The organism is Arboricoccus pini (assembly GCF_900187945.1).
GTDB classification, from domain to species: domain Bacteria; phylum Pseudomonadota; class Alphaproteobacteria; order Geminicoccales; family Geminicoccaceae; genus Arboricoccus; species Arboricoccus pini.
Genome location: NZ_FYEH01000007.1, coordinates 172,418 through 229,155, shown reverse-complemented (window position 1 = coordinate 229,155; position 56,738 = coordinate 172,418). Strand labels below are relative to the sequence as shown.

Genomic DNA, 56,738 nt, shown 5'->3' with positions numbered 1-56,738 from the left:
CCAGGGCCGCTGCCACCAGAAGGAGGGCGAAGCTGCCGGCCAGCGACAGCATCAAGAGCCCGAGCAGGGTCAGGCCCATGCCGAAGGCCAGCGAGAAGGGCATGGCGCGCTTGTCGGTGACGATGCCGACGAAGGGCTGGAGGAGCGAGGCCGTGATCTGGAAGACCATGGTGATCAAGCCGACCTGGCCGAAATCCAGGGCGTAGGTCGCAGCCAGCATCGGGTAGATTGCCGGCAGGAGCGACTGCATCAGGTCGTTCAAGAGATGACAAAAGCTGATCGAAAGGAGGATGCCCATCGCAGCCCCCTCCGGTCGGCTCGAGGCTGGTGCGGCGTGGACGCTGCCGGCCTCGCCCGTCGCGGCATATCGCGCCGTGATCTCGCTCATTTGCGTTTTTTCCTTGCCCGAGAATGCAGCGAAGAATACGCCTCCAAGCAATGGCCCGCTGCCGACATTGGGCCTCCCATCATCGAGAGTGGGCCAAGATGCGCGATGTCAGCTGGCAGGATATCGACGCGGCCACCGTGCCTGTGGTGTCGCGGGCCAACGACTATCCGGAGGAGACAGTCGGCCCCCCGCACAATCACAGCCGCGCCCAGCTCCTCCATGGCGCCACCGGCGTCATGATCGTCAGCACGGTGCACGGCACCTGGGTGGTGCCCCCGGCCCAAGGAGTCTGGATACCGCCCCGGGTTGTCCATCAGGTCAGCATGCTGGGCAAGGTCAGCACGCGTAACATCTATATCGACCGCGACCATCTCCTGGGCCTGCCGGAGGAATGCCGGGTGGTCGCGATCACACCTTTGATGCGCAGCCTCCTTTTCGAGACAGCCGACCTGCCGTTCGACTATCCACCCGACAGCCGTGCCGCCGCCATCATGACGCTCCTCCTGCATGAATTGCGCGCCATGGAGACCCTGCCCCTGGGCCTGCCCTTTCCCGAGCATGCCCGGCTGGCCGCCCGTTGCCGCGCTTTTCTTGAGCAGCCCTCCGTCCATGCCGCGATAGATGCCTGGGCAGCCTCGCTGTCCATGAGCCGGCGCGCCTTCACCCGCCTCTTTCGCCACGAGACCGGCCTCAGCTTTCGCGCCTGGTGCCAACAGGCCTGCCTGTTCACGGCACTGCCTCGCCTCAATGCCGGCGAGAGCGTCACCGCGATCGCCCTCGACCTCGGCTATGAGACGCCTGCAGCCTTCACCTCGATGTTCAAGCGCGCGCTCGGCGTGCCGCCCTCGCGCTACATGAAGGCCTGAACCTTTCGCCTAGAGCGGCTTTAACCCCTTCTCGATCTCCGCACGCTGCGCCTCCAGGAAAGGCGGCAGCGCCAAGCGCGCGCCCATCGTGGCCTCTGGCTCGTCCGTGGCAAAGCCCGGCTCGTCGGTGGCGATCTCGCAGAGAATGCCGCCCGGCTCACGGGCATAAAGGCTCCGGAAATAGAAGCGATCGACCGGACCGCTCGAGGGCACGCCCAGTTCCCGGTAGCGCTCGACCCAGTAGCGATATTCCTCCTGGCCCCGGCAGCGGAATGCCACATGGTGCACGGCACCGGCGCCTTGGCGCGCGCGGGGCAGCTCGGGCTCGACGCGGATATGCAACTCGGCCGCCGGCCCGCCCTCGCCCATGGCGAAGACATGCACGCGCCCTGTCCCCTCTGTCTCGAAGTCACGCTCGTGGCGCATGTTCAAGACCTGGATCAGGAATTGCGCGGTGGGATCCAAAGTCGGCACGCTCAACGTGATCGGTCCAAGGCCACGGATCTGATAGGAGGCCGGCACCGGGCTGCGCTCCCAGGGATAAGACGGTTCGCCGCCCTCGTCGTTAAGGAGCGCCAGCCGCTGGCCCTCGCGATCCTCGAACGGCAAGGTCAGCCGCCCATCAACGTAGTCGGCCTGCGGCACCGCGAAGCCCAGGGCCTCCAGCCGCTCGCGCCAATAGAGGATCGCTTCCTCGCTGCCGACCCGAAGCCCCGTTCGCACAATCGCGTTCGTGCCGCGCCGCTCGGGCTGGACGGGCCACTCGAAGAAGGTGATATCGCTGCCCGGGCTCCCTCGCCCATCGGCATAGAACAGGTGATAGGCGCTGACATCGTCCTGGTTCACCGTCTTCTTGACGAGGCGCAACCCGAGGTCGTCCGTGTAGAACGCGTGGTTGCCGCGTGCATCGGCCGAGATCGCCGTCAAATGGTGGATGCCGTGCAGCTGCATGGACCCGCTCCCCCTTGCACCGGCGGCGCGATGCCGCCGGTATCGCCCGAGATAGGTCAGGCCGCCCGACCGCGCAGGATGGTGGCGGTGACCGTTGCCACATGCTGGCCCTGGAAGCGCGCGATCGCCAGCTCGTTCTCGCTCGGCTGGCGCGAGCCGTCGCCGTTGGTGATCGTGGTGGCGCCATAGGGCGTGCCACCGCTGACCTGGCTGTTATCGACCAGACGCGGCTCGCTATAGGGCACGCCGACGATGATCATGCCATGGTGCATGAGATTGACGATCGTCGAGACGATGGTCGTCTCCTGGCCGCCATGCTGGCTGGCCGTCGCGGAGAAGACCGAGCCCACCTTGCCGATCAACTTGCCGCCGGCCCAAAGACCGCCCGTCTGATCCCAGAACTGCGCCATCTGCGAGGCCATGCGCCCGAAGCGGGTGGGCGTGCCCAGGATGATGGCATCGTACTCGGCCAATTCGTTGACGGTGGCGATAGGGGCTGCCTGATCGAGCTTGAAATGCGCGGCGCGCGCGGCATCCTCGGGCACGAGCTCGGGCACGCGCTTGATGACGACCTCGGTGCCACTCACGGACCGGGCCCCTTCGGCAACGGCCCCTGCCAAAGTCTCGATATGGCCGTAGGTGGAATAATAAAGGACGAGGATCTTCGACATCGGACGGGCTCCTGGCGCCATCTAGGCCCTAAAGGCCGATGCGGCGCCGCCGGTTGCGGATAGAGACGTTAACTCGGTCGACCAGCCCGCTTTGCATACCCACGGGGCAGCAAACAAATTGGCGCCAATCCGGCACGAATGGCATCGCGCCCACCAGGGCCCGTCACGCCGACCGACGCCCGCGACAGCCTTCGGGCATCGACGGGAGCGATCGCCCATCGGGGCCGCGTCCAGGGCCTTTGCGGATCATTGCCTGCAAGCTCGACCGAGGGAAACTATATCAGACTCTCGGGTCGGTTCCAAAGACGCACCCGATCGCGCCCGCCAAAGGTGCCCGGCTCTGGCCGGAAAGGCCGGGACAAAGACACGGATTTTCGGAGCTCGACCATGACGACGACGCAGGCGGATTGCATCAAAGCCATCAAGCTCGGCCTCGCCGGCGAATGGGACGGCGCCCACGCGATCGTTCAAGACGCCCCTTCGGCGGAAGCGGCCTGGGTGCATGCATGGCTGCACCGCGTGGAAGGCGATCTCGCCAACGCCGGCTATTGGTATCGCCGGGCAGGCCAGCCCATGCCGGCGGGCGACGTTGCGAGCGAGGGTCGGGCGATTGCCGCCAGCCTCGGCGCGATACTGGACGATGACACGTGAGATGGCAGGACGAAGAAAGGCCGAAGGTTGAGTGTCCCTGCATGCTGCGCCATGCTTGCGGCAGTGCGAGCAATAGAAGGTGACGGATAAGATGGCAGCGACGATCGCTTTGCCCGAGACCGAACTGCGGGCGGCCATCAAGGAGGCCGTCGCCGCCGGCTTCGAACGGCAACTGGCGCTAACCCAGGAATTGACGCGGCAAGCCTCTATCCGTGGCCATGAGAAATCGGCGCAAGACGTGATGGAGGGCGCCTTACGCGAGCGCGGCTATGCGGTCGATCGTTGGCAACTTGATCCCGCTTCTATCCTCTCTCATCCAGGCGCCTCGCCGATCGACGTCTCCTATGCAGAGGCCAGCAACGTCGTCGGCACGCTCGAGCCCAAAGGTGGAGCGATCGGCCGTTCGCTCCTGATCAACGGCCATGTCGACGTCGTGCCAACGGGACCTCTTGACATGTGGGCGGCCCCGCCCTTCGAGCCAACGATCAAGGATGGCTGGCTGGAGGGCCGCGGGGCCGGCGACATGAAGGCCGGCCTGGTGGCCGCCCTTGCCGCCATCGATGCCCTTGGCCATGCGGGCTACCGGCCGGCGTCGCGGCTGCATTTCGCCTCGGTCGTCGAAGAAGAAAGCACCGGCAATGGCGCCCTTGCCTGCCATCAGCGCGGCTATCAGGGCGAGGCAGCGCTCATTCCCGAACCCACCGGCGAGGCCCTGGTTCGCGCCAATCTGGGCGTCGTATGGTTCACGGTCGACGTCAAAGGCGTTCCCGCGCACGTGCATGAGAGCCGCTCGGGCGTGAACGCCATCAAGGCCATGCGTCGGGTCTTCAGGGCGCTCGACGATATCGAGGTGCTCTGGAACGCCAGCAAGCGACTGGACCCCTGGTTTCGCGACCATCCCCACCCGATCAGCATCAATGTCGGCAAGATCGAGGGCGGCGACTGGGCATCGTCAGTGCCGTCCTGGTGCCGGCTGCACGTTCGCGCCGGCTTTTATCCCTCGGTTGCCCCTGAGGACGCGCTAACTGAGATCGGCCGCGCCATCGAGGAAGCCTTCCGCCGCGATCCGGCTCTGGCCAAGAACCCGCCCACAATCAGCTGCAACGGCTTTCACACGCGCGGCTACATACTTCAGCCGGGCAGCGAGGCCGAGACCATGCTGCGCGAGGTGCACGAGACCTTGAATGGCGAGAAGCTGTCGGCCATCACCTTTCCAGCCTATCTCGATGCTAGAGTCATGGCGCTCTACGATAAGGTGCCGACCTTGGTCTACGGTCCGAAGGCACGCGCGATCCATGGCTTCGACGAGGCCGTCGACCTCGCTTCGCTCGAACGGGTCACGGAGGCCATGGCGCTCTTCATCGCCGGCTGGTGCGGCCTGGAGCCCAAGGGCTAGATGTCGCCGGCACGTTGGCATGACAGCGGGCAGCGTCTAAATAGGGTGTCATGATCATTGCCAATACCCTCCTGGCCATCCTGATGGCGGCGACGCTGGCCGTGCTGGTCACGGGCGTGCTGGGCTTTCTCAAGGGTGGCCCCTTCAACCAGCGCTATGGCAACCGCCTGATGCAGGCCAGGGTCGGGCTGCAATTCGCCTGCCTGGTGCTGGTGGCCATCATTCTCTTTGCCCACCTCACATGATCGCGCTCACGCGCATCTATACCAAAGGCGGCGATGGCGGGCAGACGTCGCTCGGCGATGGCAGCCGCGTCAGCAAGGATGACCTGCGCATCGAGGCGATCGGCAGCGTCGACGAGGTCAATGCCGTGATCGGCGTGGCGCGCGCCGACTTGCCGGCAGGCGATCCGGCCGATCTTATGCTGGCGCGCATCCAAAACGACCTGTTCGACCTGGGCGCCGATCTCTGCCGCCCCTTGCCGGACCCGGAGGGGCGAAGTGTGCTGCGCCTCCTGCCAGGCCAGGTCCAGCGGCTCGAGGCCGAGATCGATGCCATGAACGCCGAGCTCGAGCCCCTCACCTCCTTCGTGCTGCCGGGCGGCCGGCGGTCGGCAGCCCATCTCCACCACGCCCGCACCGTGACACGTCGGGCGGAGCGGCTGGCCGTGGCGCTGGGCCGGCAAGCTTCCCTCAACCCCGTCCTTCTCCATTACCTGAACCGGCTCTCGGACCATCTCTTCGTCCTGGCCCGAACCCTCAATGAGGGCGGCCGCGCGGATGTGCTCTGGGTTCCGGGCGCGCACAGGGGCTGAGGCATGCGGAGCTCCCCGCCGCCGATTGACAAGGCGTGATCGCAGCCCGTATCCGGTTCGCTGCTGCATTGCAAAGCGTCCAGCACGAGCGCTAGCCACATTAAAGTCGAGGCACGGCAACCGCAGGATGAAGATGACGATCGATCGTCCAAGCGTCGCGTCCAGGCTTCGATCCGCATCCAGGGATTGCGCATGAAGATCCTCGTACCCGTGAAACGGGTGGTCGATTACAACGTCAAGGTCAGGGTCAGGACCGACGGCAGTGGCGTCGATGTCGCCAACGTCAAGATGTCGATGAACCCCTTCGACGAAATCGCCGTCGAGGAGGCATTGCGCCTCAAGGAGAAGGGTGCCGCCAACGAGGTCGTGGCCGTCAGCATCGGCGATGCCAAGTGCCAGGAAACCCTGCGCTCCGCCCTGGCGATGGGTGCTGATCGCGCCATCCTGGTCGATCCGGGCAGTGTCTTTGGCCTGGACCTGCAGCCGCTGGCCGTGGCCAAGCTGTTGCGGGCCGTGGCGCTTCGCGAGGAGCCGGGCCTGATTCTTCTGGGCAAGCAGGCGATCGACGATGACAGCAACCAGACCGGGCAGATGCTGGCGGCCCTGCTCGACTGGCCGCAGGCGACCTTCGCCAGCGTCGTCAAGATCGAGGGCGAGGAAGCGCTCGTGACCCGTGAGGTCGACGAGGGTGCCGAGACCCTGGCCCTGCGCCTGCCGGCCGTGATCACGGCCGATCTGCGCCTGAACGAGCCGCGCTATGCGAGTCTGCCCAACATCATGAAGGCCAAGAAGAAGCCGATCGAAACGCTAAGTGCCGCCGATCTGGGCGTCGATCCGGCCCCGCGCCTGGCCTATACTAGTTTCGAGGAGCCCCCCCGCCGCCAGGCCGGCCAGAAGGTCGCCTCGGTGGCCGAGCTGGTCGAGAAGCTGAAGAGCGCTGGAGCGATCCGATGAGCAGCCTTGTTCTGGCACAGCACGACAATGCGACCCTCGACAAGGCAACGCTGCATGCGGTGACAGCAGCCTTGGCGCTGGGCGGCGACGTGCATGTCCTGGTGGCCGGGGCCGGGGCCGGCGAGGTTGCCGCCGCCACCGCCAAGGTGGCTGGCGTCGCCAAGGTTCTCCATGTCGACGACGAAAGCCTGCGGGCGCCTTTGGCCGAGACGCTGGGCGACCTGCTCCTCGGCCTTGCCAAGGACTATGACGCGCTGCTTTCGCCCTCCACGTCGCAGGGCAAGAACGTCCTGCCGCGCGTGGCGGCCCTTCTCGACGTCGCTCAGGTGAGCGACATCGTCGAGGTTGTCGATGCCAGAACCTTCAAGCGCTATATCTATGCGGGCAACGCCTTGGCGACAGTGAAGAGCCAGGATGGCAAGCAGGTCCTCACGGTTCGCACCACCGCCTTCGAGGCGGCGGCGGAGGAGGGCGGCAGTGCCGTGATCGAGCCGCTGGCGGCACCGACGGCGACGAGCCGGGTGCGCTTTGTCGGCCGTGAGGTGCACAAGAGCGAGCGGCCCGAGCTTACCAGTGCCCGCGTCGTCGTCTCTGGCGGACGGGGCGTGGCAAGTGCCGATAATTTCCGCCTCATCGAGGAACTGGCCGACGCCTTGGGCGCAGCCGTGGGCGCCAGCCGGGCGGCGGTCGACGCGGGCTATCGCCCGAACGACTATCAGGTGGGCCAGACTGGCAAGATCGTGGCGCCGGAACTCTATATCGCCGTCGGCATCTCCGGTGCCATCCAGCATCTGGCTGGCATGAAGGATTCCAAGATCATCGTCGCGATCAACAAGGACGAGGAAGCGCCGATCTTCCAGGTCGCCGATTTCGGCCTCGTGGCCGATCTATTCCAGGCGGTCCCCGCCATGACAGCGGCCCTCAAGGCCTAGACGAGCCCGATTTCGCTCCCCCGGCCGCCGGGCGGCCGGTTTTTCCCAAGACAGGCGGAACATCATTCCATGGCCGTAGCCTATGAGCGTAAAGCCTTCCCCCCCGTTCCCGAGATAAAGCGCATCGGCATCATCGGTGCCGGCCAGATGGGCGGTGGCATCGCGCAGGTGGCCGCGACCTCGGGCATCCTCGTCGATCTCGTCGACCTGTCGGCCGAGCGCATCGAGGCAACGCTGCAACGCATTGACGGCCTGCTCGACCGTCAGATCGCCAAGGGCAATCTTACCGCCGAGGAGAAGGAGGCGGCACTGTCCCGCATCCATACGGGCGAGAGCTTCGACAAATTGAGCGAGGCCGACCTCGTCGTCGAGGCGGCGACCGAGAATGAGGAGATCAAGAAGAAGATCTTCCGGGAGCTGGTGCCGCATCTCAAGGCCGACGCGCTGGTGGCCTCCAACACCTCGTCGATCTCGATCACCCGGCTGGCGGCGCAGACGGACCGGCCCGAGCGCTTCATCGGCATGCATTTCATGAACCCCGTGCCGGCCATGAAGCTGGTCGAGGTCATTCGCGGGATCGCCACCGAGGAGGAGACCTATCAGGCGATCCGCCGGCTGGCCGAGAAGATGGGCAAGCAGGCCGTCACGGCCGAGGACTTCCCGGCCTTCATCGTCAACCGCGTGCTGTTGCCGATGATCAACGAGGCGGTCTACACGCTCTACGAGGGCGTCGGCACGGTCGAGAGCATCGACACGGCCATGAAGCTTGGCGCCAACCATCCGATGGGGCCGCTCGAGCTTGCCGACTTCATCGGCCTCGATACCGCGCTCTCCATCATGCAAGTGCTCTATGAGGGTCTGGCGGACAGCAAATACCGCCCCTGCCCGCTCCTGGTGAAATATGTCGAGGCCGGCTGGCTCGGCCGCAAGGTCAAGCGCGGCTTCTACGACTATCGTGGCGCCACGCCCGTCCCGACGCGCTAGCGCCCGCGTCACATCCGATTTTGCGATGACCTTAAAGGCGCCCTCTTGACCGCACCTTGCAAAGCGAATCGAGTATCATGCCTACGGCCTTGCCGATCAGGCGGCGTTTTCGACAATGACCCGTTCCTCGTCCTCGGCCAGCGGCTCGAAATTGGCGCGCAGAGTTTCGAACGTCGAACGGGTCACGAGAAGCTCGCCCGGCCCGTGCGCGTTGCGCCGGTCCAGCCGCGCCCAGGCCTCGTCATCCGGACATCGCACGTCGTAGAGGCGAATTTCAGCGCCAAGCTCGGCCGCCTGGGCGCGGATCTCGTCGCGCTCGGCCCTCGACCAATAACCGCTGTCCAGGACCACGTCCTGCCCGAGCTCGATGCACCGATGCCACTGGTCGGTAATCAGGCTGAGCACGCGCGGGTACATCTGCTTGAACTGGCTCTCCGGCGGGTCGTCGCCGCAAAGACGGATCATCCATTCGTCATGCGTAAAGCGCATGGCCGGACAATCACGCTCCAGGCGGCGCGCCAGCGTCGTCTTGCCGACGCCCAAATAGCCGTGAATCAGATGGATAACGGGCATCGCAAACCTCGTGCCTGACCACTCGGATTAACATTGTGAAGGAATGATCTCACCATTGCTTTGACCCATTCCAGCCCCTGGAGTCGATGCACGCTTTCGCCGCCTCGCTCTTCGCTTGCTGCATAGCTATGCCCATGGCGCCATCAGACTGCCGATGGGAGCGGCACGGTTTGTGCAACCAAGACGCGAAAGCGATTGGTCCACTTCGACGATGCGAAGGGTGACCAGAACGGATAGGGATTGAGAAGACGATGGAGATCGGTACGACGAAGGGGGCCAGCCTTGTGCAGCTCTATCAGGTCAAGGCAAGCAGCCTCAGTGATCTGGATACGAACGGCGACAATGCGCTCGACTTGAACGAGGTCGCGAAGGCGCTGACCGGCAAGAATTACGCGGCAAAATCTGCCGACAAGGCAAATTCTGCCACTAAGAACACCTTCGACGCGCAGGATACCAACCGGGACGGGAAGCTCAGCAGCGACGAACTCGGCCGCGACAAAGGCGACACCGCCCAGGCCATGCAACTGACAATGGCCCAGTTGGCGGGCAATCTCCTCAAGAACTGGTGGTCGAAATCATCGACCAGCGATTCGGGGGACCAGGCATTCGGCCAGTTGACCGGCGATGGCGACAAGGGTGCGACCGCCGTGGCCTCCAGCGCGTTGTCGTCGACCAGCCGCGTCAACAGCGTGGTCGAGAGCGTGCTCGGCCGCTACCGGCAATGGCAGTCGGCCCGTGCGCAGCCGGCTTCCAACGGCGCCGGCACCGACCTTGCCGCCTGAGCCCCAAGGCAGCGCGAAAGGCGCAGGCCGGGTCCGACATCGGGGCGGCCGCGAGGTGGGCGGATCGATGAGGGTGACTCAGGCGGCTGACTGGCGCAGTTCGACCGCTTCGTCCAGGGCAACGGAGACCAGCCGCGAAACACCGCGCTCCACCATCGTCACGCCATAGAGGCGATGCATGCGGGCCATCGTCAAAGGGTGATGCGTGACGCAAAGGAAACGGGTGCCGGTCTCCTTGGCGATGGCCTCGGTCAACAGGACGAAGCGATCGACATTGGCATCGTCCAGCGGTGCATCCACCTCGTCCAGCACGCATAAGGGAGAAGGTGTGGCCAGGAAGAAGGCAAAGACCAGGGCCAGGCCGGTCATGCTCTTCTCACCACCCGAGAGCAGCGAGACATGGGTCAAACGCTTGCCGGGCGGCATGGCGTCGAGTTCCAGGCCGGCATTCAGCGGATCGTCGAGATTGGTGAGGCGCAAGCTTGCCTTGCCGCCTCCAAAAAGCTGATGGAAGAGTCGCTGGAAATGCCCTTCGACCGTGCCGAATGCCTTGAGTAGCCGCGCCCTTGCCTCGCCGTTCAAGGTGGTGATCGCACGCCGCAGCCGGTCGACGGCGCCCTCTACCTCGGCGACCTCGCGCTCGCTGCCCTCCAGCGCCGCCTGCATTTCCTCAAGTTCGACGGCCGCACGCAGATTGACGGCGCCCAGGCGGTCGCGAGAGGTGCGCAGCCGATCGAGCCGCCTTGCCAGTTCCGCCTCGCCTTGTTCGGCGTCATCGCCCTCCAGTTGGTCCTCGTCGCTCGGCTGCGCAGCGGCCAGCGCCTCTGCCCGCTGGGATTCGGCGGCTTCCCGCCTGCCACTCTCGCGCGCCAGCTCCGCCTCGAGAATGGCCAGCCTCTCGCGCCGTTCGGCAATCAGGGTTTCGCTCGCACGCTGCTGCCGCTCCGCCTCGGCAAGGTCTCGTTCGATCGCCGCCACCTCGGCGCCGACGGCGGTGACCTCCGCCTCCGCCGCCCGATGCTCGGCCTGGATCGGCGGCTCGCCCATGGCTTCCGGTCCCAGGGCGACCAATCGCAGGCTCAATCCCTCGACCCGCGCCGCCGCGGCCTGCGCGCGACGCCTGGCCGCCTCGATATCCTGGCAGAGGCGCGCTTCCTCCTGCTCCAGGGCACGTGCCCGTTCCTCGTCGCGGGCGAGGCCGCGCAGCACGACCTCCAGCCTCGTCCGGCACGCAGCATGCGCTTCCGATGCCGCTAAAGCAGCCGCTCCCAGCGCCTCCACCTCCGCCAGCGCCGCGGCACGCGCGGCGCCGGCCGACTCCAGTAGCCGTGCGGCCGACCGGCCGGCCTCGTCCGCGGCCGCTAATTCGGCCTCCAGTCGCTGCCTCTCTGCCCGCAGCGCAGCCGAGTTAGCCGCCAGCTCGGCCGCCTGGCCGGCTTCCTTGAGTGCCGCCGCCTCCAACCCTGATCGATCCATGGCCAGGAGTCGATCCTGGTCCTCGAGTTCCCTTTGCAGGCGCCGCCAGACAGCCTCCTGCTCGACCACCGCTTGGTGCGCCGTCGCCGCCGCCTCGCGCAACGCCGTGGCCCGGCCCTCCAGCACCTCGCCTTCCTCGGCAAGACGACGAGTCTCGTCCTCGCCGAGGCCGGCGGCCTGCAGCGCCGCCAGATCGCGTGCCGGCTCCTGGCTCTCCTCCAGAAGGGTCGCCAGATCGCGCCTCAGCCGCTGTTGCTCGGCCATGGCCGCCGCTGCCGCTGCCCGACACTTCTCCTCTTCATGTCCTGCTTGCGTCTCAACCCGTTCGGCCTCGCGAGCTTCCTTGTCAGCGGCATCCGCCGCCTCCCGCAGCTGACCAAGCGTTACCGCCATCGACTGGACGTCCGCCGCCGTCGCCGCCCGCGCCGCCGCCTTGGGCTCGATCTCCCGCCGCACCGCCGCCAGGCGACGACGCTGCGTTAGCCGCGCCGCCGCCTCGCCCGAGCTCGCGAGCCGGACGAAACCATCCCAACGCCAAAGATCGCCCTCGCGGCTGACCAACCGCTGTCCCTGCCGGAGCCGTTCCTGCAACGCCGGGCCCCGCGATCGCTCGATCAGCCCCACCTGGCAAAGCCGTGCCTGCAGGGCCGCCCCGCCACTCACCAGCCCGTCCATCGCCACGGCCTCAGTTGGCAGACTTGGTCCCATCTCCATAGAGGCCGGCAGCGAGCGCCAATGCGTAGGCGCCTGTCCATCCGCATCGGCCAGCAGATCGTCACCCAATGCAGCCGCCAGGGCGGCGCCCAAGCCTTCATCCAGCACCAGTCGGTCGATCATGGGCTGCCCCGGCATCTCGGGCACCAGCGCTTCCAGGCTGGCCCGTTCGGCCTCCAACCGGGCCAGCTGTGCCGCAGCATCCGACGCAGCCCTCTGGCGAACCTCCATGTCGCGCTCGGCCTCCTCGCGCTCCCGGGCCAAACGCGCGCGCTCGGCCTCGGCCGTCGCGCGCCGGGCTCGCGCCAGGGCGAACACCTCCGCCGCCGCTGGAAGGTCGAAGCCTGCGAGCTGACGATCGACGGCCTCCAGACGCTGCTCCAGGGCGACGCGCCGCTGCTCCAGGCGCGCAAGATCGCGCTCCAAGCCCTGCCGGCGGGCCACGGTGGCCTCATGCCGGGCAACGGCCTCGCCACGTTTGGCCTCGTGGCGGAGCGCCGCCTCGCGCGCCTCGCCGGCCGCCAGCGCCGCCTCGGCCTGGGCCTGTCGTAGGCCGGGCAAGCTTGCCTCGGCCGCCGCGACAGCCGCCGCCAAGCTTTGCCGTCGCGCGCCGCCGGATTCGAGAGCCTGGCGAAACGCGGCGATTTCGTCGCGCAGGCGATCGAGCGGAGTTGCATCCAGCTCGGCCGGCAGCGCCTCCAACGCGGCCTTGAGACCGGCTGTCGCGTCGTGCAGGCGCTGGCAGTCGAGACCTGCCGTCTTGAAGGCCGCCTCGGCCCCAGCAAGCCGCTGACGCGCCTCCGCCAAGGCTGCCTCCGCCTCGTCGCGGCGGGTTGCCAGGCGCGGGAGTTCGTCCTCGTCCGCAGCACGGGCCAGGCTTACCTGTTTCAGCGCACGACGAAGGTCCAAAAGCAGCTCGACTGCAGCATTTCGGCGGGCGTCGATCTCCGGAACGCTTTGCCCCTCCGCTCGGGCCTCGGCCTCGGCCGCCGCCAGTTCCTGGCGGAGAGCCTCGCGATCCGCCGCCGCCGCCGCCAGGGCCGCCATTTGCGCCGCCGCCCGTTCGCCCAACTGGGCCGCAAGCGCGGTGGCGGCGGTCAGCCGGTCGCGCGCAAGAGCCTGGCGGCGCTGGGCCTGGTCGCGCGCGCTTCGGGCTTCTGTTGCCGCGCGAGTGGCCTCCGCCAGCTCGACGCGCAGACCGTAGGCCTGGCCCTGCAGACGCTGGATCGTGGCGACCAGATCGGTCAGTCGAACTTCGGCCAGACGCCGCTCCAACGCGCGCAGTCGCGCCGAGAGGCGGCGATAACGGAGCGCCTGGGAGGCCTGCCGCTCGAGCTCGCCCAGGCGCTGGCGCCTGGTCGTCAAGAGATCGGCCAAGCGGCCGAGATTGGCCTCCGTCGTGGCGAGGCGCAATTCCGCTTCACGCCGCCGTGCATGCAGGCCGCCTATGCCGGCTGCGTCTTCGAGCAGACGCCGCCGCTCGTCCGGCCTGGCCTCGACGATAAGGCCGATCTGCCCCTGGCCGACAATGGCGGCACTGCGCGCACCGGCCGAGGCGTCGGCGAAGAGCATCTGCACGTCGCGCGCCCTAATCTCGCGCCCGTTAAGCCGATAGCTGGAACCGACACCCCGGCCAATGCGGCGAACGATCTCGATATCCTCGATCTGCTCGAAGCCCGTCAGAGACGCGATCGGCCCCTGGAGCTTGAGCGCGACCTCGGCGAAGTCGAAGGCGGGGCGAAAGGCGGAGCCGTTGAAGATGACATCGTCCATGCCGGAACCGCGCAAGCCCCTGGCCGAACTCTCCCCCATGACCCAACGGAGCGCGTCAACGACATTCGACTTGCCGCAGCCATTGGGCCCGACGATTCCCGTCAGGCCGGGCTCGATCGCCAGGTCAACGGGATCGGAGAAGGACTTGAAACCGCTGATGCGAAGATGCCTGACGTCCAATGCTTCCAGCCGCGACTACCTTTGGGCGACTGGATCGTTACCATCACGCTCGCGCGAGGTATAGGGCGCGCGCCTCAACCCAAAAGTGGGTCGATGATCTTGGCGAACTCGTCGATGCTGCGGGCACCCGGATAGCCCTTGCCATTGATGATGAAGGTCGGCGTGGAATCGACCTTGAACTCCGATTGCGCCTTCAGCCGCGACTGCAAGACGGCATCGGTCAGGGCCTGGTCGGCGAGGCAGGCGTCGATCCGGGTCGCGTCCAGGCCACCGGCCATGGCCAGCTGCTTCAAGGCGGCCTGCGGATCCTCGGCCAGCACCCAGCGGCGCTGGTTCTTGAACATCACGTCGACAAAGAGCGGATAGCGATCGCCGGCGCAGTGAGCGATGACGGAGGCCGAGAGCGCTAGCCGGTCAAGTGGAAAATCGCGCTGGATGAACTTGACCTTGCCCGTGTCGATGTAGCGGGCCTTGAACGCATCGAACGTCGTGTCCTGGAACTCGGCGCAATGCGGGCAGGTCAACGAGGAATACTCGATCACCGTGACCGGCGCGTCGTCGCGCCCGAGCGGATGATCCTCGACCTTGGCGGCGGGCGGAGTGGCAGCGGCGGGCGGGGTAGTGGTGGCCGGCGGATTGGCAGCGGGCGGGGTCTGCGCCGTTGCCGCGTGGCCGCCGAGCGAGAAGAGGCCGACGCCTCCGAGCAGACCGGCGGTGGTCAAAGAAAGTCGACGGCGGTTGACGAGCATCAATCCTCGCATGCGGCAGAGCGGCGAATGAGGGGGAGGTAGAGGCATGAGCCTCTGAGGGCAAGCAACAAAACCTTTAAGAATCGGCAACCCGTTCAAGATCGCCGTAGGGCCACCTTCCGACCGAGCGACAACAAGGCAGCCTGCAATTCGGCATTGCCGATGACGCCGACGGCTTCGCTGAGCCGGCTCTCCTCGGCGGCATCCAGCCGGCGCGGCGGCCGGCGCAGCACGATCGGTTTCGGGGGCACCGCCATCGCCACGAAGCGCAGGCCGCGGATGGCCGGAAAGCCGAAGAAGCGATTGACCCGTTCGACGATCTGCGAGGCCGCGTGCTGCAGCTCCAGGGCGGCCGCCCCGCTAGCCTGCAGGACGAGAATGCCGCCGCCGGCCTCGCGAGCGGTACGCTGGCGTCCCCTCTCGAAGCGTACGGCCACTGGCTGGCAGCGCGCGGCCAGCGTGGGACCGACGATCGTCCCCCATTCGGAGAGGATACTGCTCTCGGCAAAGCCATGCGCGCGAGCGGCCGGCGCGAGCAACCCGCCCAGCAACGAGCCCACGCGCGCCGTCGCGTAGCGCCGCCTTGCCGGCGCTTCTTCCTTGCCTCCCGCCTCGCTCCCCTTCTCTCGCGCCACGATCCCTCTATGGTCAGCCGCCATGTCCGTCCATTCTGCCACAATCGGCCGTTCCGGCCCAGGACCCGGCCTGCCGGCGCCGCCGGACGTGCTGCGCGCAACGCTGCTCGACTGGTATGATCGCCACAAGCGGGATCTTCCCTGGCGCGCCAAGGCCGGACTGACGGCCGATCCCTACGCCGTCCTGGTCAGCGAGATCATGCTGCAACAGACGACCGTTGCGACCGTGAGGCCGCGTTTTTTGCGCTTCATGCAGCGTTTCCCCACCCTGGCCCGGCTGGCCGAGGCCCCCCTGGAGGCCGTTCTGCATGAATGGGCGGGCCTCGGCTATTACCGACGCGCCCGGGGCCTCCATGCCTGCGCCCGACAGGTCGCCGCCGGCCATGCAGGAACGCTGCCAGCCGATCTGCAGGCCCTGCAGGCCCTGCCCGGACTCGGCCCCTATACCGCGGCCGCCATCGGTGCCATCGCCTTCGGGCTCGCCGCAGTGCCGGTCGACGGCAATGTCGAGCGGGTTCTGGCACGTCTGGTGGCTCTGGCCTCGCCGCTGCCGCCTGCAAGGCGGATGATCGTCGAGCTGGCGGCTGCCCTGGCCCGCCAGGAGCGAGCCGGCGATTTCGCCCAGGCGCTCATGGAACTGGGCGCGCTGATCTGCACGCCGCGCACGCCCTCCTGCCTCACTTGCCCCTGGCAGGTGCCATGCCGAGGCCGGGCCTCCGGGCGTCCTGTGGATTTTCCACAGCGATCCGCCCGTGGCATCCGCCCGGAGCGCCACGCGATCGCCTTTCTCTCGCGTCGGCCCGACGGCGCCGTCCTCCTTCGCCAGCGAGCACCCGAGGGCCTGCTGGGCGGCATGGTCGAGCTACCGGCCAGCAACTGGGACCAGGCGCAGGCGCACGAGCCGACGATTGACGCCATGCTGGCCGCCGCCCCCCTTGCCGCCAGCTACCGGCTGTTGCCCGAATCCGTCCGTCATGTCTTCACCCATTTCTCGCTGCATCTCCGGGTGGCCGTCGCCCTTCTCGCTCCCGATACGGCCGCACCGGTTGGCTGCTTCTGGGCGCCACCGTCAACGATGGCAGACCTTGCCTTGCCTACCCTCACCCGCAAGCTGCTGAAGCTGGGCCGGTCGGCTGACGATCGCGAGCCGCAGAGCAAAGAGCCGAAGAACACGAGGCGAGGCCGATCCCCGGCGGGTCGATCCACCCTTCCCCCATGAGGCCGGCACGCCAGCTTAGTCGCGCCAGATGTCTTGAACGTGACGCGGCAGCCGCCAGGGCGTCACGATGACGAGGTCGAAACGGCAGTCGAGATCAGCCAGCTCCGGCCGGTGACCTAGGTACCAACTGGCGGCATTGCGAATGCGGCGCTGCTGCCGGGGCTGCAGCGCCATGAGCCCGTCGATGCCGGCAGAGCGCAGTTTCACCTCGACGAAGACGAGGACCCGCCCCCGCCTGGCGATCAGATCGATCTCCCCCGCGGGCGTGCGCAGGCGACGGGCGATGACGCTGTAAGCCTTGAGGCGGAGCGACCAGGCGGCCAGCGCCTCGGCAAGGCGACCGGCCCGCTCGGCTGCCCGCCGCCTGCCGCTCATCCGCCCTCGTCCAGTCGCCGGAGCTCGAGAATGCGCTCATAGAGGCGATTGACGGGCAGGCCGGTCGCCGAGGCGACGGCCGCCGCCGCCTGGCGCGGCCGCATCTCCAAAAGAGCGTCGCGCAAGCGCTGGTCGAGGTCGGCCGGCGTCGCCACGTCGCCCGAAGGCGGCCCAATGACGACCGTGATCTCGCCCTTGGGCTGACCCTCGTGGGCATAATGGGCAGCCAGTTCCTCAAGGGGGCCACGCCGGACCTCCTCGAAGAGCTTCGTCAGTTCGCGTGCCACCGCCGCCTGTCGCTGGCCGAGCGTTGCCGCGGCATCGGCCAGCATGTCGGCCAACCGGCCAGGAGATTCGAGAAAGACCAACGTCGCGTCCAGTGCGGCCAGCCCGGTAAGGGTCGAGCGACGCGCCGCCTGCCGGGGCGGCAGGAAGCCCGCGAAGAGGAAGCGGTCGGTCGGCAGGCCGGCGATCGACAGCGCCGCCAAAACGGCCGAGGCGCCGGGCACGGCGCGCACGGCGATGCCAGCATCGGCGGCCTCGCGCACGAGCTTGAAACCCGGATCCGAGATGCAGGGCGTACCGGCGTCGCTCACCAGGGCCACGCATTCGCTCGCGCGCAGTTTTTCCATGACAATCGGGCGTACCATAGGGGCATTATGGTCATTATATGCCATGAGGCGGCGGCGTATCCCGAGATGCTGCATGAGCCGCATGGTGACGCGGGTATCCTCGCAGAGTACGAGATCCGCCTTACGCAGGAGTTCGCCGGCACGCGGGCTGAGGTCGCCCAGATTGCCGATCGGCGTGGCTACGACGTAGAGCCCCGGCGCCATCGGTCCACGTTTACTTGGCAAAGGGGCTTCGCTAGGGTCCGCGCCACTGGCGACATCATCATCGTTCGCCTCCGCATTCATGATCGGCAATGTCTTTCGGGAGTATCCAATTGGCCTCGTCTGCAGTCGCGACCCGAGAACGCCGACCGTCCCGTGTGACGATGTGCCTCTTGGGCGTGACCCTGCTGGCGCTTGGCGCCTGCACGCGCGCCGACGAAACCACGCCGCTTGCCGCGCCGCAACCGCAGGCTGCTCGGACGGCACAGGCGGACGTCCCCACTGCACAATCCCACGCCAAGGTGGGCCTGCTGCTGCCGCTTACCGGCCGTGCCGCCGCCGTCGGCCAGGACATGCAAGACGCGGCGCAGATGGCGCTCTTCGACGCCCAGTCCGACCTTCAACTGCTGACGGAGGACACCGGCGATTCGCCGGAGCAGGCGTTGCGCGCCACCCAGACAGCCCTGGACCAGGGCGCCAGTCTCATTCTCGGCCCGCTCTTTGGCAATTCCGCACGCAACATCGCCCCGGCCGCGGCCGGGCGTGGCATAAACGTCATCACCTTCTCCAACGACGCTACCGTCGCCCGGCCCGGGCTCTTCGTCCTGGGCTTCCGCCCGGAAGAGCAGGTCGAGCGCATCGTCCGCTTCGCGCACGATAATGGCGCCAAGCGCGTGGCGCTCCTCGCTCCCGACGACGCCTATGGCAATCTTGCGACCGCCGCCTTCAGGCGTACCATGGCGACCCTGGATCCCTCCGGCACATCCAGCCAGACCATCCTCTATCCTGCCGATGGCGATGCCAGCGCGGCACTGCAAACGGCCGCCACCAGCGGCGTTCCGTTCGACGCGATTCTCATCGCCGACGGCGGTCAGCGGCTGGTCCAGGTCGCCGCGCAGATCAAGAGCGGACCGAACGCCGCCACTCGATTGCTTGGTACGCGCCGCGTCGAGGAGGATAGCAGCATCTTGTCGGCAGCGCCGCTGCAGGGTGCCTGGATCGCCGGCATGGCGCCCGACGCCGTCCAGAGCTTCATGAACCGGTTCGCCACCGTCTATGGCCACCAGCCGAACGAGTTGGCGGTGCTCAGCTACGATGCCGTGGGCCTGGCCGCTCTTTTGGCCCGCTCCAACACCGGCTTTGCCGCCAGTGCCATCACCGATCCCCAGGGCTTCTACGGCGTGCTCAGCCCGTTCCGGCTGAAGCCGGATGGCACCTCGGAGCATAATCTGGCCATTCTCCAGGTAGACCAGGGCAAGCTGTCCGTCCTGGCTCCCGCGGCGCAAAGCTTTCAGAGCGACGTGCCCACGAATTGAGCCTCGCGCCTGATACCGGTCCCTTAAACCTAATCATTGCAAAAAGTTCGCATACGTCTATCTAGGGTTGATATCTGATGACTCGGTATCAATTCGCTATGACGTTGGAAAACCTTGGATTTTGTGGCCCCAAGGCCGTTCTTGGCGAGCGTGAGCAGCGCCAGTGGCCTCTCAATGGCGCACGCTTCATCGAGGTTTTGCGCCAGGAAGCTACAGCGCGCCTCGCCGCGCAGCGGGGGCATCGGGTTCTACTCCTGCAAGCCGAGCATGAGATCGGCCTACGGACGAGGCGCGGCCTGCAGGAGCCCAACATGCGCGCGCCGCTCGAGGTCGACATCGTCACGACCACGGAAGGGGCTATCCGCGCACTCGGTCAGGACCAATACGACGTCTGCATCCTAGACTGGCCGGCCGAATCCCCCGAGCAGCCGCCCGCTATCCTGGCCGCCATCGAGCGCATGGGGATCATTCTGCCGGTCATCGGGCTCAGCCGCCGAGGCGCCAGCGCCGCTGAGGCGGAGGCGCTCCAGTTGGGCATCGCTGATGTCATCGATCTCGAGGATCTGGATGCGCGGCGCTTAGAGCGGGCGATCCGGATGTCGGCGCACCGCCAGCGCACCACGCTCCATCTCGACCGGATGGCGCATCTCGATCCCCTGACCGGGCTTGGCAATCGCACCTTCCTGCACGACCGGCTGGCGCATGCCATTGGCCAGGCCAAGCTGCATCGGGGCGAGATCGCCGTCATGATGCTGGACCTGAACGGCTTCAAGGCGATCAATGACGAGATGGGTCATGCCGCCGGTGACGAGCTATTGCGCGCCATCGGCGAGCGCTTCAAGGCCCGGCTGCGTGTCGGCGACACGATCGCCCGCCCGGGCGATGACGAGTTCGCCTTCGTCATCGAGGGGCTGGGAAGCGCAAGCGACGCCAGAGCCGCGGCAAGGAAACTGCTCGCGGCAGTGGAGGCACCCTTCGTTATCGATGGGCAGGAGGTGCGGGTCGGCGCCAGCCTGGGCGCTGCCCGGTTTCCGGTCGTTTCCGACGATGCGGCCACCCTTCTGCGGCTTGCCGACGGCGCTATGTACACCGCCAAGATGGAGCGTACCCGCGAGCCACGTTTCCATGCGAGCATCGAGAAGGCCTTCGGCGTGCCGCGCGGGTCGTCGAACAGCCCGCTCGCGACCATGCTGCGCGAGGATCTGATAGCCCTGCGCTTCGAGCCCCAGACCCCCTTGGCCTCCGACCGGGTCGGTATCAGCGTCGTGCTGCAGACGCCGGAATCGGTCCCCGATTTCGGTACGGGCAGCTTGAATGCCCTGACCGAGCAGGCCGGCATGGGCGAACTCCTGACCAACTGGCTGCTGGAGCGCATCTGCCTTCAGGCGCGCGCCTGGCAAAAGATCTATCCAACGCCCTTTCATATGAGCCTGCCGATCCTCTCGCGACGCCAGCTCCTCTGGCCCGATCTGGCACCGACCATCCAGGATCAACTGCAACGGCATGGCCTGCCGCGCGCCATGCTCGAAATCGAGATCGACGAACGATTGCTGCAGAAACAGCTGACGGCCGGCGGCGTCCTGCATGAACTCCGACGCGCCGGCATGCGCCTTGCCGTCACCGATTTCGGTCGCACGCTCGGAGCGCTGCGCCTGCTCCAGGAAGCCCCTGTCCAGACACTGAAGCTCTCAGCTGTCCTCACCAATCCCATGACCAGGGAGGAACGCGCCACGAGGTTGACCCGCGGCCTCTTGCATCTGGCGCATGACATGCGCCTGCGTGTCGTCGCCGACGGTGCCACCACGCGCGAACAACTGACGTTTTTGCACGGCATCGGCTGCGATGCCGTGCAACGCACGCCACTTACCCGCCAGCTCACCGTCCAGGAGTGCACCGCTTGGCTGGATGAGAATTTGAGGCCCCCATTGAGGGCAACCTTCCGCTAGAACGCTGACGCGCACCCTTTCATGCTCGCGCACGCATGGCAGCCATGCTTGCCTTCCGGCCGTAGGATGCTCAAGTCTTGCATAACCGATACTGTGACGGAACGTACGATGCGACTGGTGGTCAAGGGCGCTGTCGCCTATGGCGCCGTCCTGGCGGGCTTGTACTGGCTCCAGGATTCGATGCTTTTTCCCAAGGCCGAGGCGGCGATCGCCGCCTATCCGTTGCCGAAGGAGGCGCGACCCTTGGCGCTGCGCACGGCCGACGGCTACACGATCCACGGCCACCATCTACCCGCCCGCGAACCGTCGCGCGGCTTGATGATCGCTTTTCCCGGCAATGGCTGGAATGCCGAGGATTTCCTCTTCTTTCTTGGTCACAAGCTGGCCGATTTCGACCTTGTGGCTTTCCATTACCGGGGCTACGGCCCCAATGCGGGCCGCCCGGGCGAGCGGGCTTTCTTCGCCGACGCGCTCTCGATCCACGAAGCGCTCACGGCAGAGTTGCGTCCCAAGGCCGTCTATACCGCGGGCTTTAGCATCGGTACGGGCGTTGCCGGCTATCTGGCCTCGATGCGTCCCGTCGCGGGAACTCTCCTGGTGACGCCGTTCGATTCGATGGAAGCCATCGCGAGGCAGCGCTTTCCCTGGGCGCCGACCGGCTTGCTTCTGCGGCACCGCTTCCGCACGGCGACGCATCTGGCTGGCTCCGATGTGCCGGTCGCCATGATCATGGCAGGTGACGACAAGATTGTACCGCCGGCCCGCAGTCTAGCTCTGCGGCAGGCCCTGCGGCGCGTCGTCTTTGCCTCGACCATCCCGAAGGTCGGCCACAGCGCCATCTACGAGGACGAGCGTTTCGATGAAGCCTTGAACCAGGCCATGCTCCACCTCGAGGGTGCGGCTGAGGACCCGGCCCGGGTCGACGACGATCGCCGTCACTTCGTGCCGCACAGCCTGCCGCTCCTTGTCCCCAGCACCTGAACCCGTCGGCATGACACCCCTGTGCGCATACACTGCCGCCATCGATGGTCGATGATGCGCTACGAACTCGCCACCCTATCCGCTTCGTTCCGGTGATCAACGATACCACCGAGGCAACCCGATCCTTGATCGCCGATCGCGAGGTCAAAGGTAGGCTGTTCGGCTAGCTGGCGCATGGAGCTAGACCCGTTGGGCCGCGTTCGCCGTCTAGCAACGCTTCGAGATACCCGAGGACATGACAGCTGCGCGGCGACGGGCCCGTGCTGCCGGCCAGTCCCTTCACTGCCGGTAACGTCGGAACGTTGTTGGAGATGAAGGCCCACGTACAGACCCTGCCCTTTCGTGCCGCCGACCAGGATCGGCGCAAGTGGCGGCATCTACGAGTTCGGGACATACCGGTTGAAACCAGGCGGGCCGCAGCGCCCGCACTTGCAAGCTGGGAAGCCGCAACCCTGCCGGCACAGACGTATACCAGCATCTCGCAAGCCTCGTTTATGCGCTGATGGCGCGCCACGATTCACGCGCATCTGGATGCTTTATCAGTTCAGAGGAACGGCGTGATCTGTGGGCCAAGCACTACGCGGAGGGGCTCTGGCCGCCCAAAGGCGGCCTTGAGCAAATCGTCGAGGCTACGGGGGCGTACCGTCGCCTTGCCACTGGCTGATTCGCCGCCGAACCAAGGAACCCTGCATGGCAGCAAAAGAAAAAGCCCGCCATTGCTGGCGGGCTCTCTTTTGACCGCTCCCCTGGGATCGCCGATGGCGACCCGCCAAAGGGTCAGCGCGAATAATACTCGATGACCAGATTGGGCTCCATCTGGACCGGGTAGGGCACGTCCGCCATCTTCGGCACGCGCACAAACTGACCCTTGAAGACGCTGGTATCGACAGTCATGTACTCTGGCACGTCACGCTCGGGATGCGCCGTCGTCTCGAGCAGGCCCTGATGGTTGCGCGACCGCTCACGCACCTCGATCTCGTCGCCCTCACGAACGCGATAGCTCGAAATGTTGACCCGTCGGCCATTGACGCTGACATGACCATGATTGACGAACTGGCGTGCGGCGAAGATCGTCGGCGCGAAATTCATCCGATAGATGACCATGTCGAGGCGGCGCTCGAGCAGGCCGATCAGGTTCTCGCCAGTGTCACCCTTGAGGCGGACAGCCTCCTCGTAGGTGCGACGGAACTGACGCTCGGTCATGTTGGCGTAGTAGCTCTTCAGCTTCTGCTTGGCGATCAGCTGCAGAGCGTAGCCAGAGAGCTTCTTGCGCTTCTGGCCATGCATGCCAGGGGCATAGTTCTTGCGCGCTAGAGGGTCCTTGGCGCGACCCCAAAGGTTCACGCCCAGACGGCGGCTGATCTTGCCCTTGGCTTCAATACGCTTGGTCATCGGCTATGGAGGCTCTTGGTCCAACGGAAACAACGAAGACACACGCACCAATCGCATCGTCGGCTCAGACGATGAGATCGATCCGCGACAGGCGAATGCGCAGTCTGCTGAATTGCAGGCCGCGAAGTCGGCGGGTTATAGCCGATCCGAAGCGCTTGTCAAACCTCGGATGCATGTTTCCGCCTGCTTCCAGGCGGTCGGGCGATCCTGGCTGAGCCGATCATCCTATCCCCAGAGCTCACGGGCGGCCGGGTAGAGGGTGCTATGCTCAAAGCGCAGGGGAACGCTGCGATCTTGCGCCAATTGCCGGAGGCCGTCGAGATCGACGAACCTGGCGCGCTGCGCCACGAGCATGGCCGGCGCTGCCCCGAGCGAGGAGCCGCAGCCCCCGGCCACGGCAAGGCCCAGCCCGACGTCGCGTGCCTTCATGGCAAAGCGCAGTGCCTCGGTCAGGCCACCTACCTTGTCGAGCGTCACGGTCGCGACGTCGTAACGGCGCGTCAGCCCTTCCAGATCCTCGCTTGTCTGCACACTCTCGTCGGCGGCGATCGGCACGGGATGGAGAATGTCTGCCAGCACCGCGTCCTGGCCCACCGGCAATGGCTGCTCGACCAACTCCACATTGGCGGCGGCCATGGCCGCCAGATAGGGCTCGAGCCGACCTTGCGTCCAGGATTCCTCGGCGTCGACGACGAGGCGGCAGCGCGGGGCGGCCTCGCGTACTGCCGCCAGTCGCTCCAGGTCGCCATCGCCACAAAGACGGAGCCGGAGGATGGCACGATCCGCAGCGGCGGCGGCCGCGGCCGCCATGATAGCCGGCGGCCCCGGCGCTATCGTGTGGCTCGTGACCACTGGCCCCGGTCGGTTCAGGCCGGCCAGTTCCCAGACCGGCAGGCCGGCGAGCTTGGCTTCAAGGTCCCAGAGTGCGCAGTCCAGCGCATTGCGCGCCGCGCCGAACGGCAGGGCGACGTCGAGTTCGAGGCGGGACGCGCCATCCTCGATCGTCCCTTTCTGGCCACGAATGAGCGCCATCACGGATTCGATGGTCTCGCCGCGGCGGCGGCACGGCACGCTTTCGCCGCGTCCGACCTGTCCATCCGCCTCGATGACAACTGTCACGGTCTCCGCATGCGTGCGTGCCGAGCGCGCGAACGGGGCTGGCTCCTTGAGCGGAAATCGCTCATGGCGCACGGTCAGGCGGCGTCCGGCCATGATTGTCCTCCGATAAAAGGGATCTGATGGAAGGTAAGATGTGAGTTGATTACGCTGACCCGGCAGGCAGAGCGGCGTGCGGGCCAGTCAGAGGGGAATCAACCGCGTCTAGCGGGATCGGCACTGATGCTGCATTGCAAGCTATGGCCGTCTAGCAAAGTGCCCCTCGGCTTGGCAAGTAGATCCATCCGATTTGCCTAAAATGCCGCAAGCGTGCGCTCGACGGACGCTCGCTCAAGACTGCCAGCGATCGCGAGCCATCTTGTCGCTGGCCCTGGCCTCGACCCAGTGACCGCCTTCGCCGGTCTCTTCGTATTTCCAGAACGGGGCGTCGGTCTTGAGCCAGTCGATGAGAAAGGCACAAGCATCGAGGGCGGCTTGTCGATGGGTGGACGCGGTGGCGACGAAGACGATTGGCTCGCCAGGCAGCATGCGGCCGACGCGGTGGACGATCAGGCTGTCCAGCAACGGCCAGCGCCGATGCGCCTCCGCCTCGATCGCGTGGAGTTGCTTCTCCGTCATGCCCGGATAATGCTCGAGGGTAAGGGCCTGGACCGTCCGGCCGCCATGCGCGTCGCGCACGAGCCCAAGAAAGCTGGCGATACCGCCGGTGGACTGTCGCGCCTTGGTGAAGTCCGCGAGGAGCCGGCCGGGATCGAATATCGCTTCCTGGACCCGGACCGCCATCAGCCCCCCGTTACGGGCGGAAAGAACGCCACCTCGTCGCCGGGCAGCAAGGTACGGTCGTCCTCGACATAGTCGTGATTGACCGCACAGCGAACGATGCCGCCGGCAGCGCAAGCCTCGGCGAAGCGCGGATGGCGCCGGCCCAGCCATGCTTTGAGGGCGGCCACATCCTTGATCTCGGCCGGCAGGTCGATCTCCTCGGCGGCCACGCCGGTCCGTTGCTTGAGCCAGGCGAAATAGCGGATCTGCAAAGGCATCGGCCTCCTTGCTTCAGGAACCGTGCGTCGCGGCGACACGCTCGGCGGTGCGCTGCTGTCCAGGTGGATCCTTGTCCTTGCCGTCCAGCTTGTCCGCCAGCATGTGGCGAAGGCCAGCTTGCAGGTAATCCCAGCCGGTCACGAGGGTCAAAAGCGCGGCCCCCCAAAGGCCCCACCAGCCGATCTCGGCCGCGTAGAGCCAATGCGGCGCCGCGTTGCCAGCGATCAGGCAGCAGATCGCCGCCATCTGCACGCCGGTCTTCCATTTGGCGAGCCGGCTCACCGGCAGGCCCACGCTCACCTCGGCCATGTATTCGCGCAGCCCCGAGATCATGATCTCCCGCGCGATGATCACGAGTGCAGGCAAAAGGGGCGCCTCGCCGAATCCGACCAGCATGATAACGGCTGCGGCCACCAGGATCTTGTCTGCCACCGGGTCGAGCCAGCGGCCAAAAGCCGATTGCTGCTTCCAGTAGCGAGCCAGATAGCCATCCAGATAATCGGTGATCGCCGCCGCGACGAAAATACCGCAACCGATGAGCCGTGCCTCTGGGCCGGGAAAGTAGAAGCAGGCGACCATCAAGGGCACCAGTCCCACGCGCACGATCGTCAGGATGTTCGGCCAACTCCAGAGCATGCGCTCGTCCAACATAATCAGCGGCTGTCGTGAAAATGATCGTAGACCTGGCGGGCGACAGCCTTGTCGATGCCCGGTACCTGTTCGAGGTCGCGCAAGCCGGCTTGGCTGACCCCCCGTGCCGAGCCGAAATGCTGCAGCAGCGCCTTCTTGCGCTTGGCGCCGATGCCAGGCACGGCATCGAGCTCGGACCGCCCGATGGCCTTGGCGCGTCGGCCCCGATGGGTCGTTATAGCAAACCGATGCGCCTCGTCGCGCAGGCGTTGGAGAAAGTAGAGAACCGGATCGCGCGGGTCCAGCGAGAACGCCTCGCGGCCGCGCATGAAGAAGCGCTCGCGGCCGGCATTGCGGTCCGGCCCCTTGGCGACGCCAAGGATCGCGACGTCGCGCACGCCCAATTCATCGAGCGCTTCGTGCGCGGCACCCAGTTGGCCCGCGCCGCCATCGATGATCACGAGATCGGGCCAGCCCGCCCGCTCGCGATCCGGATCTTCCTTGATAAGCCGGCCAAAACGCCGCCGCAGCACCTCGCGCATCATGGCGAAGTCGTCGCCCGCCCGGAAGGTCGGCAGGCTTGCGGGAAGCGGTTCGGAGGCCTCGGCCAGCGCCTCGCTCGACAAGCCGCCTTTGATGTTGAAGGTTCGGTAACTCTTGCGATCGAAACCCTCGGGCCCGGCGACGATGAAGGCGCCGATAGCGTTGGTGCCCTGGATGTGGCTATTGTCGTAAACCTCGACCCGCTGTGGCGCCGCTTCCAGGCCGATGCGCTCGGCCAAGGCCTCGAGCAGGCCCTCCTGCGCGCTGGTATCCGCCATGCGCCGGGCCAACGCCTCACGCGCGTTCTTGAGTGCGTCCTCGACGAGTTGGCGCTTGTCGCCGCGCCGAGGCTGGGCGATCTCGACCTTGCGTCCGGCGCGAATGGCCAACGCTTCGGCCAGGAGCTCCTGCTCGGCCACATCGTGGCTGACGAGGACGAGCCTGGCTGGCTGCCGATCGCTGTAGAACTGTGCCATGAAGGCTGCCAACACCTCGGCATCCGTCGAATCCCGCGTATGGCCCGGATAATAGGCGCGATTGCCGTAATTCCGGCCGCCACGATAAAAGAAGACCTGAACGCAGGCTTGGCCGTGCTCGGCGTGCATGGCCACGATGTCGGCATCGTCGACCGCGTCGGTGTTGATCCCCTGCCTGGAGCTCACATGCGCGATCGCCTTCAGCCGGTCGCGGTAGACAGCGGCCGCCTCGTAATCCATGCGCTCCGCCGCGGCCGTCATCCCTTCCTGCAGGCGCGCCTGGATGTCCTTGGTGTGGCCATTCAAAAACTCCTTCACCTCGACGACGAGGCCCGCATAGCTCTCCTTGTCGATCCGGCCGACGCAAGGCGCCGAGCAGCGCTTGATCTGATATTGCAGGCAGGGCCTGGAACGCACATTGAAGATGCTGTCGGGGCAGCTGCGCAACGGGAAGGCGCGCAGGAGCGCGTTCAGCGTCTCGTTGACCGCGCCGCTCGAGGCGAAGGGCCCAAAATAATCGCGGCCCGCGCGCTTGGCGCCACGCTGGCGGCCGATCATCGGCCATTCGTGATCGTAGCGCAGATAGATGTAAGGAAAGCTCTTATCGTCGCGCAGAACGATGTTGAAGGTCGGTCGGTAGCGCTTGATGAGGTTGGCCTCAAGGAGGAGGGCCTCCACCTCCGAGGCGGTGGTAACGAACTCCATGGACCTCGTCAGGGCCACCATGCGCTGCAGCCGCGCGCTGAGGACGCCGATCTTGGTATAGGCAGGAACGCGCCGCTTCAGCGACTTCGCCTTGCCCACGTAGAGGACCTCACCCCGCTCGTCCTGCATTCGGTAGACGCCGGGCGCATTCGGAAGCCGCGGCACCAGGCTCCGGATGAGCTCGGCACCCTTGAGCGGCGCAATGCCGGACGGGGCTGCGAGCGGTGCGGCGGTCTCCTCCGCCGCGCCCGCGCCGGCGGGAGAGGCTGTCGGGGTATCCATCACCCGGTTATTGGCAAGCCGGAGGCGCCCATTCAAGGGCGGCCCGCACGATTTCACCCCTGGTTCCTGAGAAGCGGGCTCAGCTGCGGATCAGGCGCAGGAAGCTCGACAGCTCGATCGTCGAGCCGCAGACGAGGACTCCGACCCTGGCGCCCTGCAGCCGGTCGCGCAGCGGACCCAGCGTGGCTGCCAGGGTTGCGGCACCTGCAGGCTCACACATCAGCTTGAAGCCATCGAGGTAGAGACGCATGCCCTCGATCATGGCCGCGTCGGGAACGAGCACGACGTCGTCGACATAACGGGCGCAAAGGCCGAAGCTGTAGGGCAGCGTGTAGGGCGCACCCAGGCTGTCCGCGATCGTCTCGACATGGTCCAGCCGAACAGGCGCGCCCGCGGCGAGGCTGCGGGCCATCGAATCTGCTCCCTCGGGCTCGACACCAAAGACGAGGCAGCTGGGCTTGATCTGTTTGATGGCAGCAGCCACGCCGCCGATGAGGCCCCCGCCGCCGATGGAGATCACCACGGCATCAAGATCCTTGACGTCCTCCAGCCACTCGGTCGCCACCGTGGCTGCTCCGAGTGACGTGAAGCGGCCCGCAAAAGGGTGGATGAGATAGCGCCCTTCCTCGGCCTGAAGGCGCGCTGCCTCGTCGAACGCCGCCGCGACGTCCTCGGCGATCACCACCTCGCCACCAAGACTGCGTACCAGCGCGATCCTCGCAGGATCGGCCGTCTTGAACATCACGAGTCTCGCATTCACCCCAAGGCTGCGCGCGGCCCACGCAGTGGCGATCGCATGATTGCCGGCGCTGACGGCAGCAACCCCCCTGGCGCGGCGTTCGGGCGTCAGGCTCAGAATGACGGCCAGCACGCTGCGTGCCTTGAACGAGCCCGAATGCTGGAAAAGTTCGAGCTTCATGTTCAAGCGCGTACCGGAGGCTAGGCGCCGCGTGATGGCGGGCGCCAGGCAATCGACGCTGGGCGTGCGCACGATTCGCGAAGCGAGCGCTCCGGCGGTTTCACGAATGGCCGACAGCGGCAGCGTGACCAATTCGTCGAGTGAGCCTTCCGTCAACCGCAGAGCCTCCAGCTATCCACGAAATGGTAGATTTACGTGAAACGACCGTTAACTAAGCGCCCGGCGGCGCCTGTGACCAGGGGCCTTCCGCGCTCGCCAATATCCAGGTGCTGCCTTTTCCCGTAAGCATTAAGACGCTAGGCAGTTTCCCAGCGTCACGCATGTGCCAAGGATTTGAGATGTCCAAGCCCGATGTACTGGTTCTGAAGGCCAACCGTCCAAAACAGATGGCGATGCTGGCAGAGGCCTATCGCTTGCATCGCTACGACGAGGCGGCGGATCCGGCGGCCTTACTGGCCGAGGTCGGGCCTTCGATCCGTGCCGCCATCGGCCTGGGCGAATCCAAGGTCGACCAGGCACTCCTGGAGAAGCTGCCCAAGCTCGAGATCGTCTCGCTGGCCAGCGTCGGTTACGATAGCGTGGACATCGAGGCCTGCAGGGCGCGCGGCATTAAGCTGACCAATACGCCCGACGTTTTGACCAACGACGTCGCCGATCTGGCGCTCGTCCTCCTGCTCTCCATCCTGCGCCGCGTGCCGCAGGGCGATCGCTATATCCGCGAAGGGCGATGGGCCAAGGAAGGCTCGATGCCGCTTGCAAAGAGCGCCACCGGCCTGACGGTCGGTATTTTGGGCCTTGGCCGGATCGGCAAGGCCATCGCCAAGCGGCTGGAAGCGGTCGGCATGAAGATTGGCTATCATGGCCGGCATCAACAAAAGGACGTCACCTATGGCTATTATAAGAACCTGAAGGACATGGCGGCCGACCGCGACGTGCTGATCATCGCGAGCCCGGGTGGGCCCGCGACGCGGGGCATCGTCAGCGCCGAGGTCATCGAGGCCCTGGGCCCGGAGGGCTATATCGTCAATATCGGTCGTGGCAGTGTCATCGACGAGGCGGCGCTGCTGGCGGCCCTGAAGGAAGGCAAGATCGCCGGCGCCGCACTCGACGTCTTTCTCAACGAACCCGAAATCGACGAGGGCTTCTTCGCCCTCGATAATGTCGTCCTGCAGCCGCACGTGGGCAGCGCGACGAGCGAGACCCGCGACGCCATGGCCCAACTCGTGGTCGACAATCTGGCGGCCCACTTCGCCGGCAAGCCGCTCCTCACGCCGGTGGAGTGAGCCGGCTAGGGCCGAGAGCGGAACCTGGGTCGGCGTGGCAAGCCAGCGCTGTCGGAAAGTCAGGACCATCGGCTTCGGCTTCTCTGTCCGCCGGGCGATATCGCGAGTTCGTACTCGACCTCGGCCTTGAGTGCCGTCAGGAGGCTGCCATCCATGCAGGCCTCCAGAACATGCGGATGGGCATGGCTCTCGCAGCGGACCGCTGGCGGCGCTCGGCCACGACCTCGATGGCGGCGACTGGGAAAAACCCTTGGCTGCCCCTCTATCCTTCGCCAGCAGGAATGGCAGCGGTAATGCTTGCGTCCTTTGACGCCACGGCCGGCCGCCCGGATGTGGCTGTCCTGGTTGACCGGCGATATATAAACGTCCTGCGGACTGGGGCACCGCCTTGCTCCAGGTTCGGCTGATGAGCGACTTGTCCTTGATCAGCGATCCTCGGGCGCGTAGAAGGCGAAGCCCTTGCCGACAGGCTGCCCGCGTGATGCCGGGCGCGGCATCGCTCACATAGTCCAGACCGGCGGCCACGTTTCGCTCTTCGCCACCGCGGTCTCGACCAGGTGGGGAGGGGAACAGGATGTGGCAAAGCGCGGTCCCGCCAGGTCTTCAAACGTCCGAGCGAGCTTGAGAGCGATGCTTCCATGAGCGGTTCCGCCGTCAGCCTGCGCACTCGGATCGAAGAGAGGAAAGCTATCGTCGCTGTGATCGGCCTTGGCTATGTCGGTCTGCCGCTCCTGCGGGCCGTCCTGTCGGCAGGCTATTCGGCGATCGGCTTCGACATCGACCGCGCCAAGCTCGCCGCCATCGAGGCCGGACGCACCTATATCGCCCATCTGGATGCATCCCCGGTTCACGCTGCGGTCACCAATGGCTCTGCCCGCGTCACGGATGACTACGCGCTCCTGGCCGAGGCGGACATCATCGTCATCTGCGTGCCCACCCCTCTGGGACCGCACCAGGAACCCGATCTCTCCTATGTCGAGGCGACGGGGAGCGGCCTGGCCCGGGTGCTGCGGCCAGGGCAACTCGTCGTACTGGAATCGACCACTTATCCAGGCACGACCACAGATCTGCTCAAGCCCATCCTCCAGAGCGGCGGCCTCGTCGCGGGGCGGGATTTTCACCTGGCCTTCTCGCCCGAGCGCGAGGATCCGGGCAATCCGCTCCAGGCAGCCGAGATCCCCCGAGTGGTGGGCGGCGACGGCCCCGTGGCCCAGGAATTGGCGCTGGCCTTCTATGATAGCGTGGTCGTCAGCACGGTCGGCGTATCCAGCCCCGCCACCGCCGAGGCGGTCAAGCTCACCGAGAATATCTTCCGCGCCGTCAACATCGCACTGGTCAATGAGTTGAAGACCGTTTTCGCCGCCATGGACATCGACATCTGGGAGGTGATCGAGGCGGCCAAGACAAAGCCTTTCGGCTTCATGCCTTTCTATCCGGGCCCCGGCCTAGGCGGCCACTGCATCCCGATCGATCCCTTCTACCTCACCTGGAAGGCACGCGAGGTCGAGGTGCAGACCCGCTTCATCGAGCTGGCGGGCGAGGTCAATACGAGCATGCCGCGCTATGTGGTCGAGCGTCTGGCAGATGCCCTGAGCAGGCGGCAGCGCAAGGCGCTGGCCGGCGCGCGGGTCCTTCTGGTCGGCGTCGCCTACAAGGCCAATGTCGACGACACGCGCGAGAGCCCAGCCTTTCGTCTCTGGGAGCTTCTGGAGCGCCAGGAGGCCATCGTCGCCTACCACGATCCGCACGTGCCCGTCCTTCCCGCCACCCGGCATTATCCCGGCCTGAGCGGCAAACAGAGCACGATACTGTCCGCCAAGGTGCTGGCGGACTTTGATGCCGCCATCATCTGCACGGCGCACAAGACGGTCGATCACGCGCTTTTGGCCAGCCACTGCCCGCTGGTCGTCGATACGCGCAACGCGCTCGGCACGTCGGGCTCCTGGCCCAACGTCGTCAAGGCCTGAGCGATGTTCGCCGGCAAAGCCGTTCTATCCGTTGTTCCCGCCCGGGGAGGCAGCAAGGGCATTCGCGACAAAAATCTGCAAGACGTAGCGGGGCGCTCGCTCGTCGCCTGGACGACCGACGCGATCGAGTGGCTCCCCTGGATCGACCAGGCTCTTCTCTCGACCGACGATCCGGCCATCGCCGCCGAGGGCCGGAGGGTCGGCCCTCCCGTCCCTGCCCTCTGGTTCTGGCCCAACACCGATGCCGGCTCGGACACGACTTCGCATGGCACCCGCCGCTTTCGCGCAAAACACGCGATCCCGCACGTCCAATTCTTCAAGACCCTGGCGCCGGAGGATTTCCTGAACGTTCTCAAGTGTGCCATCGCCATTGCCGGCAATTCCGGCGTCAGCATCGGCAAATGCGCCTATCCGGGCGTACGGGCGAATGATATCGGCAGCCGCCAGCGCGACCGGGGAGCCTATGCCATCGACGTGCCGCATGAGCCAGGAGGCCATAAAGTGGGCCGTTCTCACCGCGATGCGCCGCGAACGGCCCCGTCCCGATCAGATCCGTGGCGACGGCAGGGCCGCCCAGCGGAGGCCACTATCCTTGCCCATGCAGCGCTTACCTTTTTGAAATGACCCTTCCCTCGAGCCGTCCCCTCGTCGTCCTGCCGATCGAGATCCGCAATCGGGAGCTGGATGGCATGCTGCTTCTGGGAGCGGTTCTGGCAGAGCGCGGCCATCCCGTCTTGATGGGCAATCGCCAGTCGCTCATTCGCCGCCATGCGTCGCTGCCTCCGGCGATCCTTCTGGGAAAGACCGTCCAGCAGCCGGATGCCGAGGTCTATAGCCGCTGGCGAGAGGCCGGCCACCGGATCGCGGTCCTCGACGAGGAGGGCCTTATCACCTACTCGACCGAGCTCTATCTGCGCCGCCGCGTCCATGTGCCGACGATGACGCAGGCCGACATGCTGCTGGCTTGGGGGCCCGAGCATGCGCGCATCTGGGAGGGCGTCGAAATGGGCCTGCCGCGCCCGCCAGTGCGGGCCGTCGGCAATGCGCGCTTCGACCTGCTTCGCGCCGAACTGCGCGGCGCCCATGCCGATGCGGCAGCGGCGATACGGGCAAGGCTCGGTCCCTTCATCCTCTTCAACAGCAATTTCGCCGCGGTCAACGCTTTCACACCGGAGCAGAACCGCTTACCCCATCCAGACGAACTGGCGCGGGCCGGCCAGACGCCGCCCCCATATTATGATCCGGGCCTCGCCCGCTACCGGCACAGGCTCTTTGCCGCCTACAAGGAGGCCCTGCCGGCCATCGCCCGGCGGTTTCCCAACCATCGGCTGGTCGTGCGGCCCCATCCGGCCGAGTGCCCGGATGCCTGGCGCCAGTCGCTGACCGGCTTGCCGAATGCGCATGTCGTCTACGAGGATGCCGCGCAACCCTGGATCATGGCAGCGACCCAGGTTATCCATCACAGTTGCACGACAGCCGTCGAGGCCTACCTCATGGGGCGTCCTGCGCTGAGCTATCGACCGGTCGAGAACGACGCCTTCGATCCGCTCCTGACGGGCGTTTGCAGCGAGCGGGTGCGCGACCTCGACACCCTGCTGGCAAGGCTGGATGCCTGTCTCTCAGGCGATACGCCGCGTGCCGATCCGATGGCCCGGGAACTCGTCGCGCACCGGCTGACCGGGATGAAGGGAATTTTGGCGGCCGACCGCATCGCCGATGCCCTGGCCGAGTTGCCGCCACCGCGACTTGACCTCAACGCCAGGATCAGCCGCTGGCGCTGGCATTGGCATGAACTGCGCAAGGAGGGGCCGGAGACATGCCGCTCGGTCGCCCGGTTGAACGCGCATTTCTATCCGCCGGAAGAAGCCGGTGCGGCGCTGGTCGATCTCCAGGCGAGGCTACATGTCTTCAGCCGGCTGCTCGGGCGCTTTGCCGGCGTCGATCTCGGGGCCGCACCGCTCGGCCCGGAGGCGCCACAGACCTACTGGCTGCGCGCGCATGGCATTGTGGCCGGCCAGGACGATGATCTTGCGGCCGGGACGATGGAGGCGGACGGGCTGGCTGCTCCGTCGCACTGCATCAAAGGCCTGACGGCTCAGCGTGCCTTGCCGCTTCAGCTGGGCCGGCGGCGCGCGGCCGGATCGCGACCAGCCTAGAGGGCAGCACCTTGCGCCAGCGGCGCCGGCCGGCCGCTGGGCGATTGCCTGGCGCGCGCCTGCTGGCGTTTGTCCCATTCCTCGCGCAGCACGTCGCCGACAATGACGATCTCGCCCTCCAGCGATTCCAGCATGTCCAGGATGAAATCGAGTTCCAGGTCGGGCGCGTGTGGGGCGGCATAGGCGTTGGGCGTGGAAGTATCGCCCGGATAGGTGCCGGCGGGGTGGCGGAAAAGGTCGATGCCGCCCACGATCAGCCGCGCGGGCCGCAGGGCCACGGCCACGGCGATCATCACGGCGCCGTTGGTGGGCCGGTAAAAGCCGAAACGGCTGAAATCCGTGCTGCCCAACCGCTCTGCGGTGGCATAGTCGAGCTTGCGCGACGTCGCCGTGAACCGGCCCAATATGTCCCGCTCGGATTCAATCGAGAAGAAGCCGAACAGCCGCTGCTCGGGCAGTCGCTCGATGCTCTGCTTGGCGCCGGTGAAGACCATGTCGGGGGTGGTCAGAAACCCGCGCGTGGCCCAGGAGTGATTGACTCTGAAGCAGCAATCAAAAGCGAAGTCGGCGAGCCGCGGGTCTTCCGAGGATGGCCCGTTGCCCAGGCAGATGATGTTTTGCGGGCCGCCAAGGCGCTGGCGCAGTTCCTCGAGCGTCTCGACCGCGCGAAAACCCTGCGGCGGCGGCTCGAGCGCCCGGTCGCGCTTGAGCACCGAGCGGCGATAAAGCTCGCGCTTGGCGACGATGAGCGGCGTCGCCCGGTCCACCACGGGTGCCAGCATCGTCCCCGATGCGTGCTCATGGTCGAGTTCGATAACGGTGGTCGCGGGGTCGTCGGCAACCGCCAGGGCCGCGCGCTCGGCGGGCGGCACGACGATCAGATCCGGGGCCAGCGACAAGCGCCGCATGAGGCCACGGCGTGGGCGACCCAGCATCAACGTGGCGGCACCATCGACCGCCAGTCTGTCGATCAGACGCCGCGGCAGCCCCCGGCCGCCGTCGGGAAGCAGAAGAAGGTTCGGCTGAAGTGCTGTGATGAAACGCGCATCGGCGCCAAGGAAGGGCAGCGGCAGCGGATAGACATGTACCGGGAGGCCCGAGCAGCGCGCGGCGCGACGCGCGGCGCGATCGCTCGAGGCAACTAGCAGATTCATGCGCGGGAACGCCGCGTGCAGCGCCTTGAAGAGCTCCAGGCCGTTCTCGAAGCCGCGCCGATTGCGCGCCATCATCAGCAAGGCGCCGCCTTTGCGGCGCGGTAGGATTCCGAGAAGCCGCCGGATCGGACGGAACGGTCGGGTGAGCGATAGACGAGAGATCGATTTCATCGACACGCTTGCAGGGGCGTTGACCATGCTCGGACGAACGGAGACCGATCAACCGAGCCGAACGCAAACAATGTCACATCACGTGCCAAGGAGCCAGCCCGGAGGCGCCTGACGATTACGCCTTCACGTTGAATTGCTGTTCTAGCGGCTCGTCATGACACGCGGGCGCCACATTTGGCCCAGCGGCATTTCGCGCAGCAGTGCCGGCAGCGTCAGCAGAGCCAGCCCAAAGCCCGTCAGCAGGATCTTGGTCGCGTTGCTGAAGGGTCCGTAATGCCAATCAAGGCCCCGCATCAGATAGATGATAACGACGTGGAAGGCATAGACCTGGAGCGAGTGCCGGCCGAGCAGCCTCAGGGCCGGCAGCGAAAAAAGCGCGGTGAGCCACCCGGCAAGGCGTCGGACCCACGAGGCCTCGGCCATGGGGCCGGCCATCAGGATCCAGCCCACGGCATAGGCCAAAGCGGCAAAATTCAGCATGCCGATTGGTCCGAATTCGGCGCGTCGCTCAAGGAACGCCAACCTTGCCATGACATCGTCGGATAAGAGGTCAAAGGTCTCCGCGAGGCGCAGGGCGGCGAAAAAGACGAGAAAAGCCAGGGCTGCCTTGATGGCCATGGTCTGGCTCGGGCCGAAGACTCGCCGCCAGTCGAGTTGCCGCGTCGAGCTTAGGGCGCCCAGGACGAGGCCGGCGACGAAGAGGAGTTGCCAGGCCAGGGGATCGAAGCCGGCGCGAAGTGTAAGGTTCGTCCGCAAGCCGCCAAGCACATGGTCCGCCCCGTCGACAAGTGGCAGATGGAGCCCGACTTGCACGGCGAACCAGAGGAGCAGCGAGCCGATCGCCACATAGGCAAAGCGGCCGTTCAAGCAGAGCCAGACGAGCGGCGGGGCCGCCATCAGATAAAAGATATATTGTGGCAGGATGTCCATGAAGGTGGGCTGGTAGAGCAAGGTTGCAGCCGCCACCTTGAAGGTAAGGTCGCCACGGATCAGCTGGCCCAGCCATGCACCCCAAAAGACCCACGAATAGTGAAGGAGCCTGCTGAGAAGAAGGATGACGACAAGACAGCCCATGGCATAGGCATAGAGTTCGAGCGCGCGCTTCCACATGCGCTGGCACGCTTGCCGGAACCCGTCTTTCGCCATCCGCCGTGCATAGACCATGCCGACCAGCAGGCCCGAAAGGAAGACGAAGCCCTGCGCATCCTGCACGAAACCGAGCTCGGCATGATTAACGTGCAAGAGGATGGAGCCGCCCGTGAAAGTCAGGTGGTTGATCAGCATGAAGACAAGAAAATAGCCGCGCAGGCCATCGAAGATCTCGAGGCGTCCCATATCCCCTCTCGGATGATCAGCGAAAAGGCGATGCCCACAGGTGGCTCGAGAACAGCCGGCCGGGAAGGGCGTTCCCCGCGATTGGCCTGTGCTTGGGCTTACCAATCGATCCTACTTAAGTTTCCGCCCTGCAAAAAAGGCGGGCGCTTCGCGAGGCGCCTGATGCCGAGGCGCGACGATCGATCCTTGAGCCGTACGCCCCGGCTATGTGAGCAAGAAATGATGCGCATGACGCTCCCTTGTGCTGCCGCCATGGCTGCGACGCCTGCTGCAGACCCACAGCGCCGCCGCCGAGCCACCGCTTCCGGGTTCGGCCACGAACCTCATAGCGGCAGCGGCTTCCGCAGGCCTCATGGAGCAGGCGATCGATGCGCCGCCGCGAGCAGCGTGTAGAGCTCGTCACGGGACTGCCGCATGTGAACCGAACGATCATGACCTCATGATCGTGGCGATCGGTTTCTCCAGCCGGGAGGGCATCGGCGCGACCACGGCCGCCAACACCCATACGATCTACCTCGATACCATCCTTCCGCAGAGTTTCAAGGGTGTCCAGCTCCTGATCAAGGACATTGGCGGCCAGACGGCAGCCGACATTCTCAAGCGCTTCACAAAGGATTTACTGGTCGCAACGTCGGATCTGGTCATTCGGCTGGCGACCATCAGCGATGCCTCTCAGAACAAGGAGCCAAAGGAAGTCTAGAACGGAATCCCGACGGGGAGATCGGCCACATTCGCCAACCTTTTGCCGAACTCAGATTTACGGGTCGCGATCCTGAGCTGGCCACAAGGCCGCGACCCTTCTCGCCATACCGTACAAGGCAAGTCCAGGGCAAAGCCCGTGATATCCGGCAGAGCCGGAGACACGAGGTGGAAGCGCCGACCCATGGGCGAAACGACAAACCAGCAATATCGGCGGAACTAGAGGATCGAGGCCGCCTCTATAAAGCGCTCGACCGCATGGCCGAGACCCTGGGTCTGCTGACGCAGGACCTGGGTTCCTTCACCGAGATTCTGTGTGTGGCCCTCGGTCTCCGCCACGGCATGAGTCACGCCGCCGATAATCGCCGCGACGTTGCTGGTAGCCGCACTCTGCTCCTCGACCGCGGCTGCGATGATGGTAAGGACGCCCTGCATCTCGCTGGCGATACGGTTCACTGTCTCGATGGCGCTGACCGCTGCCTCGGTGCCAAGCTGGATGGCCGCCACCTGGGCGGCGATGTCACGGGTCGAACGCGCGGTCTGCGAGGCCAATTGCTTCACTTCCTGGGCGACGACGGCAAAGCCACGCCCAGCATCGCCGGCACGCGCCGCTTCGATCGTCGCGTTTAGGGCCAAAAGATTGGTCTGCTCGGCAATTTCGCGGATCATGCCGACGACCGAATCGATCGTCGCCGCCGAGCCCGCCAGTTCGCGTATGCAGCTCTCCGCGCGCTGCGCCTCGCCCGCTGCGGCCGAACCGATCGAGGTCGCCCGCCCGAGTTGGCCGGAAATCTCCGCTACTGCCCGATCGAGCTCACCGGCGGCCGCCGCCATTGCCTGCGCATCGCGCGCCGTCTTTTCGATGATGCCGCGAATGTCGCCGCTGGCCCGCTCGAGGCCGTCTGTTGCCGCCTCAATATTGCCCGTGGCCGTCGCAAGCTCGCTCTTGAATCGCCGGCCGATCGTCGCTTGCTGGGTTGCCGACCACCAAGTCACCAAGGCATGGCGGCCTTCCGTGGCCGGCAGAGCCGAGTAGAGAAGGTCGATGATCTCACCGCCTGCCTCCAGCCGGCCGCCAAGTGGGCCACCCTCGGGCCTGGCGACGACCTGCCGCGCAAGGTCGCGGTCGATACGCAGCGTTTCCAGGCTCGCACCGACGAGCGCATGACCGAGGCCCGGCAGCGTCGCCAGCAAAGCCTCGCTCGCCTTATTAGCGTAGAGAATGAGGCCGCTATCGACGTCGACCACAAGAATGGCGGTGGGCATGCCATCCAGCCAGACGGCAGCCCGTCGCCAAGTATCGGGCTGGTCCAGCCCGGCCTCGCCTAAGGCCTCAGGCTTATGCGCCCGACGGGTAAGTCCCAACATCTTCTGTCTTTCGATAGCCGACCATCCATCGCGGGACCGACACTATCGGAAAAGACTTAACACCAGCTTAATGCCAACCGCCTTCAGACAGGCTTGCCGAGCATGTCGGGCGGCAGCTCAATATTGACCGCCAGCATCGACATCGACTGGTCACGCTCGAACTCGACCTTCACTTTGCCGTCGTCGATCTCGACATATTTCTTGATGACGTCGAGGAGCTCCCGCTGCATGAGGGGCAGAAAGTCGGGCCCCGTCATGGCCGAGCGCTCCAACGTCAAGAGCACCTGCAGGCGCTGCTTGGCGGCATTGGCCGAAGTCGTCTCGCGCGAGCGACGAAAAAGGTCGAAGAGTTTCACGCGCTCCTCCCCCGAAGCCAGCTCATGAAGCCGCGCTTTTGCGGCGCCACGTAGCGAAGTTCGAGGGTTTCGCCCAAGAGCCGCGAGACCGAATCCCGATAGGCCTGCCCCGCGATGGAACGCTCGTCCAGAATGATCGGCGTGCCGATATTCGAGGCCTGCAGCACCATATCATCCTGGGGTATGACGCCCAGCACGGGAATGGCCAAGATGTCCAGAACATCGTCGAGCTTGAGCATCTCGCCGCGCGCGACCCGCTCCAGGTCATAGCGCGTAAGCAGGAGATGCTGCTTGACCGCCGCCTCGCCGCGCTCGGCCCGGCGTGAGCGGCTGTTCAAGATGCCGAGGATGCGATCACTGTCGCGAACGCTCGAGACCTCAGGATTGGTGACGACCACGGCCTCATCGGCAAAATAGAGCGCCAGCTGCGCTCCACGCTCGATGCCGGCCGGGCTGTCGCAGACGATATAATCGAACTCCTGGCGAAGCTCGTCCAGCACCTTCTCGACGCCCTCGTGGGTGAGCGCGTCCTTGTCCTTGGTCTGCGAGGTCGGCAGGATGAAGAGATTGTCGACCCGCTTATCCTTGATCAAGGCCTGGTTCAGCCTGATCCCGTCATTGATGACGTTGATGAAGTCGAAGACGACGCGCCGCTCGACGCCCATGATGAGGTCGAGATTGCGCAAACCGACATCGAAATCGATGACGACTGTCTTCTTGCCCCTTTGGGCCAAACCGGTCGCGATGGCAGCCGATGTGGTTGTCTTGCCGACACCGCCCTTGCCGGACGTTACGACGATGACGGTGGCCAAATCCTCAACCTCCAAACCAAACGATCTTTCATTTTCAGCGCACGCGCGATCAGGGCATGGGAGCCAGTAGCAGGCGCTCGCCGTCACAGGTCACCCTGGCACGACGATTGACGAGCCGCTGGTCGATCGCTTCGTTCACCATATAGACACCAGCGATGCTGAGTAGCTCGGCATCAAGCTGGTCGCAAAATATCATCGCCCCCTCATCGCCGTCGATGCCGGCGAAGGCACGACCGCGCAACGGGCCATAGACATGGATATGTCCGGCCGCCGCCAGTTCCGCCCCGTGCCCGACCGGTGCCAGCACCACGAGATCACCGTCCGGCGCGTGGATCTGCTGACCGCCGCGGACCGGTTCGGTGACGATCCGCGAAGCGCCACGCCTGACCGCAGGCACCGCGCCGTTCGCGGCCGGCGCCTTGGTGACTTTCCGAGGCGTCTCGGCGACCCGCTCCTGCGCAGCGCCCCCGGCGCCGAAGCGAGCCAGGCCCGCCTCGGCCGCAGCCTCGTTCCAGGCGTCGCTGCCATTTTGGATACCGATCGGGACCAGCCGGTGGGCACGCAACCGCTCGGTGAAAGCCGCGAGGTCGATCGGCGCCCCCTCGACTATGGGTGCAACGTCGATAACGAGCGGCGCATCACGAAAGAAGTCCGGCGCGTGCGCGATCTTGTCCAGGAGCAGCTTGAAGAAATCGGGATCATCGGGCGCGATCAGCCGCAGCGCCAGCATGGTCTGCAGCGCACCACGCACCTGAAAGGGATGCCGGCTGCCGCCTGCTCCCTCGCTTTTCGCCGCTGCCTGCACGCTTGCCGTCAATCCTCAGGGCCTTCTTACCATCGCCCCCAGGGTCAAGAGCCACTCAGGGGTTTAATCTCAGACTTCCAATTGCGATCGGGCACTACTAGCCGAATTGCCCGGCGTGGCAAGGGCTTGCAGGCCACAGCCTTGACGCCATGCGTGGAGGCGCTCAAGGGCCAGCCTCGCCTGGCTTTGCTTGCGCTCATTCTTGCGCGTGCCCGGCGGAGGAGGCGGCAGGAGACCAAAATTGACGTTCATGGGCTGGAAGGTCGTTGCATCGGCACCGCCGGTCAGGTGGGCCAACAGGGCACCGTGCGCCGTCTCGGGCGGTGGTGCCTCGATCGCCTGGCCCAAGGCCTCGGCGGCGGCAAAGCGCCCCGCCAGCAGGCCGACGGCAGCACTCTCGACATAGCCCTCGACGCCGGTGACCTGGCCCGCCAGGCGGACATGCGGCATCGCCTTCAGCCGCAGCGCGGCGTCCAGCAAGAGCGGGCTGTTGATGAAGGTATTGCGGTGCAGACCGCCCAGCCGCGCGAAACTCGCCTGCTCCAGGCCCGGGATCATGCGGAAGATGCGTACCTGCTCACCATGACGCAATTTGGTCTGAAAGCCCACCATGTTGAAGAGCGAACCCAGGGCATTGTCCTGGCGTAGCTGGACCACGGCGTGCGGCCGTCTGCCCGTGCGCGGGTCCGTCAGCCCCACGGGCTTCATGGGGCCAAAGCGGAGCGTGTCCGGGCCACGCCCCGCCATCACCTCGATCGGCAGGCAGCCCTCAAAATAGGGCGTGTCCTTCTCCCATTCCTTGAAATCGGTTTTCTCGCCCGCAAGGAGGGCTGCGATAAAGGCCTGGTAGGTGGCCTCGTCGAGGGGGCAGTTGATATAGTCGGCATTGCCGCCGCCCGGCCCCTCCTTGTCGTAGCGGGACTGCATCCAGGCCACATCCATGTCGATCGTCTCGCGCAGGACGATGGGGGCGATGGCATCGAAGAAGGCCAGATGCGCCTGGCCGCCGACGCGAGCGATGTCGGCCGCAAGTTCGGCGCCGGTCAGCGGCCCGGTGGCGATGATGACCTGGCCGCCCGAGGCCGGCGGCAGGGCCATGACCTCCTGGCGCCGGAGCGTGATGAGCGGCTCTTGCCTGATGGCCGCCTCGACGCCCGCGGAGAACGCCTGACGATCGACAGCCAGGGCACCGCCGGCCGGAAGCTTGGTCAGGTCGGCGATCTTCATGACGAGCGAGCCCAGTTGGCGCATCTCCTCATGGAGGAGGCCCACCGCGTTGTTGAGCGCGTCGTCGGAGCGAAAGGAATTGGAGCAGACCAACTCGGCCAGGCCGTCCGTCTGGTGCGCCTCCGTCCGTCGGAGGGGCCGCATCTCGTCGAGCAGCACCGGCACGCCCGCCCTTGCCAACTGCCAGGCCGCCTCCGATCCCGCCAGTCCGCCACCCACCACTCGAACCGCTTGCGTCATCGCTCCGCCATCATCTCCTGCCCCGGTCTTGCGCCCGCGGGCTCATCGAACCTAGGTGCATCATTGCCTTGCGCCCTATATCGCCCCAAAGCACGACGCGGAACCAAAGGTCGATGTCTATGACCCCAGAAGCCCTGATCGACAAGCTCGGCCTCGCGCCGCATCCCGAGGGCGGCCACTATGTCGAGACCTACCGGGCAGCGGGCCATGGTCGTTCGCCCGTGACCGCCATCTATTTCCTGCTTGGCGCCGGCGAGCGATCGCACTGGCATCGGGTGGACGCCACCGAGATCTGGCTGTGGCATGGCGGCGCGCCGTTGACGCTCAGGCTCAGCACCGACGGCGAGACCGAGACGATCCTGCGCCTTGGACCCGAGCTCGACGCCGGCCAGATGCCGCAGCGCGTGATCCCGCCCGACGCCTGGCAGTCCGCCGAAAGCGAGGGCGACTGGACGCTTGTCTCCTGCATCGTGGCGCCGGGCTTCGACTTTTCGGGCTTCGTCCTGGCGGCCGATGGCTGGCAACCGGGCCAGCGGAACGACGCGTGACACGCTATCACTGGATCGTCGTCTTCGGCGCCGCCGTGCTCGAGGACGGCCAGCCGAGCGGCGTCCTCAAGCGACGGATCGAGGGCGGCTATTCCGCCTGGCGCCGGCTCGATAATGCCCGCTTCATCCTCTCGGGTGCCGCCGCCGACCACCGGCCCTCGGAGGCCAGCGTCATGCGCGACACGCTCCTTGCCAAGGGCGTGCCGGCGGAGGCCATGATCCTGGACGAGACGAGCCGCGACACCTTCGCCTCGGCGCTCGCCACCTGGCGTCTCCTCAAGGACAGGGCGGACGTGCGACGGGTCTGGGTCTGCACGAGCGCCTTCCACACGCCACGCTGCCGCCTTCTCATCCGCATGCAGGGCTTTCGCACGGGCCAGGTCCACGTGCCGCGCGCCGCGACACGGGAATGGCAGCCGCGCTACCTCTACTGGACTCTGCGCGAGGTGCCGGCCCTGCCCTGGGATGGCTTTCTCATGCTGCTCGAGCTGGCGCGCCGGCATATCGCCCGGCCGAGGAGGGATCGGCGATCTCAGCCTCGCCGGGGATCAAGGAGCAAACGAAGCTAGAGGAGCCGAGGCGTCGAGTGCCGCAAGGCGCCCTCGTGCTGGAGGAGCCATCGCTTGCGCTCGAGACCGCCGCCATAGCCGGTGAGCGTACCGTTAGCGCCGATCACCCGATGACAGGGAACAACGACGCCGATCGGATTAGAGCCATTGGCCATGCCGACGGCGCGCATGGCACCCGGCGCTTCCAGCGAGAGCGCCAGAGCGCCATAGGAGGTGACGGTGCCCGCCGGAATAGCGCGCAGCGCCGTCCAGACACCACGCTGAAAAGGCGTACCACCCAGGGTGCGAATGGCAATGGCGTCCAGGGCCACAAGCTCGCCCGCGAAATAGCGGGCCAGCAGGGCCCGGGCCGCGGTCGCCTCGCCCTCGATGAGACGCACCGCACCATGGAAACGCCCCAGCAGGCGCCGCATGCGATCCTCGTAATCCTCCCAGTCCAAGGCGCAAAGGGCACCGTTCGCATCCACGACCAGGAGTGCCACGCCGATCGGCGTGGCGAGCCGATCGATCGTCAAGCTGAGCAGGGCCGCGCTGCCGTTCAAGCGATGCTTTGCACGATGCCGCCCTCGACGCGGAGCGCAGCACCGGTCGTGGCCGAGGCCTGGGGCGAGGACAGGTAGACGACCATGGCAGCGACCTCCTCGACCTCGGCGACGCGGCCGATCAGCGAACTCGGGCGATGCTCCTTGACGAACCCCGCCGCGACCGCCTCGAAGCTCTTGCCCTGCGTCTTGGCGATCTGGTGGAACATCGCCTCGACGCCTTCCGACATGGTAGGCCCGGGGAGCACCGAATTGACGGTAATGCCGCTGCCCGCGAGCGTCTGAGCCAAGCCGCGCGAGACGGCCAACTGGGCCGTCTTGCTCATGCCGTAATGGACCATCTCGGTTGGAATATTGATGGCCGATTCGCTGGAGATGAAGATGATCCGACCCCAGCCTTTGGCCTGCATCGCCGGCGCCAGGGCCGTGGCCATGCGAACGCCGCTCATGACGTTGACCCTGAAGACCTCCTCCCAGTCGCCGTCGGGGATCTCGAAGAAGGGCGTGGGTTCGAAGATGCCGGCATTGTTGATGAGAATGTCGACCTCGCCCACGGCCTGCGCCAGGGCCTGGCAACCTTCCTTCGTGCCGACGTCAGCGGCAATGCCCGAAATGTCGGCATCGGGAAGATCGGCCTGGAGTCTTGCCGTGGCCTCCTTGACCCTGGCCTCGCTCCGACCGTTCAGGGTGACGATGGCGCCGCTCTTGGCAAGGCCACGGGCGATGCCGTAGCCGATGCCGGCCGTCGAGCCGGTCACCAGGGCGTGCTTGCCGGAAAGATCGATGTGCATACGCTTGCTCCTCATGGCCATGTATGCGCGTGGCCTTTTCTGCTCGTGACCCGCCAAGTCTAGCGCTTGGCGCCGGCGAGAAAACCCGGTCCTGCTAGTTCAGCTCAAAGAGATAGGCTTCCTTGCCCTGCACGGCAGCCATGCGGCCAGCTTTGTCCAACGCCACGGCGTAGCCGAAATCGGTCTCGGGCGTCGGCACGGGCGCATCGAGGCTGTCCTTCAGCGCCCAGCCAGCGCCCTGGCGCTGGAAGAGATAGGCGGCACCACAGCGCGATGGTCCCGATTTGCATGTGGCGCGAGGAGCGCCCACCAGGAGGCGAGAGCCGTCGCTCGAAAGCGCCACGGACGCGCCAAAATAGCCGGCCCGGGCTTCTGGTGCGGCGACGCGCGCGAGCCCGGCCCAGCCCTTCGCATCGCGGCCGAAGAGATAGACGGCTTGGTCACCGCCGACGGCGATGACCAGGCCATCCGCCGACATGGCGATGTCGCTACCGAAGCTGGCCTCGCCGCGCGTATCCGGCACGAGAACACCGGCCTCTTGCAGATGGCCGTCCGTCTGGCGCTCGTAGAGATAGACTTCGCCCTGATCACCGCTCTTGCCAGGCCCGCCGACCGCGATGAGCGCGCCGGCGTTGCCGACCGCCAGCGCGTGGCCGAATTCGACATTGAAGGGCCCACCTTCGGGAAAGGCGATCGTGTCGGCCTGGCGCCAGGTGCCACCGGCGGCGAGAAACAGCTCGGCCACGCCACAGCGCTTGAGCGGCACGCCGTATTTGCACTCATAGTTGGGCGCGCCGAGAAGGATCGCATCGCCGGCCGCCGACACGGCGACGCCCGGCGGCGGCGGGTTGGCGAAAGCCTTGCTGCCGCTGAGCACCAGGCTGCCGGCGCGGGTCAGGCTGCCATCGAGGCCGCCGACGACCGTCGCGCGATCACCGCCATAGTCATAAAGCACCGCCGTGGCACCGCCAGCGGCCACCGCGAGCGGCCGGCAAGGGCTTGCCTCGCCCCCGATCGAGCCATCGGCCGCCCAACCACCGCCGCCACGAGTGTAGCGCTCGAGCGTTGAACAGCCGGCACCGTCCTTATGCAAGGCCAGGAGATACCGGCCGGACGGATCGAGGCCGCGCGGCACCAGGACCGCGCCGGCGGGAAGCGTATCGGCCGCCTCCGCGACGGAGCCCATGGCCAGCCAGCCGAGCGCCAGCGCTCCCAGCGTCAGACGGATTTTCTTGTGCATGCCGGATTTCGTCCTCTCGTCTCGGTCATGCTTTTCAAATGCGGCGGCGGCGGTCAAGCCAGCCCGTCGGTCAGACCGGTCATCGCCCGCCCCGCCGGCAGGCTCCGGCTGGCCAGATCGTGGCCGGCCGCCCTCACCTCATCGGGCGGATCGAATTCCTCGGGCGTTGCCCCCACGCGGAGCCGGACGAGCCAGCGCCCGACGGCTGGCAAGGCGGAGGCCCAGGCCAGAAAGGGTGCCAGCATGAGCGGGAGGACGACCGGCAGCAGCATAGGCAGAGATGTGGGCGCGCTCCAGAAAGCACTGACGGTCAAAAGGCAACCAAGCCCGGCCATGGGGCCTAGATTTCGCCAGGCCTCACCCAGCGGGACGCGGTGCTGATCGCGGCGCTGGCTCGACCAGATCCGTGCCCGGCCGGCGAACAGGCCGAGGATAAAAAAAGCCTGCCTTGCGGCCAGGAGCGGCATGAGAAGGAGCGAGAAGAGGAACTCGGCGGCGCCCGAGACGAGGATCGTCCGCGTGCCGCCGAACGCATGTCTGGCTCCCGGTCGGAGGAGGGTCATGAGGAGGCCCATGGCCTTGGGCGTCAGCACCATGAACATGACAACCAGATAGAGGCCAAAGCCCAGCGCCGCCTTCCCTGGCACCGTCGGTGCCGCCAACAAACCCGCCTTGATCAGGAGCGGGCGCAGCAGCGACAGGAGCAAAAAGCCCAGCCAGGCGGCGGCTTGCAGGTACATGAGCATGGCCAGGAGCAACTGCAGCCGGCTCATCCAGGTGAGGCCGCGCCAGAAAAGCAGCCGACCATATTGCATGTTGCCCTGGCACCAGCGCAGATCGCGCTTCAGGAACTCAGGAAGCGTGGGTGGATTTTCCTCAAACGAGCCGGCCTCTTCCGGCAGGACGCGGACGGCATAGCCGGCGCGTCGCATGAGGGCCGCCTCCGCCTGATCGTGGCTGAGGATGAGCCCGCCAAAGGGTGGCCTGCCCGGCAGCGTCGGCAGGCGGCAGGCGGCCTTGAAAGGTGCCAGGCGGATGAGCGCGTTGTGCCCCCAGTAGCAACCGGTCGCTCCCTGCCACCAGGCAGCACCCAGCGCGAACATCTGCATGCCCTGCCGCATACCGTACTGGAAGAGCCGGGCAAAGCCGCTCGCGCTCGGCAGGCCCACGGCCAGCGTCTGGAGAATGCCGAGGTGCTGATCGGCATCCATGCGGCGCACCAGATCGTGGATGGCCGCCCCCGTCATCAGCGAATCGGCATCCAGCACCAGCATGTAGGCGAAACCCGGCCGGAGCCGATCGAGAAAAGCCCAAAGATTGCCCTGCTTGGCATCCGCATTGGTGGTGCGGCGGCAGTAATGAATCGAGACCGGGCCGGGCGGCCACGCCTCGAGGCTGCAGGCCTCCTGGGCGGACAGGACCGGATCCTGGGTGTCGCTCAGGATGTGGATCTCGAAAAATGCCGCCTGCGGCAAGGCTTCCAGGCTGGCGCGCATGGCCTCGAGATGGCGGCGCACGCGTGTCGGGTCCTCCTCGAAGATCGGCATGGCCACGACCGTCCGGCCACGCAGGGGCGCTCGCGAGCGAAGCCTGGGCACCACGCGATCTAGCGGCCGGCCCCGCCGCAGCATGAGGCCAACGCCAACCGCGGCGTTCCAGAAATTGAGCGCGTTCCAAGGCAGCATGACGAGGAAGCAGCCAAGGAGCCCAACATCGATGAGGTCCAGCCCATCGCCGGCCAGGAGCAGCGCCATCAGATAAAAAAGGCCGCCGATGGTGCCGAGCACCAGGGCCAGGAAGACCGAGCGACGGCGGAGGATCGCCGCCTTGTCCCTCAACGTCATCAAGCCTCCGCATGATCGCGCCAGGACGACGATGCGGCGTCCCCCCGGGACATTTGCCCAGGCCTCTTCATATCGTCAGACACTTAAGGGAATCTCGCGAATGAGCGGCAACGCACCGCTCACTTCACGGAAACCTGATCAGGGCGGCGAGGAAACCGGCGCCATCGGCATCGGCGGCACCAGGTAGGTGAAGGGGGCGATATAAGCCTGTGCCATGATCATGAGGCCGACCAGGGCCGCCAGCGCGATGCTATGGAAGAAGACATAGCGCAGGATGTTGCCCTCATGCCCGTACCAGCGCGTCGCCGTCGAGGCGACGACGATGCTCTGCGCGTCGATCATCTTGCCCATGACGCCGCCCGAGCTGTTGGCCGCCGCCATCAGGACGGGATTGAGCCCGAGCTGATGGGCGGTCACCCGCTGCAGGCCGCCAAAAAGCACGTTCGAGGCGGTATCGGAGCCCGTCAGCGCCACGCCCAACCAGCCCAGCATCGTGCCGAAGAAGGGATAGAGCCAGCCCGTCTGAGCGAAGGCCAACCCCATCGTCGCATCGGTACCCGAATAGCGGGTGACGTAGCCAAGAGCCAGCATGCAGGCGATCGTGATCAGCGAATAGCGCACGATCCAGAAAGTCTTGAGATACTCCCGGACCAGGGCGATCGGTCCGTATCCCAGGACGAAGCCACCGATGATGGCCGCCAGCAGGATGCCGGTACCGGTCATCGAGACGATATTGAAGATATAGACCGCATGCTCGACGGCGGGTGCGGTGACGACCGGCGGCACCTTCAAAACCAGATCGTTCAGGAAGGGCACGGCGGGCTTGGCGATATAGAGGCCGTCCAGGAGGTCTTTGACCTGCGGCACGCCCCAGAGAAACACGAAGACCGAAAGGATGATCCAGGGGATCCATGCACGCAGCGCCGAGCCCTCGCGAACTGCCATTTCGGGCGGCAGCTCGTCCGTGCTGGATTTGGCAAAACGGCCGGGCATTTCGGTCATGGGCTTCTTGGGTGACCAAACGCGCATGAAGAGGGCCAGAGCCGCCATCGACACGAGGGAAGCCACGATGTCGACGAGCCAGGGACCATGAAAGTTCGAGACCAGATATTGCGGCAACGCGAAACTGACGCCGGCGATCAGAACGGCCGGCCAGATCTCGATCATCTTCCTGAAGCCCGCAAAGGCCCAGATCAGCCAGAACGGCACGATCAGCGAGAAGAAGGGCAACTGGCGGCCGATCATGCCGGTAAGCTCGTGGAGATCGAGCCCCGATACCGCCGCCAGCGCGATTACGGGCGTGCCCAGCGCACCGAAAGCCACAGGGGCCGTATTGGCGATCAGGGAAAGGCCCGAAGCGGCCAGCGGCGAGAAGCCAAGGCCGATAAGCATCGCCGCTGTGACGGCAACCGGCGTGCCGAAACCAGCCGCCCCCTCGAAGAAGGCACCGAAGGAAAAGGCGATGAAGAGCAACTGCAGGCGCTTGTCGTCCGACAGACTGCCGATGCTGCGCTGAAGGACGTCGAACTCGCCCTTTTCGTAGGTGAGGCGATAGAGGAAGATGACGTTGACGATGATCCAGCCGATCGGCATCAGGCCATAGGCCCCGCCATAGGCGGCCGCGGCCACCGCCATCGAGGTCGGCATGCCAAAGCCGACGATGGCCACCACAAGAGCCGCAAGCAGACCAAGCAGGGCGGCGATATGCGCCTTGATCTCGAAAATCGCAATCGCACCGAGAAGGACGGCGATCGGCAGAGCCGCGATGATTGTCGAGATGACGGCATTGCCTAAAGGATCATAGATCTGCGACCAGGCTTGCGGCTCCACGGGTTCGCCTCCTTATTCATTGTACCCAATAACGCTTAGCAGTCGCGGTGCCGAGGAGTAAGACGCCTTCGAACACAGTAGGCAAGGCTCTTTAAGGAGTCTTTAACGCCCGACGATCCAAAGGCGAGGCCAGGTCACGATTAAGGGCCCTCCCGCTGCCCGCCCGTTTCGATACTTGGCGCTACTCAAAGGTTGCTCGCAAGCCGCAATCGACCACCGGCCTAAAGCCAGCGTGAGCGCTTGAAACGGTAGTAAAGAAAGCTGCACGCGCAAACGATCACGCCCAGAACGACGAAATAGCCATACTCGGTCTTCAACTCCGGCATGTTCTCGAAATTCATGCCGTAGATGCCAGCGATCGCCGTCGGTACCGCCAGGATCGCGGCCCAGGCCGCGAGCTTGCGGGTGATGTCGCTCTGGCGCTGCTGCTCCAGCAAGCTGCTTGCCTCGAAGACGAAGGTGAGGATCTCGCGCAGCCCGTCCACCATCGTATCGACACGGCGCACATGGTCGAAGACATCGCGGAAATAGGGCCGCACATTGTCATCGATACAAGGCAGCTCGAGATTGATGAGCTTGTTGCAGACCTCCCCCATCGGCCCCATGATCCGCTTGAAGCGGATCAGTTCGCGCCGCAGCCCGAAGATCGCCCTGGCGTCGCGCCGCTGCAGCGGATTGTCGATCGTCTCCCGCTCCATGACGAGCACACGCTCCTCAATCGCCTCGATGATCGGCAGATAGCCGTCGACGATGAAGTCCAGCACCCCGTGCACCACATAGTCGCCGCCATGCTGAAGCAAACTGGGCGCCGCCTCCAGATGCTCCCGCAGCTTATGGTGGCTGCGGCTCGAGCCGTGGCGGACCGTGATGATATGCCGGCGACCGAGGAAGATGTCGGTCTCGCCATAGACGATCTGCCAGTCCTCCAGGGCGGCCGTCTTGAGGACCATGAAGAGTTGCTCGCCATAGACCTCAACCTTGGGCAGTTGATGCGCCTCCAGCGCATCTTCCACCGCCAGGGGATGCAGGTCGAAATGGCGGGCAAGCTGCTGCAATTCCCCGGCATCCGGCTCGTGCAGCCCGATCCAGATGAACTCGTCCCCCTTGACCTGCCAGCTCTCCGGCTGATCGAGGCTCGCCTGCCGGATGCGCTTGCCCTCCCGGTAGACCCAGGCCGCGACGATCGTCATCGCTCTTCACCCTCCCCAGTGGCCAAGCGCTTGACCCCTCCCCCCCTGGCGGCACGCCGCCTCGTAGCCAGTATGGTCGCCAGGTCAACGGGCCTGTAGGACCACACATCCACCCCCACATCATATTGCCGCGTCATCGGCGAGAGCGCTCCATGACTGTGACCGTGGAGGTCGATCGACTTCCTGCCCATCTGATTCCACGTGCGGAATGGATAATGACAAAGGATCAGATGCCGCCCCTCCAAGAAAAGCTCGTGATAAGTTCGCACGCTGGCCCAGCCCTCGGCCTCCAGCGTCGATGCACCGTCATTATTGCCGACGATCAAATGCTTGACGCCGTTCAACCGACCAAGCAGCGAGCCGATCTCCGCTTTGCTCAACCTCGCGACATCGCCCAGATGCCAGACCTCGTCGCTTGCAGCCACGACCTCGTTCCAGCCGGCCTCGAGCGCCGCGTCGTGCAGCGCTAGCGTCGCATAAGGCCGCCTGTCGATCCCCAGCACGCGCGGGTCGTTGAAATGCGTATCGCTCGTGAACCAGACCTTCCCGCCAGGCGCCATGCTCGTCTCCTTGCGCTCGTGCCAGATCCGCAGCCAGCCATCCACTTCCTCCAAAGCCAATGCATCCAGGCCATACCCATCTGCCGCCCCCTCTGGGCGCTGTCCAGCCGCCGCGGGGCGCTCCATAACCGCTCACCACGACGACCCATGGCTTCCAGCACCGCGGCGATGTAAGCCCTCCGAAGACATCACCGTCCTGCCATGCACCCGAGGCCGAGGAGACACCAGCTTGTCGCGCCAGACCGAGCAGACCCGCCGCATCACCGTTCCCGAGATCGCCGGCCGCAAAGGCGGACAAAAGATCGTCGCCCTCACCGCCTACACGACCCCCATGGCAGCCCTCCTCGATCCCCTGGTCGACCTCCTCCTCGTCGGCGATTCCCTCGGCATGGTCGTCCACGGCCTGCCCAGCACCCAGGGCGTGACGCTCGAGATGATGATTCTCCACGGCCAGGCCGTCATGCGCGGCAGCAGCCATGCCCTGGTCGCCGTCGACCTTCCCTTCGGCACCTACGAGGCCAGCCCGGAACAGGCCTTCGCCAGCGCCAGCCGCCTCATCGCCGAGACCGGCTGCCAGGCCGTCAAGCTCGAAACCCATAAGGGCGTCGCGCGAACCATCGCTTTCCTCGTCGATCGCGGCATCCCCGTCATCGGCCATGTCGGCCTGCGCCCGCAGGCCAGCAACGCGGACGGCGGCTTCAAGGCCAAGGGCCGCACCGAGGCCGAGCGCCAACAAGTCCTCGATGACGCGACGGCGGCCGACCTGGCCGGCGCCTTCGCGCTCGTCGTCGAAGGCGTGGCCGCCGACCTCGCAGATACCATCACCCGCAACGTCAACGCCCCCACCATCGGTATCGGCGCCTCTGCCCAATGCGACGGCCAGATCCTCGTGACCGAAGACATGCTGGGCCTCTTCGACTGGACCCCCAAATTCGTCCGACGCTACGCCAACCTCAAAGAGACCATCCAGCAAGCCACCACAACCTACGCCGACGATATCCGCAAGGGCACCTTCCCGGCGGACGAGGAAACCTATCGGCTGGGGACGAAGGCATGAAGAAGCAGCCTCCGGCGGCCCTCGGCGATCTGATGATCGCCGTCTCGCTGCGCGAGCACGGATCGACAGCTTTGCTGTCGATGGGCCGAAAGGCCCCTGGACCCCAGGAGTGGGGTTGTTGGTCGCGGGTGAGGATTGAGTCTTAACCGGCCAGGATTACGAGGGCAGCCCGGTCCCGTAGCGGCCGATCTTCCTGGCACCCTGCAACCTGATCGCCGCCTGCATGCTCTCGGCCGGCGCGAAGGAGAAGGTGTCCTTTACCCATGTGTAACCTGTGGCGAGACCTTAGCCGGGCCTGCAACCGGGGCCGAGAGACGGACGAAACGCGCGGATCCCTCCGGCTGGTTGACGAGGACCTCGCCCACCATCGGCGCGCCCTCCTCGTCTTCTCCCTCATGATAGAAGCGATAGGGACGCCGCTCGCAGCCGGCAGGGGGAAGGCATCGCCTATCCTTTGATGCAGCGCGCGAGCATCGCGACGTCGTCGTCTCAGGACGACCTCGAGCTCCCATCGACGAGGCCGTCATAGCGATCATAACCGTCCTCGCCGAACCTGATGCTGGTTTCCCGGAATTGCGGACAGTCGGGATGTAGCGTCCGTCGCCCAGGAGCTAGACGGACTCGGCGACGGTCCCGACTAGGTCGCGGAGGACTGCCTCTGCCTTTCGATGGCGTCGCCCGGCCCGGGGCGACTGCCTGCGCCCTGGCGCGTCCGACCGCGGCGTCGTCCGCATCGAGGGCCCGTTCCACCAGCCCAGGTCATGTAGCGCGACGGCCAATGCTGCTCGCGCGCGCTGGAACGCCACCACCGTGCTGGCATCCTAGCGGCCGATCATCCGCTCGCGCCCATCGCTGCTTTGCCAATAATCGAAAAGAGCATCGGGCGCGGCATCCGGCGAGCCGTAGGACCTAGCGCTCCAGACGTCACAGTCGCCGATGCGTCCTGGCCGGCATCCCTCATTGTCGACCGGTCGACCTTGCGCATCAAGCCGACCGACGAAGAGGCCGCCATCGCTCCCCAGCCATGCCGCCGGCGGCATGGCTCGCGGCGGTGCTTGATGGACGGACAACAAAGCGGACGTGGCGCCGGTGAGCCCTGGATAAACGCCAGGAGCGAGGACACCGTGCGAGGCAGCCTCGCTGGGCGGCCTGTCGTCGGCCGGTACGCCATCCAGAGGGAAACGATCGGCTGGGCGATATTTTCGGAACCTTGCGACACGATGCCTCCTGATGAGGTCTGTTTCTTGTTCTGCTGTCGCCGGCCGACAGGTGCTGGGATCGTCCGGCGGGTTTATCCGGCTAGCGCCTGAGCCGCCCCGATCGAACTGCTTTCACGCCATGTTGGCATTTGCCTGCCACAGGCTCGGCTTCCGCTGCAGATCACTCACGCAGCAAGAAAAGACGTGACGTCTGTTTTATACTGTCTTTAAAAAAGACTTAGATATATCTTAGGCATTATACGGTGAATATCGAATAATAAGATCGGACTAATATTTTAAGGTTCGGCACAATAAATGAATGTTATCTATCCTATATTTGTAAATATTGACTCTTTGCCATCCCATATCTACTTCTGGAGCAGCGGGAGCATCCTTATCACCGTCCATCCTGGATCCATGCCATGTCGCCCTTTGCCGTCGCCGTGCTGGCTATCAGCATGTCCGTCGACGCGTTCGCGGTCTCGGTCGGCCGCGGAGCGGCGATCGGCCGGCCGCGTCTTGGCGAGACACTGCGCACGGGTATCGTCTTCGGCGTGGTGGAGACCATAACACCGCTGGTCGGCTGGACGGCCGGCGTGGCGGCCAGCAGCTTCGTACAGGCCGTCGACCACTGGATTGCCTTCGCCCTGCTGGCGGCGGTTGGCCTGCATACATTCTTGAACGCGCTTGGCGACAAGAAGACGGTGGCTCCGGAAAAGGGTCGTTCACTGACCGTGCTCCTGGCAACTGCCATCGGCACTAGCCTCGATGCCATGGCGGTCGGCGTGTCCCTGGCCTTCCTGGACGTCAACATCGCCGTCATCGCGATCGCCATTGGCGTTGCCACCTTTTGCATGTCCTCGGGCGGCATGCTGCTCGGCCGACTGATCGGCAGGCATTTCGGCAAGGTAGCAGAGGCCTTGGCCGGCATCGCCCTAGTCCTCCTTGGCGTCTCAGTGCTGGTCGAGCATCTGACGGCCTGAGTAGCCGCGATCGCATCTGCAACGGAGGGCTGGCCTGTCCTCTGGCCATTCGAGGGCTCCGACGACAATCCTTCAGGCGCAGGGCGGAAGCTGATCGCCTGGCGCTCAGGACCGGCGCCTTTTGGAGCACGCATAAGCTGGATACGCGCCGCACGGTCGACACTCCCGATCTGCGCAGCCACCCGAGCGACAATTATGACGCACGTCCCCTGCAGGGCTTCGGCGAACTCGGCTACCGCATCGAGCTTGGTTCGCTTGGTCGCATCGAGCCGTTGGCGAGCCTTGCCCACGTGCAACTGCACACAGACGACATCGACGAGCATGGCGGGCTCGCCGCCTTGCGCGGGCAGAGTGCCGACACCGACGTCACCTTCTCCACCTTGGGCCTGCGCGGCGAACACCGCCCTGCATGGGGTGGTGGCCTGCTCGCCCTGCAAGGCATGGTGGGCTGGCGCCATGCGTCGGGCGATAAGAAACCCGCGGCCGATCTCGCCTTCGCCGCCGGGCGGGACTTTTCCGTCGAGGGCGTGCCGCTGGCCAAGGACAGCATGCTCATCCAGACAGGCATCGAAGCAGCACCGATCGGTCCGGTCAGCCTTGGCTTGAGCTATACCGGCCAGCTTAGCGGGTCCGCCCATGACCACGGCTTTACCGGTCATCTGGCACTTCGGTTCTGACGACGACGAAGCGCCAGGCTGGCACGACTGATTTCTCTTGTTAAAGGCAGGGCCCGATCGGCGCGGGGGATCGCTGCCACCCATCGACCTCACTTGGCCGTGATTTGCGAATGCATAAGAACAAAGATAGAACTCGAGATGCATGACCGACACGCTTGCCAAACTCGAGATCCTGGCGGACGCCGCCAAATACGACGCCTCCTGCGCCTCGTCGGGAGGTGCCAGGCGGAACTCGCGCGATGGCAAGGGCCTGGGCTCGACCACGGGAAGCGGCATCTGCCATTCCTACACGCCGGACGGTCGCTGCGTGTCGTTGCTCAAGATCCTTTTGACCAATTTCTGCCTTTATGACTGCGCCTATTGCATCAACCGCCGCTCCAGCGACGTGCGCCGCGCGCGTTTCACCGTGGACGAGATCGTCGAGCTCACCCTCGATTTCTACAAGCGCAATTACATCGAAGGTCTGTTCTTGAGCTCGGGCATCATCCGTAATGCCGACTATACGATGGAGCAGTTGGTGCTGGTGGCGCGAAAGCTGCGCCTGGAACACCAGTTTCGTGGCTACATCCATCTCAAGACCATCCCCGAGGCCTCGCGCGAGCTCCTAGACGAGGCGGGCCGCCATGCCGACCGGCTCTCGATCAATATCGAGCTGCCGACCGAGGCCGGGCTGAAGCAATTGGCACCCGAGAAGACGCAGCCCTCCATCCGCGGCGCCATGGCGTCCTTGAAGCTCAAGATCGACGCGGTCGAAGGCGAGCGCCGGGTATCCTTGCGCAGCGATGCGGCAAGGCGCGCGCGGCCGCGCTTCGCCCCCGCCGGCCAGAGCACGCAGATGATTGTCGGTGCCGATGCCGCCGACGACGCCGCCA

At 65.7% G+C, this 56,738-nt stretch carries 54 protein-coding genes (2 of these 54 running past the window's edge); 24 read left to right on the top strand and 30 right to left on the bottom strand.

Translation table 11 applies throughout. The features are described 5' to 3' along the window. Positions 1 to 388 carry the 5' end (the start) of an MFS transporter gene (locus tag CFB17_RS11930; RefSeq protein ID WP_088561804.1) on the bottom strand. 866 nt of this gene lie to the left of the window's left edge, so the window shows 388 of its 1,254 coding nt (coding positions 1–388); its start codon is at positions 386 to 388; its stop codon lies beyond the left edge, outside the window. Positions 389 to 486: 98 nt separating this feature from the next. Between CFB17_RS11930 and CFB17_RS11925 the strand changes: the two genes are divergently transcribed. Continuing rightward, positions 487 to 1,254 carry an AraC family transcriptional regulator gene (locus tag CFB17_RS11925; protein ID WP_088561803.1) on the top strand — a complete coding sequence of 256 codons (768 nt, stop codon included), beginning with the start codon at positions 487 to 489 and terminating at the stop codon, positions 1,252 to 1,254. A 9-nt stretch (positions 1,255 to 1,263) separates the two neighbouring features. On the opposite strand, the gene CFB17_RS11920 is transcribed toward CFB17_RS11925, so the two are convergent. After that, positions 1,264 to 2,205, bottom strand: coding sequence for a ring-cleaving dioxygenase (locus tag CFB17_RS11920; protein ID WP_088561768.1), 942 nt, complete (start codon positions 2,203 to 2,205; stop codon positions 1,264 to 1,266). Between the two features lie 56 nt (positions 2,206 to 2,261). Beyond that, entirely contained in the window at positions 2,262 to 2,876 is a 615-nt protein-coding gene (gene wrbA / locus CFB17_RS11915; RefSeq protein WP_088561767.1) for an NAD(P)H:quinone oxidoreductase, read from the bottom strand. Between the two features lie 387 nt (positions 2,877 to 3,263). On the opposite strand from wrbA, the gene CFB17_RS11910 reads away from it, so the two are divergent. The 7 genes from CFB17_RS11910 to CFB17_RS11880 all read left to right on the top strand — a co-directional run bounded on the left by CFB17_RS11910 (position 3,264) and on the right by CFB17_RS11880 (position 8,607). Further along, a complete protein-coding gene (locus CFB17_RS11910) occupies positions 3,264 to 3,527 on the top strand; it encodes a hypothetical protein (RefSeq protein WP_207762035.1) in 264 nt (87 codons plus the stop codon). 91 nt (positions 3,528 to 3,618) lie between these two features. Continuing rightward, on the top strand, positions 3,619 to 4,923 hold the full coding sequence (locus CFB17_RS11905; RefSeq protein ID WP_088561766.1) for an ArgE/DapE family deacylase: 1,305 nt from the start codon (positions 3,619 to 3,621) through the stop codon (positions 4,921 to 4,923). A gap of 50 nt (positions 4,924 to 4,973) precedes the next feature. Further along, a complete protein-coding gene (locus tag CFB17_RS11900) occupies positions 4,974 to 5,168 on the top strand; it encodes a twin transmembrane helix small protein (protein ID WP_088561765.1) in 195 nt (64 codons plus the stop codon). After that, the gene (locus CFB17_RS11895; RefSeq protein WP_088561764.1) at positions 5,165 to 5,737 is read left to right on the top strand and encodes a cob(I)yrinic acid a,c-diamide adenosyltransferase; all 573 of its coding nucleotides are present in this window, start codon (positions 5,165 to 5,167) and stop codon (positions 5,735 to 5,737) included. Before CFB17_RS11900 ends, CFB17_RS11895 begins: the two co-directional genes overlap by 4 nt. 192 nt (positions 5,738 to 5,929) lie before the next feature. Then, a complete protein-coding gene (locus CFB17_RS11890) occupies positions 5,930 to 6,691 on the top strand; it encodes an electron transfer flavoprotein subunit beta/FixA family protein (protein ID WP_088561763.1) in 762 nt (253 codons plus the stop codon). Next, positions 6,688 to 7,623 carry an electron transfer flavoprotein subunit alpha/FixB family protein gene (locus tag CFB17_RS11885; RefSeq protein WP_088561762.1) on the top strand — a complete coding sequence of 312 codons (936 nt, stop codon included), beginning with the start codon at positions 6,688 to 6,690 and terminating at the stop codon, positions 7,621 to 7,623. Before CFB17_RS11890 ends, CFB17_RS11885 begins: the two co-directional genes overlap by 4 nt. Positions 7,624 to 7,692: 69 nt before the next feature. Next, a complete protein-coding gene (locus CFB17_RS11880) occupies positions 7,693 to 8,607 on the top strand; it encodes a 3-hydroxybutyryl-CoA dehydrogenase (protein ID WP_088561761.1) in 915 nt (304 codons plus the stop codon). Positions 8,608 to 8,703: 96 nt separating this feature from the next. On the opposite strand, the gene CFB17_RS11875 is transcribed toward CFB17_RS11880, so the two are convergent. After that, the gene (locus tag CFB17_RS11875) at positions 8,704 to 9,180 is read right to left on the bottom strand and encodes an AAA family ATPase (RefSeq protein WP_088561760.1); all 477 of its coding nucleotides are present in this window, start codon (positions 9,178 to 9,180) and stop codon (positions 8,704 to 8,706) included. Positions 9,181 to 9,431: 251 nt separating this feature from the next. Here CFB17_RS11875 and CFB17_RS11870 point away from each other — a divergent pair, with 251 nt between their 5' ends. Further along, the gene (locus CFB17_RS11870; protein WP_088561759.1) at positions 9,432 to 9,962 is read left to right on the top strand and encodes an EF-hand domain-containing protein; all 531 of its coding nucleotides are present in this window, start codon (positions 9,432 to 9,434) and stop codon (positions 9,960 to 9,962) included. Between the two features lie 78 nt (positions 9,963 to 10,040). On the opposite strand, the gene CFB17_RS11865 is transcribed toward CFB17_RS11870, so the two are convergent. From CFB17_RS11865 to CFB17_RS11855, 3 genes are all read right to left on the bottom strand, one after another. Then, positions 10,041 to 14,105: an AAA family ATPase gene (locus CFB17_RS11865; RefSeq protein WP_165769585.1), complete on the bottom strand. Its 4,065-nt coding sequence runs from the start codon at positions 14,103 to 14,105 to the stop codon at positions 10,041 to 10,043. Between the two features lie 74 nt (positions 14,106 to 14,179). Further along, a complete protein-coding gene (locus tag CFB17_RS11860) occupies positions 14,180 to 14,854 on the bottom strand; it encodes a DsbA family protein (RefSeq protein ID WP_165769584.1) in 675 nt (224 codons plus the stop codon). Positions 14,855 to 14,949: 95 nt separating this feature from the next. Continuing rightward, positions 14,950 to 15,489 (bottom strand): DUF721 domain-containing protein, encoded by a 540-nt coding sequence (locus CFB17_RS11855; RefSeq protein ID WP_165769583.1) that lies wholly within the window; start codon positions 15,487 to 15,489, stop codon positions 14,950 to 14,952. Positions 15,490 to 15,511: 22 nt separating this feature from the next. On the opposite strand from CFB17_RS11855, the gene CFB17_RS11850 reads away from it, so the two are divergent. Beyond that, the gene (locus CFB17_RS11850; protein WP_088561755.1) at positions 15,512 to 16,708 is read left to right on the top strand and encodes an A/G-specific adenine glycosylase; all 1,197 of its coding nucleotides are present in this window, start codon (positions 15,512 to 15,514) and stop codon (positions 16,706 to 16,708) included. 15 nt (positions 16,709 to 16,723) lie between these two features. Here the strand turns inward: CFB17_RS11850 and CFB17_RS11845 are convergent, their stop codons facing one another. Beyond that, on the bottom strand, positions 16,724 to 17,083 hold the full coding sequence (locus tag CFB17_RS11845) for a YraN family protein (RefSeq protein WP_088561754.1): 360 nt from the start codon (positions 17,081 to 17,083) through the stop codon (positions 16,724 to 16,726). Beyond that, on the bottom strand, positions 17,080 to 17,919 hold the full coding sequence (gene rsmI, locus CFB17_RS11840) for a 16S rRNA (cytidine(1402)-2'-O)-methyltransferase (RefSeq protein WP_207762034.1): 840 nt from the start codon (positions 17,917 to 17,919) through the stop codon (positions 17,080 to 17,082). Before rsmI ends, CFB17_RS11845 begins: the two co-directional genes overlap by 4 nt. Before the next feature lie 176 nt (positions 17,920 to 18,095). Here rsmI and CFB17_RS11835 point away from each other — a divergent pair, with 176 nt between their 5' ends. From CFB17_RS11835 to CFB17_RS11825, 3 genes are all read left to right on the top strand, one after another. Then, a complete protein-coding gene (locus tag CFB17_RS11835) occupies positions 18,096 to 19,232 on the top strand; it encodes a penicillin-binding protein activator (RefSeq protein ID WP_243389863.1) in 1,137 nt (378 codons plus the stop codon). 98 nt (positions 19,233 to 19,330) lie between these two features. Then, positions 19,331 to 21,178: a diguanylate cyclase domain-containing protein gene (locus CFB17_RS11830; RefSeq protein WP_165769581.1), complete on the top strand. Its 1,848-nt coding sequence runs from the start codon at positions 19,331 to 19,333 to the stop codon at positions 21,176 to 21,178. A 108-nt stretch (positions 21,179 to 21,286) separates the two neighbouring features. Continuing rightward, positions 21,287 to 22,159, top strand: a complete 873-nt coding sequence (locus CFB17_RS11825; RefSeq protein WP_088561751.1) for an alpha/beta hydrolase — start codon at positions 21,287 to 21,289, stop codon at positions 22,157 to 22,159. A 777-nt stretch (positions 22,160 to 22,936) separates the two neighbouring features. On the opposite strand, the gene rpsD is transcribed toward CFB17_RS11825, so the two are convergent. The 7 genes from rpsD to CFB17_RS11790 form a co-directional block, all read right to left on the bottom strand. Beyond that, positions 22,937 to 23,551, bottom strand: coding sequence for a 30S ribosomal protein S4 (gene rpsD / locus CFB17_RS11820; RefSeq protein ID WP_088561750.1), 615 nt, complete (start codon positions 23,549 to 23,551; stop codon positions 22,937 to 22,939). A 225-nt stretch (positions 23,552 to 23,776) separates the two neighbouring features. Further along, complete coding sequence (locus tag CFB17_RS11815) at positions 23,777 to 24,763, bottom strand: dipeptide epimerase (RefSeq protein ID WP_088561749.1); 987 nt, start codon at positions 24,761 to 24,763, stop codon at positions 23,777 to 23,779. A gap of 234 nt (positions 24,764 to 24,997) precedes the next feature. Beyond that, positions 24,998 to 25,450 (bottom strand): molybdenum cofactor biosynthesis protein MoaE, encoded by a 453-nt coding sequence (locus CFB17_RS11810; protein ID WP_088561748.1) that lies wholly within the window; start codon positions 25,448 to 25,450, stop codon positions 24,998 to 25,000. Continuing rightward, positions 25,450 to 25,707, bottom strand: coding sequence for a molybdopterin converting factor subunit 1 (gene moaD / locus CFB17_RS11805; RefSeq protein WP_243389860.1), 258 nt, complete (start codon positions 25,705 to 25,707; stop codon positions 25,450 to 25,452). The genes CFB17_RS11810 and moaD overlap by 1 nt, the downstream gene beginning before the upstream one ends. Positions 25,708 to 25,720: 13 nt before the next feature. After that, positions 25,721 to 26,344, bottom strand: coding sequence for a CDP-diacylglycerol--glycerol-3-phosphate 3-phosphatidyltransferase (gene pgsA / locus CFB17_RS11800; protein WP_088561800.1), 624 nt, complete (start codon positions 26,342 to 26,344; stop codon positions 25,721 to 25,723). Positions 26,345 to 26,361: 17 nt separating this feature from the next. Continuing rightward, a complete protein-coding gene (gene uvrC / locus CFB17_RS11795; RefSeq protein WP_322112137.1) occupies positions 26,362 to 28,380 on the bottom strand; it encodes an excinuclease ABC subunit UvrC in 2,019 nt (672 codons plus the stop codon). A 43-nt stretch (positions 28,381 to 28,423) separates the two neighbouring features. Further along, positions 28,424 to 29,419 (bottom strand): threonine ammonia-lyase, encoded by a 996-nt coding sequence (locus CFB17_RS11790; protein ID WP_088561746.1) that lies wholly within the window; start codon positions 29,417 to 29,419, stop codon positions 28,424 to 28,426. A gap of 182 nt (positions 29,420 to 29,601) precedes the next feature. Here CFB17_RS11790 and CFB17_RS11785 point away from each other — a divergent pair, with 182 nt between their 5' ends. From CFB17_RS11785 to CFB17_RS11770, 4 genes are all read left to right on the top strand, one after another. Beyond that, positions 29,602 to 30,546, top strand: a complete 945-nt coding sequence (locus CFB17_RS11785) for a 2-hydroxyacid dehydrogenase (RefSeq protein WP_088561745.1) — start codon at positions 29,602 to 29,604, stop codon at positions 30,544 to 30,546. 638 nt (positions 30,547 to 31,184) lie between these two features. Beyond that, complete coding sequence (locus CFB17_RS11780) at positions 31,185 to 32,513, top strand: nucleotide sugar dehydrogenase (protein ID WP_088561744.1); 1,329 nt, start codon at positions 31,185 to 31,187, stop codon at positions 32,511 to 32,513. Between the two features lie 3 nt (positions 32,514 to 32,516). Next, entirely contained in the window at positions 32,517 to 33,137 is a 621-nt protein-coding gene (locus CFB17_RS11775; RefSeq protein WP_088561743.1) for a cytidylyltransferase domain-containing protein, read from the top strand. After that, positions 33,134 to 34,669: a surface carbohydrate biosynthesis protein gene (locus CFB17_RS11770; RefSeq protein WP_088561742.1), complete on the top strand. Its 1,536-nt coding sequence runs from the start codon at positions 33,134 to 33,136 to the stop codon at positions 34,667 to 34,669. The genes CFB17_RS11775 and CFB17_RS11770 overlap by 4 nt, the downstream gene beginning before the upstream one ends. Here the strand turns inward: CFB17_RS11770 and CFB17_RS11765 are convergent. Further along, positions 34,666 to 35,898 (bottom strand): hypothetical protein, encoded by a 1,233-nt coding sequence (locus tag CFB17_RS11765; RefSeq protein WP_165769580.1) that lies wholly within the window; start codon positions 35,896 to 35,898, stop codon positions 34,666 to 34,668. The two genes, CFB17_RS11770 and CFB17_RS11765, sit on opposite strands and share 4 nt — an antisense overlap. 237 nt (positions 35,899 to 36,135) lie before the next feature. After that, entirely contained in the window at positions 36,136 to 37,329 is a 1,194-nt protein-coding gene (locus CFB17_RS11760) for an OpgC family protein (RefSeq protein ID WP_088561740.1), read from the bottom strand. Positions 37,330 to 37,768: 439 nt separating this feature from the next. Between CFB17_RS11760 and CFB17_RS11755 the strand changes: the two genes are divergently transcribed. Next, a complete protein-coding gene (locus tag CFB17_RS11755; protein ID WP_088561739.1) occupies positions 37,769 to 38,029 on the top strand; it encodes an SGNH/GDSL hydrolase family protein in 261 nt (86 codons plus the stop codon). A 218-nt stretch (positions 38,030 to 38,247) separates the two neighbouring features. Here CFB17_RS11755 and CFB17_RS11750 read toward each other — a convergent pair whose 3' ends face one another. The 5 genes from CFB17_RS11750 to trmFO form a co-directional block, all read right to left on the bottom strand. After that, positions 38,248 to 39,396 carry a methyl-accepting chemotaxis protein gene (locus CFB17_RS11750; RefSeq protein ID WP_088561738.1) on the bottom strand — a complete coding sequence of 383 codons (1,149 nt, stop codon included), beginning with the start codon at positions 39,394 to 39,396 and terminating at the stop codon, positions 38,248 to 38,250. 83 nt (positions 39,397 to 39,479) lie between these two features. Next, positions 39,480 to 39,752: a cell division topological specificity factor MinE gene (gene minE / locus CFB17_RS11745; RefSeq protein ID WP_088561737.1), complete on the bottom strand. Its 273-nt coding sequence runs from the start codon at positions 39,750 to 39,752 to the stop codon at positions 39,480 to 39,482. Beyond that, positions 39,749 to 40,564 carry a septum site-determining protein MinD gene (gene minD / locus CFB17_RS11740; RefSeq protein WP_088561799.1) on the bottom strand — a complete coding sequence of 272 codons (816 nt, stop codon included), beginning with the start codon at positions 40,562 to 40,564 and terminating at the stop codon, positions 39,749 to 39,751. Before minD ends, minE begins: the two co-directional genes overlap by 4 nt. Before the next feature lie 49 nt (positions 40,565 to 40,613). Next, positions 40,614 to 41,381, bottom strand: a complete 768-nt coding sequence (gene minC / locus CFB17_RS11735; RefSeq protein ID WP_088561736.1) for a septum site-determining protein MinC — start codon at positions 41,379 to 41,381, stop codon at positions 40,614 to 40,616. A 57-nt stretch (positions 41,382 to 41,438) separates the two neighbouring features. Then, positions 41,439 to 42,836 (bottom strand): methylenetetrahydrofolate--tRNA-(uracil(54)-C(5))-methyltransferase (FADH(2)-oxidizing) TrmFO, encoded by a 1,398-nt coding sequence (gene trmFO / locus CFB17_RS11730; RefSeq protein ID WP_088561735.1) that lies wholly within the window; start codon positions 42,834 to 42,836, stop codon positions 41,439 to 41,441. Positions 42,837 to 42,949: 113 nt separating this feature from the next. Here trmFO and CFB17_RS11725 point away from each other — a divergent pair, with 113 nt between their 5' ends. Further along, entirely contained in the window at positions 42,950 to 43,384 is a 435-nt protein-coding gene (locus tag CFB17_RS11725; protein WP_088561734.1) for a cupin domain-containing protein, read from the top strand. Next, on the top strand, positions 43,381 to 43,953 hold the full coding sequence (locus CFB17_RS11720) for a YdcF family protein (RefSeq protein ID WP_165769579.1): 573 nt from the start codon (positions 43,381 to 43,383) through the stop codon (positions 43,951 to 43,953). The genes CFB17_RS11725 and CFB17_RS11720 overlap by 4 nt, the downstream gene beginning before the upstream one ends. On the opposite strand, the gene CFB17_RS11715 is transcribed toward CFB17_RS11720, so the two are convergent. The 7 genes from CFB17_RS11715 to CFB17_RS11685 form a co-directional block, all read right to left on the bottom strand. Then, the gene (locus tag CFB17_RS11715) at positions 43,950 to 44,495 is read right to left on the bottom strand and encodes a methylated-DNA--[protein]-cysteine S-methyltransferase (protein WP_088561732.1); all 546 of its coding nucleotides are present in this window, start codon (positions 44,493 to 44,495) and stop codon (positions 43,950 to 43,952) included. The two genes, CFB17_RS11720 and CFB17_RS11715, sit on opposite strands and share 4 nt — an antisense overlap. Beyond that, a complete protein-coding gene (locus tag CFB17_RS11710; protein ID WP_088561731.1) occupies positions 44,492 to 45,286 on the bottom strand; it encodes an SDR family NAD(P)-dependent oxidoreductase in 795 nt (264 codons plus the stop codon). The genes CFB17_RS11715 and CFB17_RS11710 overlap by 4 nt, the downstream gene beginning before the upstream one ends. A gap of 94 nt (positions 45,287 to 45,380) precedes the next feature. Then, complete coding sequence (locus tag CFB17_RS11705; protein ID WP_133063896.1) at positions 45,381 to 46,526, bottom strand: hypothetical protein; 1,146 nt, start codon at positions 46,524 to 46,526, stop codon at positions 45,381 to 45,383. 53 nt (positions 46,527 to 46,579) lie between these two features. Then, entirely contained in the window at positions 46,580 to 48,370 is a 1,791-nt protein-coding gene (gene mdoH / locus CFB17_RS11700; protein ID WP_088561729.1) for a glucans biosynthesis glucosyltransferase MdoH, read from the bottom strand. A 138-nt stretch (positions 48,371 to 48,508) separates the two neighbouring features. Continuing rightward, positions 48,509 to 50,200 (bottom strand): L-lactate permease, encoded by a 1,692-nt coding sequence (locus CFB17_RS11695; RefSeq protein ID WP_088561728.1) that lies wholly within the window; start codon positions 50,198 to 50,200, stop codon positions 48,509 to 48,511. 221 nt (positions 50,201 to 50,421) lie between these two features. After that, on the bottom strand, positions 50,422 to 51,390 hold the full coding sequence (gene corA / locus CFB17_RS11690; protein WP_088561727.1) for a magnesium/cobalt transporter CorA: 969 nt from the start codon (positions 51,388 to 51,390) through the stop codon (positions 50,422 to 50,424). After that, positions 51,387 to 52,076 (bottom strand): metallophosphoesterase family protein, encoded by a 690-nt coding sequence (locus CFB17_RS11685; RefSeq protein WP_243389859.1) that lies wholly within the window; start codon positions 52,074 to 52,076, stop codon positions 51,387 to 51,389. The genes corA and CFB17_RS11685 overlap by 4 nt, the downstream gene beginning before the upstream one ends. 103 nt (positions 52,077 to 52,179) lie before the next feature. Between CFB17_RS11685 and panB the strand changes: the two genes are divergently transcribed. From panB to CFB17_RS11655, 4 genes are all read left to right on the top strand, one after another. Then, a complete protein-coding gene (gene panB / locus CFB17_RS11680; protein WP_243389858.1) occupies positions 52,180 to 53,007 on the top strand; it encodes a 3-methyl-2-oxobutanoate hydroxymethyltransferase in 828 nt (275 codons plus the stop codon). A gap of 1,621 nt (positions 53,008 to 54,628) precedes the next feature. Next, positions 54,629 to 55,189, top strand: coding sequence for a manganese efflux pump MntP (locus tag CFB17_RS11665; RefSeq protein ID WP_088561722.1), 561 nt, complete (start codon positions 54,629 to 54,631; stop codon positions 55,187 to 55,189). Then, on the top strand, positions 55,186 to 55,866 hold the full coding sequence (locus tag CFB17_RS19655) for an autotransporter outer membrane beta-barrel domain-containing protein (RefSeq protein ID WP_243389862.1): 681 nt from the start codon (positions 55,186 to 55,188) through the stop codon (positions 55,864 to 55,866). Before CFB17_RS11665 ends, CFB17_RS19655 begins: the two co-directional genes overlap by 4 nt. 142 nt (positions 55,867 to 56,008) lie before the next feature. Further along, on the top strand, positions 56,009 to 56,738 hold the 5' portion of the coding sequence (locus CFB17_RS11655; protein ID WP_088561720.1) for a putative DNA modification/repair radical SAM protein. Its footprint extends 521 nt past the window's final position; only the first 730 of its 1,251 coding nucleotides appear in the window; the start codon lies at positions 56,009 to 56,011; the stop codon falls past the right edge of the window.

Coding starts and splice junctions, on each gene's coding strand:
- CFB17_RS11875 (WP_088561760.1), bottom strand. CDS start 9,180: ATGCCCGTTATCCATCTGATTCACGGCTATTTGGGCGTCGGCAAGACG.
- CFB17_RS11755 (WP_088561739.1), top strand. CDS start 37,769: ATGATCGTGGCGATCGGTTTCTCCAGCCGGGAGGGCATCGGCGCGACC.
- CFB17_RS11685 (WP_243389859.1), bottom strand. CDS start 52,076: ATGGAGCGCCCCGCGGCGGCTGGACAGCGCCCAGAGGGGGCGGCAGAT.
- CFB17_RS11830 (WP_165769581.1), top strand. CDS start 19,331: ATGACGTTGGAAAACCTTGGATTTTGTGGCCCCAAGGCCGTTCTTGGC.
- CFB17_RS11780 (WP_088561744.1), top strand. CDS start 31,185: ATGAGCGGTTCCGCCGTCAGCCTGCGCACTCGGATCGAAGAGAGGAAA.
- CFB17_RS11850 (WP_088561755.1), top strand. CDS start 15,512: ATGTCCGTCCATTCTGCCACAATCGGCCGTTCCGGCCCAGGACCCGGC.
- CFB17_RS11860 (WP_165769584.1), bottom strand. CDS start 14,854: ATGCTCGTCAACCGCCGTCGACTTTCTTTGACCACCGCCGGTCTGCTC.
- CFB17_RS11910 (WP_207762035.1), top strand. CDS start 3,264: ATGACGACGACGCAGGCGGATTGCATCAAAGCCATCAAGCTCGGCCTC.
- CFB17_RS11920 (WP_088561768.1), bottom strand. CDS start 2,205: ATGCAGCTGCACGGCATCCACCATTTGACGGCGATCTCGGCCGATGCA.
- CFB17_RS11775 (WP_088561743.1), top strand. CDS start 32,517: ATGTTCGCCGGCAAAGCCGTTCTATCCGTTGTTCCCGCCCGGGGAGGC.
- CFB17_RS11710 (WP_088561731.1), bottom strand. CDS start 45,286: ATGCACATCGATCTTTCCGGCAAGCACGCCCTGGTGACCGGCTCGACG.
- wrbA (WP_088561767.1), bottom strand. CDS start 2,876: ATGTCGAAGATCCTCGTCCTTTATTATTCCACCTACGGCCATATCGAG.
- CFB17_RS11870 (WP_088561759.1), top strand. CDS start 9,432: ATGGAGATCGGTACGACGAAGGGGGCCAGCCTTGTGCAGCTCTATCAG.
- CFB17_RS11895 (WP_088561764.1), top strand. CDS start 5,165: ATGATCGCGCTCACGCGCATCTATACCAAAGGCGGCGATGGCGGGCAG.
- CFB17_RS11725 (WP_088561734.1), top strand. CDS start 42,950: ATGTCTATGACCCCAGAAGCCCTGATCGACAAGCTCGGCCTCGCGCCG.
- CFB17_RS11705 (WP_133063896.1), bottom strand. CDS start 46,526: ATGCACAAGAAAATCCGTCTGACGCTGGGAGCGCTGGCGCTCGGCTGG.
- CFB17_RS11785 (WP_088561745.1), top strand. CDS start 29,602: ATGTCCAAGCCCGATGTACTGGTTCTGAAGGCCAACCGTCCAAAACAG.
- CFB17_RS11665 (WP_088561722.1), top strand. CDS start 54,629: ATGTCGCCCTTTGCCGTCGCCGTGCTGGCTATCAGCATGTCCGTCGAC.
- CFB17_RS11845 (WP_088561754.1), bottom strand. CDS start 17,083: ATGAGCGGCAGGCGGCGGGCAGCCGAGCGGGCCGGTCGCCTTGCCGAG.
- CFB17_RS11825 (WP_088561751.1), top strand. CDS start 21,287: ATGCGACTGGTGGTCAAGGGCGCTGTCGCCTATGGCGCCGTCCTGGCG.
- CFB17_RS11810 (WP_088561748.1), bottom strand. CDS start 25,450: ATGGCGGTCCGGGTCCAGGAAGCGATATTCGATCCCGGCCGGCTCCTC.
- CFB17_RS11900 (WP_088561765.1), top strand. CDS start 4,974: ATGATCATTGCCAATACCCTCCTGGCCATCCTGATGGCGGCGACGCTG.
- CFB17_RS11905 (WP_088561766.1), top strand. CDS start 3,619: ATGGCAGCGACGATCGCTTTGCCCGAGACCGAACTGCGGGCGGCCATC.
- CFB17_RS11880 (WP_088561761.1), top strand. CDS start 7,693: ATGGCCGTAGCCTATGAGCGTAAAGCCTTCCCCCCCGTTCCCGAGATA.
- CFB17_RS11770 (WP_088561742.1), top strand. CDS start 33,134: ATGACCCTTCCCTCGAGCCGTCCCCTCGTCGTCCTGCCGATCGAGATC.
- pgsA (WP_088561800.1), bottom strand. CDS start 26,344: ATGCTCTGGAGTTGGCCGAACATCCTGACGATCGTGCGCGTGGGACTG.
- CFB17_RS11750 (WP_088561738.1), bottom strand. CDS start 39,396: ATGTTGGGACTTACCCGTCGGGCGCATAAGCCTGAGGCCTTAGGCGAG.
- CFB17_RS11815 (WP_088561749.1), bottom strand. CDS start 24,763: ATGGCCGGACGCCGCCTGACCGTGCGCCATGAGCGATTTCCGCTCAAG.
- CFB17_RS11765 (WP_165769580.1), bottom strand. CDS start 35,898: ATGATGGCGCGCAATCGGCGCGGCTTCGAGAACGGCCTGGAGCTCTTC.
- CFB17_RS11885 (WP_088561762.1), top strand. CDS start 6,688: ATGAGCAGCCTTGTTCTGGCACAGCACGACAATGCGACCCTCGACAAG.
- corA (WP_088561727.1), bottom strand. CDS start 51,390: ATGACGATCGTCGCGGCCTGGGTCTACCGGGAGGGCAAGCGCATCCGG.
- mdoH (WP_088561729.1), bottom strand. CDS start 48,370: ATGACGTTGAGGGACAAGGCGGCGATCCTCCGCCGTCGCTCGGTCTTC.
- CFB17_RS11890 (WP_088561763.1), top strand. CDS start 5,930: ATGAAGATCCTCGTACCCGTGAAACGGGTGGTCGATTACAACGTCAAG.
- moaD (WP_243389860.1), bottom strand. CDS start 25,707: ATGCCTTTGCAGATCCGCTATTTCGCCTGGCTCAAGCAACGGACCGGC.
- rpsD (WP_088561750.1), bottom strand. CDS start 23,551: ATGACCAAGCGTATTGAAGCCAAGGGCAAGATCAGCCGCCGTCTGGGC.
- CFB17_RS11760 (WP_088561740.1), bottom strand. CDS start 37,329: ATGGGACGCCTCGAGATCTTCGATGGCCTGCGCGGCTATTTTCTTGTC.
- CFB17_RS11925 (WP_088561803.1), top strand. CDS start 487: ATGCGCGATGTCAGCTGGCAGGATATCGACGCGGCCACCGTGCCTGTG.
- rsmI (WP_207762034.1), bottom strand. CDS start 17,919: ATGGCGCCGGGGCTCTACGTCGTAGCCACGCCGATCGGCAATCTGGGC.
- trmFO (WP_088561735.1), bottom strand. CDS start 42,836: ATGACGCAAGCGGTTCGAGTGGTGGGTGGCGGACTGGCGGGATCGGAG.